Raw genomic sequence first — 50,886 nt, 5'->3', positions numbered from 1 at the left:
CTGTCCCAGCTGTACGTGGACGTGAAGGAATACACCGACCTGCCGCCACTGCTGCTGGAACAGATCAAGCACTTCTTCGAGAACTACAAAGACCTCGAAAAAGGCAAATGGGTGAAGATCGACGGTTGGGGCAACGCAGACGCTGCCCGCGCCGAGATCATGAAGTCGGTTGCGGCCTACAAAGGCTGATACCCGCGCCTCATTGCCACGGCAAATAAAAAGCCCCGTTAATTCGGGGCTTTTTTATGGGCCGGATTAAACATCAAGTTCAATGTTTATTTGCAGCGTTTAACTAACTTGCACACCTGAAAGATCCCGCCACAACTAAGCCAAATCCTACAACTGCAAATCAACGCATGGTTTTATTTGATTAGACTTTCCGGCCAGTAAACTCTGCGTTTATGAATACATCAGGTGATCGTTTAAAAGCGCTACTACGGGAAGTTCATCTTTCCGCCTCCGACTTCGCCAAGAACCGCGGCGTCACGCCTCAGCACGTGAACAACTGGTTCAAACGCGGCGTCCCCATGGGCCGACTCAACGAGATCGCAGAGTTGCTGTGCGTCTCAAGTCGCTGGTTAAGCGACGGCAAAGGCCCCAAACACCCGCCCGCCAACTACCTGCTGGAAGGCCCCACCGCAAGGATTGCAACCGCCCGCGAAGACACCGGCAAATACCTCACAGGCCCCGCCTGCCGCCCGGAAAAAACCGACGTGGAGATCCCCCTCCACCCCACCTTCACCTCAACCGAACGCATCCGCGTCTCCCTGCACAGCCTGGAAACCCTCAACGTCAACCCCGACCGCGCCATAGGCGCCTACATGGTCGACAACAGCATGATCGACATTATCCAACAAGGCGCCACCCTCGCCATCGACCGAGGCCGCACCCAAATCATCGATGGCGAAATCTACGCCGTCGAACATGACGGCATGCTGCGCATCAAATACCTCTACAACCGCCCTGGCGGTGGCCTGCGCATGCGCAGCCACAACGCCAGCGAACACCCGGACGAATACCTCAACCACGAGGAACGCTTCGAGCAAAGCTTCAAAATCGTCGGCTGGGTATTCTGGTGGTCCACCCTCAACAACCGCCGCCCACCGGTGCCCCTGGATGAACACCTGCTGGGCTGGGAAGGCTCTAAATCGGAACCGGAGGTGGGCAACTGAAGTGAATGTGGGTATCATGCGCCGCACATTTGGCAGGGGTCGCTTTTAGCTGATTCCCTGCCGGCGAAGCGGAGGAGTTCCCGCGGATGCCCCTACTATTCAGCCCGACGCAATGTGGGCTGAGCGATTTGAAGGCTGGTGAGGTTTGTCAAAAACAAGCTGAGGCAGTCCCCGAGAAGCCGGCCACAAGCCGGCTTTTTAATTGTCCGAAATAATCCTATCCCATCCGATAATCTTCCTGATAGCGTAGCTATTCCGGGGGTTTTAAGCATTTACCTGTCCGATGGCGTTCAAAGCCATTCGATCTCATCCGACGATGAAGTGGGGGGACAGGTGGGGGGACAAAACTGCGACAGGGGAAATCTAATGGGTAAGCTGAATCCGAAACAAGTCGAAAACCTGACCGAACCCGGCACCTATGAAGATGGTGATGGGCTTCGTTTGGTCGTCAAACCTACTGGGCGTAAATCCTGGCTGCTTCGCTTCCAACTGGCGGGCCGTCGTAGAGAGATGGGGCTGGGCTCATTCCCTGAGGTGAGTCTCAAGAAGGCGAGACAAGACGCCAGCGCTAAACGCAGCCAACTGAGTGATGGCATTGATCCCCTATCAGCCAGGGACATAGAGCGCGCCGCTCAACGGGAAGCCCAGCGTGCAAGTGAAGCCAAGCAGATGAAGTTCGAGACTCTGGCAGCAGAATACCGCGATGCGCACGGCTCGGCGTGGTCGGAGAAATGGCGTAAGGGATGGCTGCGAAAGCTAGAGCTGTATGCGTTTGATCACATAGGCAAGCTGTCAGCCGAAGACATCGGCACTCCCGAAGTGCTTAAGGTGTTGCAACCCATCTGGGCCACCAAGACTAGAACCGCTGACGAGGTGCGTGGGCAAATAGAACAGATCCTGGACGCGGCCAAGGCACGCAATCTGCGACAGGGTGAGAACCCTGCTCGCTGGCGCGGGCACTTAGACAATCTGTTGAGCCGCTCTGAAAAGAGGAAAGCTCGGAAGCGTGAGCACTTTGAAGCATTGCGCTGGCAGGAAGTGCCGGAACTGATGATAAAGCTCAGGGCAAACTCCACTCCCCCGTCCTGGGCTGCTCAACTGCTGATCATGACCAGCGCACGCGCCCACATGGTTAGGTTCGCTCGTTGGGATGAGTTTGATCTAGAGGCTGGAACTTGGTCCCTGCCAGACGAGCGAATGAAGATGCGAGTAGCTTTCGTAATTCCGCTTGCCAAGGAAGTCGTAGAGCTGGTGAAGAGGATCCCGCGAGATGAGGGAAGTCCCTTTCTCTTCCCAGGCCAAGGCAAGACAGGGGTAATGCACGCAAACGCTATACGAACCCTACTGCATGACATGGGTTATAAGCACATCACTCGTCATGGGTTTCGGTCTTCATTTCGTGATTGGGCCGGTGAATGCACCCATTACCCACGGGAGGTCTGTGAAATGGCGCTAGCACATGACGAGCGTGATCAGACTGAAGGTGCATACTCTCGCTCGGACTTTCTGGATAAGAGGCGCTTACTTATGAATGACTGGTGCATATTTACAACCCCTCCGCCAACAACCTGAAAATAAAGTTTATCTAGAAGTCGCCGCCTCGAAATATACAATCAGCGCACAAAGCAAGGCGCCTCAAGGCGGCAAAACCCACCGAGTGACACATTGCAGATGCCCCTCTAAATCATGAGATGAGAAAACTTTAAATCTTTAGGGAGACAGACAAGATCGCGCAAAGCTATCAAAGCTTGGCGAACCCCATACGTCTATACGTTCATGCCGGCTCAGGGCCGGCATCCAGAATCCAACTTTACATTACAGATAGTTAGGGCTCAACACGAAATACTTCAGCACAACTAGGACAAGATACATCTCGCCCCTTTAACGCATGTCGAAAATAGTGATCTCGAACCTTACCTTTCTTCTCTATACTCGTAACAATAAATTCGTAAACATCAAAGTCTAATGAGATCCAATTCCTGTCCACATATTCTGAAAGTGCCTTGGAAAGCGTATTAGCGGCCTCAGCATAACTACGCCACGGATTGGCAGGGCTAGACACTAACAATTCAGCTAACATCTCATAAATGTCTTCTCTTATCTTTTTTCCAACCTTAGCCCCCAAAACCCTCCCATTATAAGCCAAATTCACTACAGACATAAAATTCTGCATCCCATCGAATCTACCAATCTCTAATGCAGATCTCATAGCAAGTATTGCCGAAGCTTCAGGGCGCCCCTCCGTAAGCCTCGACACCGCCGCCTCATAATAAAGAACCGCATAGAAAAATCTCTCTTTCAACTCTACCGTACCACGAGCATCACCCTCCCTCAGCCAACATTTCAAAATATCCCTCTCAGAAACAATCCCCTGCTTTTCCACAAATCGAGAAACATGCTTTCTAAAAAGATGGAACGATTCCTTTGGCCAAAATTTTCTTAGCGAAAACCGCAACATCGCTCGCAACTTTGACAGTGCAACATAAGCCCCTGCACCCTCAACTTCCGCAACTGAATTGTACGCACGCATAAAACCTCAGCCATTTCAATTAAGAATCACAACTCCTTTTTTACCTTCCTGCACAAGGCGAATCAGCCCATCACGGGCAAGCTTTTCGTATATTTCCTCCAGCCTATCTGAATCTCTAAGTCTATTTGGACAATGACGTCTAATATAGGTTCTATCAACGCGCCGCTCACCTTTTTTATCATAATTCGACCTAATCCAAGCGTGGAGCTCACTGGCATCGTTCTCTAGCATGGTATCAGGGCTGAATACTTTATTAAACTGACGTGAAAACCAATAACCAAGCTCAATTGACGCCCGCATCGTCGTCTCAGAAACATCCCCCTCGCGACCCTCAAATATATGAAATATAGCAGCCAATCTGATCATATTTTCAGCAAGCTTTGACGCATGATCTGGCGCCCACCCATAAGCCCCATCTTCCGAAATTTCTTTTTCTATCTGATTGCGCGTATTGTTCCAGATCTCACTAGCACGTTCCGACAATCGAATCGCTTTTCGAGTACACTTGCCAAAACGACGACCATCAACATACTCTTTCAGAAGAGCAACTGCCCTATCTCCAAACCTCTCGCAAGCGTCCCATCGCTCTTCAGATCCGTCAGTAATTCTAGAACCTTGAGTGGACTTAGGCCGGCAAAATAAAAAACGAGAAGTAAGACCCGTACCTCTTGCAGCATCTCCCTTGATCTCGTTGAATGACTCAAAAACACTAGGCTGAATCATTAAGCAAAGGACAAGTCTTGCATCGAGCACCTGATAGGACTCACTTGAAACACGCCCCACCCGCACACCATCCCCACTCCAGACTGAATTAATTTTATCGAAATGTTGAAATGCTCCTCCTTTCAGAATCCCTGACGCTTCGCTGGAGATCCATCCTGCCGACGACAAACCACCATTCATAGCTTGAAACAAAGCCTGGACTGTCACATCATCATTGAGAAACAACAAGTTCAATGGTGGACTTGGCTCTTTATCTTGATGCTCACAGATCAGCCTAGCAACTTCTTCCGTGGCCTCACCTCGTTTCACGCACCTTCTTAAATTAGATTTATGTGCTTTTAAAATCTCGAACCAAACAGCATGCAAAGACTTATACTTAGTCAACTCAAGACCGCGTTCCGCAAGGATCGCTTCTTGATATTTAAATACACTTGCGGACAACGCACGAAGCGTCGGTGACTTTCCACTCCCAGAGCCGGCGACCGCCATGATAGCAAGCGACAACGGGTAAATATTACCTAGAGGAGACCTAACGTCATATAGACCCTGACAAGCCAATGACATCATCGCCAACGCAGAGCAAACAGCCAGTTCCCTTGGAGATTTTATGTTTCTCTGCACCTCATAAACTGCCTCAGAAAAAACTTCGAACGGTAAATCCGGAACAGTATCCGGTGCAATATGTTTATTTGATGCCTCCTTTGGTGCCGGTGAAGCCCTATTCCATGACGGCTGCCGCGCCGGCCTCTCACCATGCATCAACGTCCCTCCTGTTTTTTCAATTCAATAAATGCTCTTATCTCCCGCAGATCCCATCCGACTGCGAAACTACCGATCTTGAACGGCTTAGGAAAATCCGAATCAAACCACTTTGAACCTGGTTTAATTCGCTCATATATAGTCGACCGACTGAGCCCCAGCATGACCTGAAGCCGATTAATGCGGATTACGCGAAGTTCATCCTCAAAACTATCTATTTGCATAAGGCCCTCCCTCAGACGCCTCAACGGTATCTGGTAGGTGAAATAGAAACAGCCAAACCGCTAAACAGATATTATTTTTAGCGATTGCCTTGACATGGCTGAGATTTCGAGAGTGACGAACCACAGCATTTTTTCTAACCAACAGCCCTCCGCTACCTGCTAAAGCTGCTACCGCTGTAGCAAAAGTAGCGGCCGTAGGGGGCGTCCACCCTGCATGAAAATTCCATTCGTTATTTTTTCGGCCACACATAACCTCCCTGACTACATCATCAAGGAGGTTAGCCCCATGTCATTGCAGTGCCCTCGCTGTCATTCCCCCAAAGTCGCTTCTTTCCATCACGCCATGAAAGTCGGCGCGGCCATCGGCACCGTGGGTGGTGCTGCGCGCGGCGTCAGTGCTGCGCTGGCTGGAGGCCAAGCGGGTGCGCTCATTGGCGCTATCGCCGGGCCTGTAGGCATCACCCTCGGTTCAGTGTCAGGTGCCATTCTCGGTGGCCTGGCCGGCGGCGTCGGCGGCTGTGCGCTCGGCGCCCAACTGGGCGAGTCACTCGATCGCCATGTTCTGGCCCACAACCTCTGCCTGCTCTGCGGCCACCGCTTCAACCTCCCAACCTGATTAGGTCCTTCCCCTTCTATCTATTACGTCTGGACGGTGCTGCGCTCTGCGTGGCGCTTTATGCCGGCTTGCACCTAAAGGAATTACAACCATGGCTCATCTCGTCGAAACAATGGCCTACGCGGGCGCGGCCCCGTGGCATGGCCTAGGCAATCAACTCACTCAGAAACAACCGATCGAAGTTTGGCAACGCGAAGCCGGGATGGACTGGGCGATCCAAGAAAGCCCGGTGCACTTCAAAGCAGAGCTGGCCGGTCACCTAGGCTCCATCCATTCATTCCCGGAACAAAAGGTGCTGTACCGCTCCGACACCAAAGTACCACTGTCGGTGGTCTCACAGCGCTACCACACCGTGCAGCCGCGTGAGGTGCTGGAGTTCTACCGTGATCTTACTGAGGTCTCCGGCTACGAGCTGGAGACTGCGGGGGTACTAAAGGGCGGTCGCAAATTATGGGCGTTAGCGCGTACCGGACAAGGCGCTGCCCTGAAGGGCAATGACCAGGTCAACGGCTACCTGCTGCTGGCCACGTCCTGCGACGGCACCCTGGCAACCACGGCAACACCCACCACCGTTCGGGTGGTGTGCAACAACACCCTGACCATTGCCCTGGACGGCACATCTCGTGCGATTAAGGTGCCGCATAACACACGATTCGATCCGAAGGCAGTGAAGAAGCAACTCGGCATAGCCGTCTCCGGTTGGGACGAGTTCATGTACCGCATGCGCCATCTCGCTGAGCGCAAGGTCCAGTGGCATGAGGCTCTTGGATATTTCATGTCGGTGTTGTGTGAGGTAAATCCGAGCAATCAACTACCGGAACAATTGCCCAACGAACGCGCCCTGCGCAAGGTCCAGGAGCTGTATGAAGGCCGTGGCCGGGGCAGCCAGCTCGAATCGGCACGCGGCACCGCCTGGGGCTTGCTCAATGCGGTGACCGAGTACGTCGATCACGAGCGCCGCGCCCGTAGCAATGAGTACCGCATGGACTCGGCGTGGTTTGGTCAAGGTGCGCAGATCAAGCAACGCGCCCTTGATGCAGCCTTGCGCCTCGCCGCTTAACTCTTCTCGTCAATCGCCACGCCCGGTCAGCCTTGTGCTGATCGGGCGTGTTTATGCCTGCAAGGTGAACACGATGAAAGCAACCTCATTGGATAGCTGTACCCCGAAGCCCCGTCCTGCCCTGCGCCTGGTCAGCACCAAGGAGCTGCCGCGTGAGGATTGGCTCGCCATACGTAAACAAGGCATCGGTAGCTCCGACGCAGGAGCTGCGGTTGGCCTCAACCCGTACAAGTCGCAGCTGGAACTTTGGCTAGAGAAGACCGGACGGGACACCGAGCTGCCGAAAACCGATCCCGACGACGAAGATAGCGCGATGTACTGGGGCAACGTGCTCGAACCCATTGTGGTCTGGCATTACAGCAAGCGCACCAAGAACAAGGTGCGGCGCATCAACGCCGTGCTGCAGCATCCCGATCCGGAGTTGCCCTGGATGCTGGCCAACATCGACCGAGAGGTGATCGAGGCCGACGATGTGCAGATCCTCGAATGCAAGACCGCCGGCATAAACGGCGCACGCCTTTGGAAGGAAGGCGTGCCGGAGTATGTGACGCTGCAACCGATGCACCAGCTCGCCGTCACCGGCAACAGGCGGCGGATGTCGCCGTGCTGCTCGGCGGCCAGACGCTGGGGATCCACCGTATCGAGCGGGACGAGCAGATGATCGCGCGCCTGATCGAGCTGGAGCGCATATTCTGACGGTACGTCGCAACTGATACCCCTCTACCGGCTGATGGCCCGGAAGTGAGCCTGCATTACGTGTCCTAGAAACGTCGCGCAAAGGTGGCGGCTGACCTGAGGAGGATTTACTAGTCTGCCACGGCAGACGAGGCCGAACTGCGCCGCGGAGAGTTCGAGGCCAAGTGGGACGATCACTACTTGTCAATCGGCCAGTCTTGGCGACGCAACTGGGCCCGGATCACGCCCTTCTGAGCGCGCCCAATCGTGACAATCGCGTTATCAACCTTAAGTCATTGCCCCACTCAGCCCGCGACTGGTAAGCCAAGCAATCAGTAGGTTCTGCCCCTCATCGACGCGCGGCAGGTCGTTATAATTTAAGATACCGACCCTGCCACCCAGATTGGCTAAGCAAGCATCGAAACTAGCCCCAGGTAATCCATGGCCACGCCAGTTAATTTATCCGTCATAAAAGCGTTTCGAATATTGAATGCCTTCGAGTATGCCGGGGAAAAACTAAGCCTCTCGCAACTTACCCGGCGCCTCGATATGAATGTCGCCACCGCCCATCGCTTCCTGATCACCCTGCAATCGGTGGGGGCCGTAGTGAAGACGCCGAATGGATCCTTCGAACTGGGGTTCCTGCTGGCCGATCTCGGCGGAAAGGTGTCGATCATCGATGTGATGAACAGCATCTCCATGCCCCATGTCGAAAGCCTGGCCGAGCGCTTTGGCGAGACCATCCATGCCGCTATCCTCGACAACGACATGGTTTGCTATGTGGCTAAGGGCGAGGTCTCGCGCAGCCTCACGCTGATCACGCACATCGGCAAGCGCTTGCCGGCCTATTGCACCGGCCTGGGCAAGGCCCTGATGTCGACGCTTGACGAAGCCGAGTTGCAGCGCTGCATCGCCCGCCAATCCTTTCAGCCACTCACGGAAAAGACGACCACCGAGCCGACCGCGCTACTTGAGGAGTTACAACTGACCCGAGAGCGAGGCTATGCGATCGACGATGAAGAAGTGGAGATAGGCTTGCGTTGCGTGGCGGTGCCGATCATCGGGCGCAGCAACCAGCTCAAGGCAGCGATTTCCCTGTCGGCGCCAACCACCCGCCTAGACCAGGCGAAGGTCGAGGAAGTTGCCCAGGCACTACGCGAACAGGCCTTGCTGATTGGCGAGAAGCTGGCCGCCCGGCCCTGAGATGGCACCGATGACGACTCCGCTAATCGTCGGGATGCAGGTGTAGCCGCAGGTTGTTCATGATGCGCGCGGTCAGTCCCCATATCTGCTCGGTGCCGCAGTCCAGCACCAGACTGTGTTTTTCCTCGCCGTCGTAGACCCTGCGCTCCTGGCGATAATGGTCGGCCTGGAGGAAATGGCTCAAGGGCACTTTGATCACCTCGGCCACCTCCTTGGCCTGCAGTCGCCAGCGCAGCGGACGCGTAATGATGCCCACCACGGGATAGATCACAACGCCACGGCTGTTGCGGCAGAGCGGTAGCACCAGCGGTACCTGCACTGCCGCTGGTGGCAAGCCGACTTCCTCTTGCGCCTCACGCAATGCGGCGCGTATCACCGACCCCTGGTCCACCGCTTCGAGAAGGCCACCCGGCAGGCTGATTTCCCCCGCATGCCGGCGCATACCGTTGGCCCGTTGGGTGAATACCACCGGGCATTCAGGCTCGGCGGCGAGCAGCGCAATCAGCACTGCCGCCACCTTCTCCGGCCCGGCATCCAAGTGCGGCGCCTCGCCGCTCAGTTGAGCTAGACGCTGCAGCGCTTGTGCCGTTATCGCGTGCATGTCGTACCTCCACCGCAGCCGCAAAGAAACGCCAATACTTCCTAGAAAAAGCGGTCGAAATGCACCTGTTCGGCCGGCACCCCTTGGTCGAGCAGCAACATTTTGGTGGTTGCCTGCACCATGGGCGGAGGCCCCGCCAAGTAGCATTCGTAATCGGCCAACGTACCTGCCAACGTCTGCTCCAAGGCTTCATGGATAAAGCCGACCGCCCCCTCCCAGCCATCGCCTGGCGAGGGTTCGGAGATGGCTGCATGGAAGCGGACCCGCTCGGCAAAGCCGGGCAGCGCTTGCAGCTCTGCCAGGCCGCAGATGTCGGCGGGCGTGCGGCCACCGAAGAAGAAATGCAGTTTGCGTCCGGCCATCGCCGGATCGCTGAGCATGCCGCGGGCAATCGACAACACCGGCGAGATACCCGAGCCGCCGGCGATGCAGAGCACATCGCGAGGCACTGCGGTTTGTAGGAAAGCCAAGCCGTAAGGCCCTTGCAGCGTGACTTGGTCGCCCGGCTCAAGCAGGGCGAACAGCGACTCGGTTACCCGCCCGCCGGGCTTTTTGCGGATCCAGAACTCCCATATGCCCTCGGCATTGGCGAGGTTGCTCATCGAGTAGGCCCGCGGACCGGGAGCATCGCCGAGGCTGAGCATGGCGTACTGCCCCGGCAGGAAACGCGCGGGGGCGGGGCCGTGGAAGCGGAACTCGGTGATATCCGGGGTCAATTCGCGGCGGCTTTCCAGAGTGGCCTGGAAGCGCTGCGGCAGTATGCTCGGGCGGAAGCTTTCGTCGGTGCGCATGCTGATCACCAGATCACTTTTCGCGCGGCACTGGCAAGCCAGCTTGCGTCCCTTCTTCAGATCGCGGGCGGACAGTCCCGGCGCATCCGGCCAGAGCTCCTCGACCTCGCCCTCAATCAGTTCGAATTTGCAACTGCCGCAACCACCCGAGTTGCACTCATAGGAAAGGCCGAGTCCGGCCGCGAGCCCGGCACGCAAAATAGAGTCATGCGTCTCGGTTTGTTCGAAAGACGCGTCGCTGTTGTGGATCTGTACGATAGGCATAACGGCCTCTCTTGGATTTATGGGTTGAACGCCGCGTTACAGGCCCAGAAAACGCAGACAGTTGGTCGTCTGCAAGGCTTCACGGTCGGCCGCGCTGAGCCCCAGCCCCTCCAGCCGACGGCCAGGATGACTGTCACGAATGACGAAGGGATAGTCGGTGCCAATCATCAACTGGCTCGTGCCGTAGACCTGCATCAGGTAGGTCAGCGCCGGCTCGCTGTAGACTAGGGTGTCGTACCAGAACTGCCGCGCCACTTCCTGCGGCGAAGAGGGGATCGCCTCGCGCAGCGGCTTGCTAATTTCCCAGCCGTGCTGCAGGCGCGGCAGGATCATCGGGAAGGAGCCGCCGCCATGGCTGAAGGCAATGCGCAGGCGCGGGAAGCGGTCGAGCACGCCGTTGGCAATGAAGGCGGCGATGCCCAAGCCGTTCTCGTTGGGGAAGCCGACCAGCGCTTCGATCAACGGTGGCCCGTAGAGCCGCTCCTTGGTCGGGTGCAGGGCATGCACAAACAGGCACATGTCCTCTTCCTGCAGGGCGGCGAAGAACGGATCGAAACGGCGGTCACCCATGGCGATGCCGTTGATGTTCGAGCCCACCTCGACCCCGACCAGAGCGTATTCGTGCTTGAGGCTGCGCACTTCGCGCGCGGCCCGTTCCGGGTCCTGCAGCGGCACCATGCCCAGGCCGTAGAAACGCTGTGGAGCTGCGGCGACCATCTCGGCGATGGTGCCGTTGATATAGCGGCCGAAGGCCAGGGCATCGTCGAGGCCGAACCAGTAGGACAGCAGCTCCGGCATCGGCGACAGTACCTGGCGCTCGACGCCCTCGGCGGCCATTTCCTCCAGGCGCCGGTTGCTGTCCCAGGCGTTGGCGGATACTTCGCGGAACGGCTTGTCGCCGATCATCACCGTGCGGTGATGGCCCTCGCCGCAGTGCATGCAGGGCCAGCCATGGTTTTTTCCCCGGCCCGGGTAGGCGGGAAAATCGGCCGGGACAACATGGGTGTGCATATCGATCATGTGTTTCTCCTCGCGGCCTAGGCCTTGATTGCGCCGGCGGAGAGGTCGAGATAGACCTTGCCGCTTTCGACCGTGACCGGATACACCTTGATGGGCAGCACGCAGGGAAACGACAGCGCCTCGCCGGTGCGCACATCGAAGGTGCCGCCATGCCAGGGGCATTCCACCACGCAGTCCTCATCGACTTCGCCTTCGGAAAGCAGCGCCTGGCCGTGGGAGCAGATGTCGTCGGTGGCGTAGAACGCATCGGCGACCCGGTACACAGCCACCGGGCCGAGACCGGGCGGGGTCACCTGATGGATTTCGCTATTGCCCAACACATCCGCGTCGCAGACGTAGAAGTGGGACATATTGATTACAAGGTCCATAGCGGCTCCTTTCTCAGAACTTATGCCAGCCCATAGGTCGTCACCAGAATCACCCCCGCAACGGTGGCGACGGTTCCGGCGATGACTTGAGGCGTGAAGATTTCGTCCGCGCGGATGAACACGTACGACACCAGCAGGACGAACAGTGGCGTGGTGGCGGCCAGCGGTGCGATGACCACCAGACCCTCGAATTGCAGCGCCGCATACAGCAGCACCGGCCCGAGACTGGAAAAGATCCCGGCGAGCACGAAGAAACCGAGCTCGCGCCGACTGCAGCGGATTTCGCCAACCGCACCGGTGAACAGCACGTACAGCGTGGAGAAGAACCAGGAAGAGGTGCAGGTGACCGCCGCGGCGGTCACCGCATCCGAACCGATGTCGATCCCGATCTTGCGAAAAACAATGGATATACCGTAGGACAACGAAGCCACCAGCGGCAGCAGCAGATAGATACGCGACACGTTCTGCAGACTGCGGGTCGGGTTCTGCCCGCCCTGCGCACCGACCACCACGCTGCCCAGCACCACCATCAAGGCGCCCAGCAAGCCCAGGTTGGTCACCTCTTCGCCGAGGAACAGGATCGCCAGCACCACGGAGATCACCGGATGAGTCAAGGTCAGCGGTGTGGTGATATTCGCTCCGAGTTTGGCCATTCCCTGGAATTGAAAGAGCCGGCCCAGCAAAGGCGCGAACACCCCGGAGAGGAAGAAGTAGCGCCACTCCCACCATTGCTCGAACTGCCAGCCGTAGACCAGCAGACTCCAGCCCCAGAGAAAAACCACGTTGACGAATAACGTCAGCCACAACGCAGTCGTCGTCGACGCGCTCTTTACCCCGACCCGCACAAAAACGAAGGTGAGCGCAAACATCAAAGCCGAAAGCAAGGCCATGCCAATAGGCAGCGCTCCAGACACATCGGTCATACTTCATTCACTCCTGTACATGCGGCGGCACTCGGTTGTCCGATAGGGTTCTGCGTTATGGCCACGGCCTTGTTCGCCAAGCCACCGACTTAACGGCACAACCCAGGCAGCCAGGCCCATGCTGAACACGATCAGGCCCGGGCACGGCGTGAAACGCCGTACCTGCAATCGCAACGATACTGTCAGCGCGCCACGGACGAGATACGCATGCCCCGCTTGCCGGTATCCAGGATTTCGCCGGTCATATAAGAAGCATCGTCGGAGGCCAGGAAAACGATCACCGCGGCCTGCTCCTCGATGGAAGCGGGTCGATCGAACAATCCCTCCTTGGTGACGTAATCGTAGAACTGCTGGTTCCACTGCTTTTCCTGGTCGCTCAACGCGCGCTCCAGGCGCGGCGTCGGCCGTTCCTTGACCGCCGTGTTGCCCGGTGCGACGCAGTTGACGCGGATATTGAAGTCCGCCAGCTCGACCGCCAGCGCCGTGGTCAGCCCGACCACGCCGCCTTTCGACGCGGAATAGGGAATGCGGAAAATCCCCATGGTCGCGTTGGAGCCGACGTTGACTATGGCGCCGCCCCGCGCCTGCATGTAGGGCACCACCGCACGGCAGCACCACAGGGGCGGCCAGAAGGAGCGCTCGACCTCGGCCTTGATCTCGTCTTCGCTGTAATGCCAGAACGGCTTCTTCCAGATGGTCCCGCCGACGTTGTTGACCAGCACGTCGATACGCCCGAAGGCCGACTCGGTTTCGGCCATCACGCTTTGCGCCCCGGCGTAGGTCGCCAGATCGGCGATCGCCACCGCCACCTCCAGGCCCTCCGCACGCATGGCCTCGGCGGCCTCATGGGTCGGCGCGGCGGACTTGTCCGCCAGCACCACCTGCGCACCCTCGCGAGCCAGACGCCACGCCGTCGCCAGCCCGATGCCCTGCCCTGCGCCCGTCACCAGGGCAACCTTTCCTAAAAATCGTCTGCAACCTTGTTCGCTCATAATCCCATCCGTTTGCAACTCGATCGTGATCGGCCCGCTACGCGGCCAACCCGTTTATTCGCTGAATTCCTCAACGTTGGGCTTGGCGCCCCACATACAGAACGAAGACGGCTTCATCTCGAACTGGCGCGGCGTGTACGAGGCCTCGTCGGTGATTCGCTTCACACCCGAGGAATATTCGTAGACGCGCCCGTCCGGGCCGAGGAAGTAGATGAACATCGCCGTCGAGGTCGGGTGCCGACCCGGCCCGAAGGCGATAGGTACGCCACGCTCCTGCAGGAAGTACCAAGAGCGCATCACGTCATCGATGCTCGCGACCTGGAAGTTGACGTGCTGCACGCCGATCTTGTCCGAGGGGAACAAGGCGATCTTGTGGTGCACCTCGTCGATGCGCAGCAACGCGCCATCGCCGATCCTGTCGCTGATCCGGGCGCTGAGCACCGAAGTCCAGAAAAGCAGGTCGCGCTCGATATTGCGGCTGTGCAGACCGAAATGACCGAACTCGGTGATCCCGGCATCGCGCGCGGGAAAGTAGCGCACGCCGGTCTGGTGTGGCCGATAGACCAGCTCGATGCGGTTGTCGTTGGGATCGGTAAAGGCAACGAAGGCCTCGACCCGGCGCTCTTCGCATTCGGCCGGAGTACCCCAGTTGACCTCGATACCTTGTGTGGCCAGCTCGCTCTCGGCCGTCTTCAGCTCCGCCAGGTGGCGCAGTTCGAACGCCGACGCGTCATAAGACGCGTCGCCCTGGATGTAGCAAAGGTTGAAGGCGCTGCTGTCGCCACGCAGGTAGGCATGGGTCGCGGTTCTTTCGCGCAGCTCCAGACCCAGTATACCGGTGGCGAAGCGCACCATTTCATCCAGATCGCGGCAGCCGAGTCGCAGGTAGCAGATATCGTGCAGATTGATCATGGCTTAGTCTCCACTCGTTGTGTTTATCGGCGTCTTGGCCAGCCCGTCATGCGTTGCCCTCACGCGTTGGTGCAGGCGCGGAAAGAAACGTCTGGACAACAGATAACCGCCGACGATGAGCAACCCCGCCACACCGACGATGTCCCAGGCCGACATCGACAGCAGCCCAGCGGCGATCATGGCGACGCGAGCCCAGCGGCTCAGCATGCCGTGGTACCAGCCCTCAGCTGCGGAGGCGATAATCAGCACGCCCACGGTCACCTTAGTAATGTCGAGCAACGCCGTTTCCCATCCTCCAATCAGCAGCAGACCCGGGTTGTAGACGAAGGCGAATGGCAGTAGGAAAGCCACCATGCCTACTTTCACAGCAGTCAAGGAAACTGCCATCGGGCGCTCGTCGGCGATGGTGCTGGCGACATATGCCGACACCGCGACAGGTGGGGTGATATACGAGGCAACCGCATAGAAAATGAGGAACAGGTGAGCCTGCATCACGGTCAGGCCCGCATCGACCAACGCCGGAGCCACCATCACCGCCACCAACGAGTACACCGCCACGACCGGCATGCCCAGCCCGCAAACGATGGTCACCACGGCGGCCAGCAACAGCGCGAGGAAAAGGTTGAGCTGAGCGATGCCAAAAATCAGCGCGGCCAGTTTCGACGCAAGACCTGTGATGTTTAGGCCCAGCAGCAGGATACCGGCACCCGCCACCGCGGCGATCAGCGGCGCCAGGGCAGTACAGACCTCGACGCAGGCCTCGATGAAGCGGCGCGGGCCGATGCGCGTCTTGGCCATGCTCCAGCTCGCTACGATCACCGCCAACAGGCCCGCCGTCGCCGCCAACGCCGGGGTATGCCCATCAAGCATGTAGTAGACGAGAATGCCCATCGGCACCACGAAGACCCAGCCGGTACGGATCACTGTCCACAGCGTCGGCACAAGGCTGCCGTCGATCTTGCCAACGTTGCGGCGGCACGAGTAGCAATGCACCTGGGTGTAGATGGCCGCGTAGTAGAGCAACGCGGAGGCCAGGATGGCGGCACAGATCTCACCATAGGCGATACCGGTGAACTCCACCATGAGGAACACCACCGCGCCCATCACCGGGGGCAGCAGGGCACCGCCAGTCGCGGCGACCGCCTCCACCGCAGCAGCGTAGCGCCCGGTGAAGCCCGAACGTTTCATCATCGGGATGGTGATTGGGCCTGTGGTCATCACGTCGGCAGCCGGGCTGCCGGAGATCATGCCGAACAGGCCGCTGGAGGTGACCGCCACCTTGGCCGAACCGCCGGCGGAACGCCCGGCGATTAACGCGGCCAGGTTGAAGAAGAACTCGCCACCGCCACTTTTCTCGAGAAGCTTGCCGAAGGTGACGAATAGGAAGGCGTAGACCGCCGCTATCTGCACTGGCGCTGAGAACAGGCCGCCGTCCTGCGGCGAGACCACCAGACCCTCAAGCAGGTAACTCCACTCTAGGTTGCGATGGCCGAAAAAACCCGGCAGGTAATGCCCGAACAGGCAGTAGGCGATCACCAGCCAGACCACCACGGAGATGCCTGCTCCGACACAACGGCGCAGCAATTCCAGCGTGAGGAGCAAATACAGCCCCGCCACGGCCAGATCCAAGAGCAGGAACTCGCTCAGCCCGCTGATCCAGTCGTGATAGCGGCCCATCTGCGAGATCAGGTAGAGGCCTCCAATGAGGCTCAAGCTGGACAGGATGTAATCACCAAGGGTGCTGCGATGAACGTCCGGCGCGTAACTAATCGCCAGAAACGAGATCACGTACATCGGCACGACAAAAACAATGGCGAGTTCCAGCCGACCGAACTCGCCGGCAAGCGCATACCAGACCTCGAAGATAGTCAGCGGCACTGCCAACAAGGCAAAAAAGGCGTATTTATTGCGATCCAAGGGCAGTTTGTTGCCCATTTGGAACATTAGCCAAAATGTCCTTTTGATGTATTGCATGGGGACGCCTCTCTGTTTACTTTCGGCTAATCAGTCGAATCGCCTTTTTAAATAACCGGCTAGCCAGAATAAATTACAGGCCAACCGGATTAACAGACCGACTGACTGTCCGGTTTATTAGAATTCAAGCTGAGCGCGAGCTTGTACAAAGCTTGGTTTATCGCCGTCATAAGGCCCACCGTCGAGACTTACGACGTTGCCGTATTCCATGGAGAAGCGCAGGCGTTGCTGCGGGAACCAATTTATACCCAACATCAGCATATCCATTTCGCCTCCATCAATACCGCCGTCGCTCAGGTCTAGCGTGCTGTAGCCCGCCGCCAGCTGCCATGCGCCAATACCGCCTTGGCTGAGACTTTTTGCAGGAGTAGTCGCACCAAATACATTGTTGTTAGAGTCATAAGCTCGCGCCTCACCGGTCAGCATATAACCGGCCATCACATAGCCCCCTGTAAACATTGGCTTCTCTCCATTGGCAACACCGCCATTGATGGCGTCGTATTTTTGCTGCAAGTATTCAGACCAAAGTTCGAAAGGGCCATTTTGATATAGGCCATGCACGCCCACGGCCGTAAAACCGTCCGAGATGAATTCCCCCGTATCGACCGGGCGAAATGCGCTGATATCGCTTTGCGCGCGAGCGCGCAGGCGTTGTGTATCAGAGCCATTTGAGGACTGATGGCGCAAGGAAGCACCGAGACTCAGGACATGCCCCTTTTCCTGAATGGGATTGATGTTGAACTGGGTAGCTACGTCCACTGCGTCATTGCGGTTTGCATCAGTGGCTCGACTACCAAGCGGGTTCTGAGCTACGGCAAAGCTCCAGCGCCAGTTAGAGCCAATCAAATCCTCGCGTATTCCCACACGCCGAGCCCCGGCGCCAAGCAAAGTGGTCGGTGGAGTAAGCTCCATGAACAACTTATACTTGCTGCTTTGCTGGCTTTCCAAACCGAAAGGCTGGAACTGGTTGCCAAGGAGCAAATTCAGCTCCTTACCTGCCGGTTTAAGCCCGTGATAACCGATTTTTGCATCTTTGACACCGCCCTCGCCGTCGCCGGTGAAGTCGTACTGGAATACATAAGACCAGTCCCTATACATGGTCCCGCTGACTTCCAGACGAGCATCCCGGAGCGCAGTACCGCTGCCCATGGGAGACTCGTCGGCGTCATACCAGGCCGTATCCAACAGAAGACGACCGCCAATCCGGAAGGTGAAATTTCCATCCTCGGTGGCTAGTTGCATGCGGCCACCACGTTCTTCGATTTTGACAGAATGCGGGCCAGGCTTAATGCTTGCTTTCAGGCCCTCGGCTTCCGCCTTGACCGCCTTCAACGCCTCCTCAAGCGCCTGGACTCGATCAGCGAGCTCTTGCTGATTAACTGGCGCTGCTTGAATGGTCCCTGCCACCAACAAGCAACTGAAGGCAAGTGCTGTGGTGGAACGCGGACAAAGGATGCTGGTGCCTTTATGGGGTGTATTAGTGCTCATGATCTGTTCCTATTATCTTTATTATTGAAACGTCATCTCATTTCAGCTTCCCAGCCAGCTGGCTTCCTTCGGAAAGACCGGCTAGCGTTTCGGTCTACTCCTACAAGGCATCAATACGGCTGACACGGCTTAAGTCAGGAGAAATATTGCCCGCTGCAAGGCGGCCGCTCCTGTAACGGCAGTTACTCGACCAAACCAACTTCGCGGTAGAACGCCTCCGCGCCGGGATGCAACTTCAAACTGCCGACATCCGGCAGACGCTCGCGGGTGGCCAGTGACAGTGCCGGATGCAGGGAGCGGTAGCGCTCCATTTGTTCGTACACGGCCTTCGCCAACTTGTAAGCGTCGTCGAAGGTCGCTTCCGGACCGGCGACGATGATGAAGCTGGTGAAGGGCACGTACAGGTCTTCCTTTTGGAAGGCATAGACGCCTCCGGGAATGACGCCGACCTTCCCGCCCAGCTCCTTGGCCACGTGCTCGGCAAGTTCCTTGGAAAGCGGAATGAAGGCGATGTCCTGCACGCTGCCCAGTTCGACAATAGCCCCCGCCGGCGTTGCGCCGCCGGTGATGACCACGTCCAGACGGCCGTCGCGCATCAGGTCGTTGGACGCGCCGGTGGGTTGCGGCACCAAGGTGCCGCCCCAGCTTTCGATGTCCTTTATGGTCTTGCCGTAGTAGGACAACAGCGCACGAACATGCTCGCGTGCCCAGAGGTTGCCTGGCTGGTTCACCGATACGCGCATGGGGATTTCTTTCTTGATCAGATCGTCGAAGCTGGTGATGCCGTGCTGGTCGAGAAACTGCTTGCGTGCATAGACCGTAAGCGCGAAGACATCCGGCGCGCCATTCAGCACACCGGTGATGCTGCCCTCCGGGTAGGCATCGCGGAACGGCGCGCGGCCTTTATAGGCCATGCGCGGTTCGACGATGCTCTCGAGGGCGAACGGGCGACGCCCGGTACGCAGGTATTCGAGGCCGCCGGCCGGATTGCCCGGCTCATAGATGATGCTGGAGTTGGGATAGTTGCGACGTACCGCGTCGATTACCCCTTCGCCAAAGACCGACACCTGACCACCCGAGGAATAACCCGCGATGGTGACGTTGACCGGCCCTTCCTTGACCTGGGGCGTGGCCGCGACGGCCATGGTGGCGTTGGCCGCAATGGTCAGCAGCGCCGTTCCCAGAATTCTGCGATTTATCGTGCAGCCGAGCCGCACCAAGGCATTCAACATGACTAAATCTCCAATCGTTCTTGTACTTATGTTTAATCGTCGTGTTTCTTGCAGCTCAAACCCTGACTAAGGTCCTCCCTTATTGAGTAGTGCCGAGTCCGGTGATGCTGAACTCAGCGCCAGCAACGCCATCTACCGCGGAGCTTTGCGTGCTCCAGAACTTCTAAGCTGCTGCACTTTGCCTCCTTAGAAGCCGCTAAAAAGCTGGCCGCCACGTCGATACCGGCGCTGCCCACCCGCCGATCAGACCAAGAAGGTCAGGTTCGGCATTGCCTCGTCGTTGTTCAACAACATCACTTTCTTGCTGCGGATGCGGAACCCCTCGGGAGTGCTCTGCAGCCGATACACACACTTGCCGAACCAGATGTTCTGGACGCCGACGCGAATCTCGCCGAGCACGAAACTGGAGGCGACCTCCAACTCGTCGCCCTCGCTCCTGAGTGGCACCACCCCGGAGATGGTGCGAACCAGCTTGGCCTGCGGCCGATAGGCGTGGGCAGTCTTGTCCTTCAAGCGCATCATGCGTTCGCTCAAGTTGGCGCGATTGTCGTAGATGATCGCAATGCCGGTGCTCGGGTCCTGATCGTCGTGATTGCACGGCACCCAATAGAGGATGTCGTCACCGGACCACAGGGCCATCCAGCGGTCGTACTCGTGCTCGTCCATCAAGGCCGCTTCGTAGGCCAGAAAACGTTCGAGGCGCAGTTGCGTCTCAATGTCCAAGATACCGCCGACCATGGCCGCCGGGGCCGCGTTTACAATTTGCTTCGCCATCGATTTCTCTCCGCTTCGGATGTAACCGGCCGCCTCAGCGAGCAGTCATCAGGCGCTTCCATTCCTGCATTTGCGCCCGTTGGGTGGTCTCGTCACTGATACAGGCCGTTACGCTGCCGTCCTCGTCGACTTGCTCGCGGTTGAGGCCGCGGGCCAGCAGCACCCAAGGCTCGGAATCGGCCAGCAAGCCGCGCTGGGTACGTTCGAAAATCTCGGCATCGTCCGGCGAACCAGCAGCGGCCGGACCATAGAAGGCCTCGTGGGCGCGCAGGCGCTTCTCGTTGATACTCGGCGCCACGCCCTTGAGAAACACCGGATACATCAACACTTCGGTTTCGCCCGGGCTAATCGGAATCACAACGCGCACATGGTCATGAATGAGTTGCAGGTTGGGGAACAACCCCAGATGCGGGTCGCCGTGCCAGGCCAGCAATTCCTCGGCGCGCTCTTGGCCGTAATTGGCCACCATGTCCGCCACGTACTGACGGCCGTCTTCGCTGCGCTGCAGATCGTCGATCGCCATCGCCGCATGGGAACGGCGCTGCTCGCGAAAGTCCAGGCAGGCGTGGCCGTTGGCGAAGCCGCGGGTACGGCTCTGCGAGACGTCGGCAAAGGGGTCTTCCAGGTGCAACGCGCCCACGGCGGAGCCGATGGTGCTTTCGCGCTTGCTGAAGATCTTGAACACCGACATGTGCACGTAGTGCGGGTGGTAGCCGTCCATGCCGATCTGTTTCCAGTTGCCGCGGTACATGGTCTTGTTGACCACGCCCGGCTTTATCTCGATTTCGCCGACCGGCGAAGAGTCGATCATGATGTCGAAGAACTGCTTGGTCGAGCCCAGATACTCGTCGAAGCTCATGCCCTCCTCGGCCAGGCTGGCGAAGACGAAGCCGCGGTAGCTGCCGACACGCGGCACCTTGGGCAAGGCATGCTGTTCGCTGGAGAAATTCTTGTCGTAGGCTTCTGGCCCGGTGACCCCGACCAAGTCGCCCTTGGTGTCGTAGGTCCAGCCGTGGTACCAACACTGGAAGCGTTTGGCGTTGCCGCGTGGCGCTTCGCAGACCTGGGCGCCACGGTGGCGGCAGCGGTTGATCAGCAGTTGCACCTCGCCGTTTTCGTCACGCGTGGCGATGACCGGAAAACGGCCCAACTGGATGCGCTTGAAATCGCCGAATTTGGGAATCTCGCTCTCATGCAGGGCGAACAGCCAGGTGCGATGGAAGATACGTTCCATCTCGTCCTGGAAAATCTGCTCATCGGTAAAGATGGAGCTATGCACGCGGTCTTCTTTGACCAACGCGCCATAGTCACGACTGGATGCAATCAACGTTGTCATTGTTGTGGCCTCATCACTACAGGTCTTAGCCGCCGTCGCTGCGGCGTGGGTTTCCAGCGGCGGTGCCGCGTGGCGCTATTCGTTGAGGAAATCCGTCACCAGCTTGTTGAAGCGCGCAGCGTGCTCGATCTGAGTCCAGTGCCCGCAGCGGCCGAACATGTGCAGTTGCGCACGCTCAATCAGCTCGAACAGCGTATTCGAGGTCACCGGCGGCACGATGCGGTCTTCGCGGCCATGGATGATCAGGGTCTCCTTGTCCAGCGCGCGGATGTCAGCCTCCGCGCTCGCCAGGGCATCGACCCAGCGCTGGCGCGGGGCCGGGAACATCTGCGCGAACGCCTCCTGGTAGCCGGGGCGGATGCTGGCGCGGTAACGCAGCTCAGCCAGTTCGTCACTGATCAGCGCCTTGTTGTAGGCGAAGCTGTCCATCAGGTGGCGCATGCCTTCGACCGACGGCGCGTAGCCCCAGACATCGTCCAGGCCCTGGGTCAGCTCGAAGTCGACACCGGCGGCGCCCATCAGCACCAGGCGCCGCACGCGCTGCGGATGACGAATCGCCATGGCCAGCGCCAGGGCTCCGCCGTAGGAATTGCCGACCACATCGGCCTGCTCGATGCCGAGGGCGTCGAGGAAGTCGATGGCGTGCTTGACCCAGGTGTCCAGGTTGTAGCGGATGCCCTCGGGGCGCTCGGTGTAGCCGAAGCCGACCATGTCCGGCGCGACCACGCGGCGGCCCTCGGCCAGCAGCGGGATATTCAGCCGCCAGTTGGCCCAGGCGGTAACGCCGGGGCCGGAGCCGTGCAGCAGCAGCAACGGCGTAGCGCTGCCCTGGCCGGCATCGTGGTAGTTGGTGTCGATGCCGCCCGCGTCGATACGCAGGCCGATTTCCGGATTCTCCACGCTCATTTCTTATCCTTATCGCGTTGTGCCATTGATTGCCCTGCCGTGCCCCAATGGGTCTTGGGCAGTTCCTGGAGCAGCACCCGAACCGCTTCGGGCTTCACCACCAACGTCTCGACGACAGTCGCCGTGAGATCGTGGATTAGGCGTTCTTTCAGTTCGGCCGAGCGGCCTTCGACAATCGTTACCTGCAACAGCGGCATGGTCGGCCCTCTCTTCGAATCAGATGAAACGCGCGCTGACCGAGCCAAGGCCCTGGTAACGCACGGTGATGTTGTCGCCCGGCGCCACCGGCACCGCCGCGGTGATGCCGCCGGTCATGATGAAACTGCCCGCCGGGATATGCTCGCCGCGTTCGGCCAGCAAGTTGGCCAGCATCGCCACGCTGGAAGCAGGATGGCCAAGCACAGCGGCACCGGCACCGAGTTCCACCACTTCGCCGTTCTTCTCCATCACCACGCCTAGGGTGCGCAGGTCCACGTCGGCCACATCGGCCATCTGCCCGCCGGTAATGAAACGGGTCGAGGAGGCGTTATCGGCGACCACGCTGATCAGGTCAAACTTGAAGTTCTCGTAGCGCGAATCGATCACTTCCACCGTCGGCACGACGAAGTCGGTGGCCGCCAGCACCTGGCCGATATGGCAGCCCGGGCCGTGCAGCGGGGCCTTGGTGACGAAGCTGATCTCCGCCTCGATCTTCGGGTGGATCAGTTTGGCGCAATCCACCACGCCGCCGTCGGCGACGCTGAAGTAGTCGGCGAGGAAGCCGTAGATCGGCGTTTCCACGCCCATCTGCGCCATCTTCGCCCAGGAGGTCAGGCCCATCTTCAGGCCGACGATCTTGTTGCCGCGGGCCTCCTTGCGCCGGCGGATTTCCCACTGCACGTCGTAGGCGTCGGCGAAGGTCATGTCCGGGTAATCGTTGGTCACCTTGCTGATGTCATGCGCATGCAGCTCGGCGTTTTCGATGTGCTCGGCCAGGGCCAGCACCTGTTCGCGGGTCAGCGTACGGTTCATCAGTTGCGCTCCTTACGGGCGGCCAATAGGTCGAGGGCGACGTCGACGATCATGTCTTCCTGGCCACCGACCATGCGCCGTTTGCCCAGTTCGACGAGGATGTCCACGGCCTTGAGGCCGTATTTCTGCGCGGCCACTTCGGAATGGCGGAGGAAGCTGGAGTAGACCCCGGCATAGCCGAGGGCCAGGGTTTCGCGGTCGACCCGCACCGGGCGGTCCTGCAACGGCCGGACGATGTCGTCGGCGGCGTCCATCAGGGTGTAGAGGTCGGTGCCGTGCTCCCAGCCGAGACGTTCGGCGGCGGCGATAAACACCTCCAGCGGCGCGTTGCCGGCACCGGCGCCCATGCCGGCGAGACTGGCGTCGATGCGGTCGCACCCCTCCTCCACCGCGACAATGGAGTTGGCCACGCCAAGGGACAGATTGTGGTGGGCGTGCATGCCGGTCTGGGTTTCCGGCTTGAGCACGGCCTTGACCGCGCGGAAGCGCTCGCGCACGTCCTGCATGCTCAGCGCACCACCGGAATCGACCACGTAGATGCAGGTCGCGCCATAGTTCTCCATCAGCTTGGCCTGCTTGGCCAGATGCTCGGGGGCGATCATATGGCTCATCATCAAAAAGCCGACGGTGTCCATGCCCAGCTCGCGGGCGTATTCGATGTGTTGCTTAGAGACATCCGCCTCGGTGCAGTGGGTGGCCACGCGGACCACCCGCGCGCCGGCGTTGTAGGCCGCCTTGAGGTCGTGCACCGTGCCGATACCGGGCAGCAGCAGGGTGGCGATTTTGGCGTGGCTGATCACATCGTTGACCGCCTCGATCCACTCCAGGTCGGTGTGCGCGCCGAAGCCGTAGTTGAAGCTGGAGCCTTGCAGGCCGTCGCCGTGGGCCACTTCGATGGAGTCGACCTTGGCCTGGTCCAGGGCGCGGGCGATGTCCTGCACGTTCTGCAGCGAGTACTGGTGGCGGATCGCGTGGCTGCCGTCGCGCAGGGTGACGTCGGAGATATAGAGTTTCTTGCCGGGGTTGAAGGTCATGGCGATTCTCCTCAGGCCTTGAGCATCGACTGGGCCATGCGCTCGGCAGTGGCCAACGCGGCGGAGGTCATGATGTCGAGGTTGCCGGCGTAGGCCGGCAGGTAATGGGCGGCGCCTTCGACTTCGAGGAACACCGAGGTCTTCAACCCGCTGAACCGGCCGAGGCCGGGGATGTTCAGCGGCGCGGACTCGGGGATCACGTCGAACTGCACCTGCTGCTTCAGGCGATAGCCGGGCACGTAGGCCTGCACCGCCTGAACCATTTCCTCCACCGAGGCCGCGACGGCGGCCTCATCGGCGGCGGCGGACAGCACATACACGGTGTCGCGCATGATCAGCGGCGGCTCAGCCGGGTTCATGATGATGATCGCCTTGCCCTTGGCCGCACCGCCGATCACTTCGATGGCTTTGCTCGTGGTCTCGGTGAACTCGTCTATATTGGCGCGGGTGCCCGGACCGGCCGACTTGCTGCTGATCGAGGCGACGATCTCGGCGTAATGGACTTTGGCCACGCGGGAGACCGCGGCGACCATCGGGATGGTCGCCTGGCCGCCGCAGGTGACCATGTTGACGTTGAGCTTGCCGAGGTGCTCTTCCAGATTCACCACCGGCACGCAGTACGCGCCGATTGCCGCCGGGGTCAGATCGATCAGGCGGATGCCCGGCTTGGCCTGGCGCAGCAGCGCCTCGTTCTGCATATGGGCGCTGGCCGAGGTGGCGTCAAAGACGAAGTCGATGTCGGCGAATTCCGCCAGCTTGATCAGCCCTTCGACGCCTTGATGGGTAGTCGCCACGCCCATGCGTTGGGCACGGGCGAGGCCGTCGGAGGCCGGATCGATGCCTACCATTACGCCCATTTCCAGGTAGCGGGCGTTGCGTTGCACCTTGATCATCAGGTCAGTGCCGATATTGCCCGGACCGATGATCGCGACTTTGAGTTTCTTATTCATCTGTAAGCCTCCAATTAGGTGAAACGCACAGAGGCGCTGCCGATGCCACCGATATCGACGCGCATCACGTCGCCTGCCTTGACCGGCTCCAGCGGCACCAGCGAACCGGAGAGAATCACCTCACCCGCTTTCAGCGGGATGCCGAAACGGCCGAGGGTATTGGCCAACCAAACCACGCAGTTGACCGGCGAACCGAGCGCCGCGGCGCCAGCCCCGGTGCTGATGATGTGGCCGTTCTTTTCCACCACCATGCCGCAGGTGACCAAGTCGACCTGGCGTGGCGAAACCGCCTGGTCGCCGAGCACGAACAGCCCGCAAGAGGCGTTGTCCGCCACGGTGTCCTGGATCTTGATTTTCCAGTCGCGGATGCGCGAATCGACGATCTCGAAACAGGGCATCACGCATTCGGTGGCGGCCAGCACGTCGGCGTTGGTCACGCCCGGGCCGATCAGGTCCTTCTTGAGGATGAAGGCGATCTCGCCCTCGGCCTTGGGCTGCATCAGCAGCTGACTGATCGGCACCGCCTCGCCACTGTTGAACACCATGGCATCGGTCAGGTATCCGAAGTCCGGCTGATGCACGTTGAGCATGTTCTGCACCGTCTTACTGGTCACGCCGATCTTTTTGCCGATGATTTTCTCGCCGGCCGCCAAACGCCGTTCGAGCATGCGCAGCGAGATGTGGTAGGCGTCGTCGAGGGTGATGCTCGGCTCCCGCTCGGTCAGCGGAACCACCGCGCGGCGTTCGAGCATTGCCGTGAAGAGTTCGTCGCCGTACTGGTCAATCTTGTTTTTTTCCATCCCAGTTCCCCTATTGCCCGCGCGGCGGCGCCGGCTACAACTTGATGCAGATATTGGAAAGCTCGCTGTAGAACTCGAGCCCGTGTACGCCGCCTTCGCGGCCGATACCCGATTGCTTGCTGCCGCCGAATGGCGTGCGTAGATCGCGCAGGAACCAACTATTGATCCAGCACAGGCCGACCTCGATTCGCGGCGCGAGGCGATGCGCGCGTGATAGGTTCTCAGTCCACAACGCCGCGGCCAGGCCGTAGGGCGTGTCGTTGACCAGGCCGACCACTTCATCTTCGCTGTCGAACGGGCGGATATGGCAGCAGGGCCCGAAGATTTCCTCACGGACCACCGCGCAGTCTTCCGGCAGGCCGGTCCAGATGGTCGGCTGCACCCAGGCGCCCTCGGCCAAGGCGGCCGGCATTTGCGGCACACCGCCGCCGGTGACCACGGTTGCGCCAGCGGCGACGGCTTGCTGGTAGTAGGACAGCACCTTCTCGCGGTGCTCGTGGCTGATCAGCGGGCCGAAGCTCACCCCCGATTCTTCCCACCAGCCCATACGCAGTTGTTCGGCGCCTTCCTTCAGGCGCTGGACGAAGGTCTCGAAAATCGGCCGTTCGACGTAGACCCGCTCGGTGCCCAGGCAGACCTGACCGCAGTTGGCGAAGGCCGAGCGCAGGGTGCCTTCGATCGCCTTGTCCAGGTCGGCGTCGGCGAATACCACCGCGGCATTCTTGCCGCCCAACTCCAAGGACACCGGCAGCATGGCGTCGGCGGCAACCTTCATGATCGCCGTGCCGGTACGCGTCTCGCCGGTAAAGGTGATGCCATTGATACCGGGATGACGGGTCAGGTACTCGCCGGCCGAAGCCGGGCCGAAGCCGTGCACCACGTTGTAGACACCCTTGGGAATCCCGGCGGCGTTCATCACCTCGCCGAGCAGCGCGGCGGTGTGCGGCGTTTCCTCGGAAGGCTTGACCACTACGGTGTTGCCGCAGGCCAGGGCCGGACCGACCTTCCAGGTCATCAGTAGCAGCGGCAGGTTCCACGGAGCGATGACCGCGATCACCCCGCGCGGCCGGCGCAGTGCGTAGTTGAGCGCGCCAGTACCGTCCGGGGTATCCATCTGGAAGCTTTCGGTGGATACGTTCTTCACCAGGTCGGCGAAGACTTTGAAGTTGGCCGCGCCACGCGGGATATCGATGTGCGAGGCCAGCGATTTCGGCTTGCCGGTGTCCAGACACTCGGCCTCGAGGAACTCGTCGAAGCGGGCATTGATGCCGTCGGCCACCTTGTGCAGCAGGGCCATGCGCTCGGCCACCGGCATGCTCCCCCACTCCCCTTCCAGGGCGGCACGGGCAGCGCTCACCGCGGCCTCGATCTCGTCTTGGCCGCCTTCGTGCACCTTGGCAATCACTGCACCGTTGGCAGGATTGATGTCGTCGAAGGTGCGACCGCTCCGCGAGGCCACATATTCGCCATTGATAAAGTGCTTGATCTCACGCATCGACAACTCCATCACTTCCAGTCTTGGCCGGAGAACTTCTCATTATTAGAGAAAGAATCTTTAATATTGATTCTCTCGTAAAAACTACTCCGCCTTTGCTCCTGCATGCTCTGCCTCATCGTCGGGACAGCCCCACCGCCTGGAGTGGCTTGGATCATGTCCGAGCGCGAGCGCGCATCGACTTGGCGCACAAACTTATGTATCTAAGTTAGATATCTAAGATACTATGCATCGGCGGACTGTCAAGGGGGTGCCAGGGAAAAAATGCAGCAGCGGATAACCGGTTCCGAGCGCAAGCCAAGGCCGGTGTTTTCCCGATCCGCGTCCGAGGTCCGCATACCTCTCAACTTTCTGGAAAGCGTTATGTACGACATCCATCTCGACCGGCTCGGTGACACCATCCGGGCAAACGCGCAGGCCGCGCTCGCCGAGGACATCGGCCACGGCGACATCACCGCGCAGTTGATTGCGGACGGCTGCATGGGCCAAGCGCGGGTGATCAGCCGTGAGAAAGCAGTGATCTGTGGCACTGCCTGGGCCGAAGAGGTCTGCCGACAGGCCGATCCGAGGCTGGTAGCCGAGTGGCATGTGGCCGATGGCGAATCCGTCGAGCCCGATCAGCTATTGCTGCACATCACCGGTCCCGCCAGGGCGTTGTTGAGCGCCGAGCGCAGCGTGCTCAATTTCCTCCAGTTGCTATCCGGCATAGCCACTCGCTGCCGCCGTTTTCAGGACCAGGTGGCCGACACTGGCGTCAAACTGCTCGATACCCGCAAAACCCTGCCGGGCCTGCGGCTGGCGGAGAAATACGCCGTCCTGTGTGGCCAATGCCACAATCATCGCCTCGGCCTCTACGACGCGTTCCTGATCAAGGAAAACCATATCGCGGCCTGCGGCGGCATCGCTCAGGCCGTCGATCTTGCCAGACAGCTAGCGCCAGGCAGACTTATCGAGGTAGAGGTGGAAACGCTTGCCGAGTTGCACTTGGCACTGGCGACCGGAGCAGAGATGATCATGCTCGACAATTTCAGCGCCGAGGACATACGCCGCGCGGTGGCGATCAATGCCGGCAAGGCCAAACTGGAAGCGTCCGGGGGAATCAATGAAGGTAATCTGCGGCAAATTGCCGAGACCGGAGTGGATTACATTTCCCTCGGTACCTTGACCAAGGACGTAAAAGCTATCGATCTGTCGATGCGCCTGTCCATCTGAGCCAGCACGATAGACACCCTGTTCGACTCCGCTGCGCAAGCAGCCGGGCACCACGATTTTGAAATGGATAACCGATGAGACAGAAAAACGACCATACGGCACAGCAGGTTCTACGCCACTGGAGAGAGGAGGTTCCCGACGACCGACTGGCCCACTTGGTCCGGGACGCCGCGCGGGTATTGACCAAAAGCCTGCAGTTGCGCCTGGCCGAACACGATGTCAGTTTCGGGCACTGGGCCTTTCTCCGCGTGCTATGGGTCACCGAAGGCCTTACGCAACGGGAGCTCAGCGATCAGGTCGGGCTGATGGAGCCAACCACGTTTACCGCGCTGAAAGCCATGGAGTCCCAGGGACTGATTGAACGGCGCTTTCAGGATGGCAACCGAAAGAAGATCTACATCTACCTCACGCCGAAAGGCCGCGACCTGAAGGACGTCTTGATACCCATCGCGGAAGAACTCAACGAGGTGGCGATCCGCGGGTTGTCCGAAAGCGAAATCAAGGTAGTGCACCGAGCGTTACTGGGCATTATCGAGAATCTCGTCGATGCGGGTGCGGTGTAAATTGCCAGAGCCATCTCGGATCCAGGCCCTGCAGCGGCATCCGCTAGCTGTGATCTCACGGCTGACCAGCAGGTGGCTGGTCAACTCCATCTGACACACCATGCGCACTTGGGGAAAGCTGGTGCGCCATGCTGGTTGCCGGCACTGCCGTAGCGTTCGCGATTCTCCCGCGTATCGGGTGTGCGCCAGACGAGGCCGTCGACACTGAGCAAGCGTAAACCTGCCCAAGCCGGGTGGTTGGCGGCCGCGTGCCAGCGTTGCTGAGTCAGGGCACAAATCTCACGAACCGCCTCGCTGCCGAGACGTTGACGCCCCTGGACCACAGCGCTGGGCGCTGAGCGGTCGTCGCTCAAGCAATCAGGAGCCCCCCATGATCAGCGCTACTCCGGGCGAGATCATAGAACTGCTGCGTGATCTGCATAGACACGCCCTGGAGACAGAGCAAGCAGAGCAGGCAATTCTGCGCAAAGCTCAAGAACACCTAAACCAACTATCTGATACGCCATGCAGCGAAACTGAACGGCGCCTGCTACACGGAGTGATCCGCCGAGCGGAAGCGACACTAGGGCTGAAAAGTCAGACCAAATGAGCCGCCCTAGGCAGCGCTTGATTGCACCACGCGCTAGGTGCTCTTCAGCTTGCTAAGGATTCAGCTCCAGCGCGGCAGCCTTAATCACCGCAGCCTGACCGTCTCATCGTGCCCTTACGCAGGCAGCGAGCCCCCTCAGGCTTCAAGCGCAGGTGCTGACCATTCTTGACCAGATACTTCATCGCTTTGTGCGTATGAGGCCGTATCAACTGATTTCCCCTCTGGATCCGGCCGATGCCACACGCCTCGCCATATTGGTCCTTGTCATGGTTGCAGCTGTGTGCATATCCCTGGCCACGAGTGATCTCCTCCCACAGCTCGCCGATCTCAATCGCCTTCCAGACATCCCGGCACACCACGTTGCCATTGAAGAAGTAGGCGGCATGGATGTGATAGCCACTCCCATCACTGCGATCCCCCTGCTCCACTGCACAGATGTAGCCAATGAGGTGTTCGAAAGTCGGATGACGGCTGTGCTTGGCAATCAGAGCATCCAAGTCATCGAACACTTGCTCGACTCGAAGCCTGGCCTGGGCTTCAGTGCGGTAATGCAGATCGACCCTGATGATCGTGGTGCGTGAATAGAAGCTCATCACCCCATCTGCGTACTCGGTGATTTCTCTCTCCTGTTGCTTAGCCAGATCACTACGATCCTTATCCCTACGCCGATACCACTGCTCTCGGGTCAGCTGACGGATCCGTGTAGTCAGCTCGTTCATGCTGTGGTGATGACTGAGCCAAGCCGTTCCCCTCTCATTCCGACAGACAGGGCCATTTGGATCACGCTCGAGGCCGATGTCCTGACAGGCCTCCCTGAACGCTTGCAGGTGCTCGCTATAACGATACTCACAGCGGTCATCAAACACATCAACCATCTGCTGAATGTGATCGAAGTAGCGTGAGATCCTGGTTCGCTCATATCTGTCATAGGTCGAGTGTTCACCCCTGATTCGGAATGCGGGTATGTCATACAGCTCGATAGCCTTCACGAGTCGTTCGATCTGGACTGCGGTAGCGGACTGTGAACGATGGGTATAGGTGTGGCGCTTGGTCATGGTGGTGTACCTGGATGGTTGAGGCATACCAGATACGTGGTGTGTATTTTTAAACCGACACCGATGGCCTATCCCTAGTCTGAATAGCAGGTGCTCCGTGACCATAAGGACGATAGCTTTCGATTGTTTTACATCTAAATAATTATTGTTAATAGCTAGTAGCTATATCACTAGAAGCAGCATCGCCCCGGAGGATCCTTCTCGGTCAGACAGGGCAATGGAATGCATATCCCCTCGTTAAGCAGGAAAGTTTCCAGCCTGGTGTCTATGGGAGTTAGCTGAGATCAGTACCAGACGGCGCGGTCCGTACCGGTATGCCATTTCATACGAGCCGGAGCGATTCACATTGATCCTGCGTGAATCCTCAAAACACGTTTAAGATACTGGCAAACTTGAATCACTGCGCAAGGGAACTCGCAATGAGGTTGATTCAGAACGCTGGTCAAGATCGCGTTATCGATTTGCTCCACGAACAGATGAAGCCGGACCACCAGTTGGCCTGCGCCTCTCCAGCACTCTCCTTGTTCGCCTTTTCTGAGCTGACCAAGTCTCTCGCTAAGCTGAAGAAGGTTCAGTTGATCCTACCGGCGGACAGCGAGAGCCTGGCGCTGCTGGGTGAAGAAGCGGATCGTGCCGCACGCAATCGGCTTATTACACGCAGCCTAGCCCAGCGCTGCTACCAGTGGCTAAACGCCAAAGTCGAGTTGAAGCGCGCAAGCTCTGTGATACCCCAGGGCATCGGCTTACTTCGAGACGCAGCTGGCGGGCCTAATCAGGTGGTAATGGGCTCTTTCGCTCTGACCACAGACGGCCTCGGCTTAACGCCAGGCAACCCAATGAGCCTTATCCAAGCCAGCGAGTCACCCGAGGAAGCAGCCATGTTTGCACCTTGGTTTGATAACCAATGGCAGACACTGATTTCCCGCCCCAGCGACAAAACCGAACTACTCGATACGCTGCGCGATATTGCCGAGCAGCGCTCGCCAGCCACACTATACAACTTGATCCTTCATCAGCTGTTTAAGGAGAAAGACGACGGGTTGGATGAAGAGCGTGTAGTGAAATCCGCCACAGGAATTCGCAACACCGTGGTCTGGAACAAGCTCTTCAAATTTCAACGCGACGGCGTGGTGGGCGCTATCGACAAGCTCAATCGCTTCGGCGGCTGCATCATTGCTGACAGCGTAGGTTTGGGTAAAACCTTCGAAGCGCTCGCAGTGATCAAGTACCACGAACTGCGCAATGACCGCGTGCTGGTGCTGTGCCCGAAGCGCTTGAGAGATAACTGGACTATCTACAAAGCAAATGACCGGCGTAACGTACTGGCGTCAGATCGCTTCAACTACGACGTGCTGAATCACACTGACCTTTCACGTGATGCGGGACTCTCCGGTGACCTCGATCTGTCCCACATCAACTGGGGCAATTATGACCTGGTAGTGATCGACGAATCACACAACTTCCGCAACAAGAAAGCACCGCGCCAGGGACTGGAAACGCGCTACGACCGACTCATGCGCAGAATCATCCGCGAGGGCGTAAAAACCCGCGTTCTGATGCTATCAGCGACGCCGGTTAACAACCGCCTGGCCGACTTGCGCAATCAGATTGCCTTTGTCACTGAGGGTGACGATAACGCGTTGTTTGAGCATGGCATCAGCAGTATCGAATCGACCACACGCAAAGCGCAGCTGCAGTTCAACCGCTGGCTGGATTTGGATGAGAGCGAAAAAACCTCAGAGCGCCTGATCGAAATGCTCGGTTTCGATTACTTCACGCTGCTCGATCTGTTGACCATCGCACGCTCCCGCCGGCATATAGAAAAATATTACGGCACCAGTGAAACAGGCCGTTTCCCAGATCGCCTACCGCCTATCAACATCAAAGCCGATGTGGATGCAGACGGGCAGTTCCGTGCCATTCGCGAAATCAACCAAGAGATTCGCCGCCTCAACCTCGCCAGCTACGCTCCACTGCGTTACGTCTTGCAGCATAAGCAAGCGGCCTACGATGCCAAATACAGCACTGAGATCCGCGGGGGTGAGAGCTTCTTCCGCCAGGCCGATCGCGAAGAGAGCCTGATCCACCTGCTGCGGATCAATGTTCTAAAGCGTATGGAAAGCGCGGTATCGTCTTTTGCCCTGACCCTTGAACGGCAGCTCAACGATGTCGAGCACACACTGGACCGTATCCAGCAGCATGCCCATGAAATTGAAGAGATTGATATTGCGGATGTCGATATAGATGACCCAGCGTTTGAAGCACTGCTGGTAGGGCGCAAGGTCAAGGTTTTGCTAGCTGACGTTGACTTGGTGCGCTGGAAGCAAGACCTACTCGAAGACCGTAACCGCCTGGCAACTCTGCTATCTGCTGCTCAACAGGTACAGCCACACCGAGATGCCAAACTGGCGGCCTTGCGCAAAATACTCGCAGATAAATGCCAGAACCCCATCAATCCCGACAACCGTAAGGTCATCATCTTCACAGCCTTTGCGGACACCGCCCGCTACCTCTACGAACAGCTGGCTCCATGGGTCAATGAATCGCTCGGTGTTCAAGCTGTCTTGGTTACCGGTTCCGGTCGCAATCAAAGCACGATCCCAGGGCTGCGCAAGGATCTGGCCTCGATACTCACCGCCTTTTCGCCTCGCTCCAAAGAGCGCCCCGCCGATATGGCTGAAGAAGGTGAGCTGGATTTGCTGATTGCCACCGACTGCATTTCCGAGGGCCAAAACCTTCAGGATTGCGACTGGCTTATCAATTACGACATCCACTGGAACCCAGTGCGCATCATTCAACGCTTTGGCCGTATCGACAGGATTGGCTCGCCCAACGAGCGCATTCAGCTAGTCAACTTCTGGCCCAACATGGAATTGGAGGAGTACATCAACCTGGAACAGCGCGTCAGCGGCCGAATGGTATTGCTCGACATTTCCGCGACCGGAGAGGAGAACCTCATCGAAGAGCAGTCCGGCAACTCCATGAATGACCTGGAGTACCGTCGCAAGCAGCTACTCAAGCTTCAAGATGCGGTGATTGATCTAGAAGACCTGTCCAGCGGTGTCTCCATCACTGACCTGACTCTCACCGACTTCCGTATCGACCTCGCACAATTCCTCAAGGCCTATCCCGGCCTCTTGGAAAATATGCCGCTCGGGGCGTGTGCCATTACCACCACGCGGGATGTCGACATCCCACCGGGCATCATTTTTTGTCTTCGCGCCGAAGGCGAGGCGGCAGACAAGGTTAGCGATGGCTACCCACTTGCGCCCCACTACCTCGTCCATGTCGCTGAAGATGAGGTAGTGTTGCTGCCGTTCACTCAGGCCAAGCGCATTCTGGATCGAATCAAACGCTTGGCGTTAGGGCGCGAGCTGCCCGACGCTACCGCCGGTGCCCGATTCGACGAGCTCACCAAGAAAGGTGAGGATATGCGCCATGCTCAGAGTCTGCTAGCCGCCGCTGTATCTTCCGTGGCCGGCAAGAGCGAAGAACGGGCGGTCGCGAGCCTATTCAACCCAGAAGGCAGCCATGCGATGAAGGGGGAGTTCGCAGGAATCAACGACTTTGAAGTGATTGCCTTTATGGTCGTATTGCCCCAGGAGTGAGTCGTGACTTCCAAGGACATCATTGCAGCGCTGCAATTGCCTGAGCATGCTCGGATCAATCAGCGCATATCCAAGAAGCTGCTGATCGAAAACTTAATGCCGACAGCAGCTGACCGGCAGCAGATCAATGACGGTATTGAAGAGATCTACTGGATTGCGGCGCTAAAGCCAGCCAACTGCGGCATACCCGACTTCCGCGACGCGCAGCGCGAGTACGTGGAAGTCGCCGTGCTGCACATGATCCTGCGTCCCGATGCTCGCGCCGGCAGGCTAGTCGAACTGCTACACCGCGCAGTCCCACACCCAGCACTGCTGCTGATCAGTCAGCAAGACTCCATACAACTATCCCTCAGCCACAAGCGTTGGGCGCAGAACGAAGCTGGCAAGATTGTGCTGGATGGCACGATCTTCACTGAAAGCCTGTCCCAAACGTCCCAGCTCACCATGGCGTTTCTCAATGTAATGGGAATAGACCACCAGCCACGCAGCAACCTGGAAGCCTTTTACCAAGGCTGGATTGATACTCTGCAAACCCTTCAGGCCGCGCAGCACACCGGCAGTTTTCGCGTCGCCAAATGCCAACTCGACGCAACAACACGACATGTGGCGCTGCAGGTCTGCAGCGAACTGGAAGCCAAGATCCTCGCTCTGCGCGCCAAGGCCCAAAAGACACAGCAGATTGCCCGTCAGGTTGAGCTCAACATGCAACTGAAACAGTTACAACAAGCACTCGGCGAGGCTCAAGCAAAGCTATAAGCCTGTAGGCGCAGCGAATAAGCCGCCAGAGCCCCATGTACACGCAAAAATATGCCGAAATGGAATACCATGCCAGCCAGCATTACACCGTGCCTGCGAACAAGTACGTGCAGGCAGACCGTGAGGGAATTAGCAGAATGACCATGCAAAAAATCGACGCCCAGTCGCCGGAAGCGCACAGCGCCGACCTCAAGGCCGAAAACATCGCCAAACTCAAAGCCCTGTTCCCTGAACTGCTTAATGAAGGCCCCAACGGCGTGGCCATCAATCAGGATGTGCTCAAGCAGCTGGTCGGCGACGCCACCGCAACAGACGCGGACGAAAAATACGGCCTCAACTGGCACGGCAAACGCGCAGCTCGCCAACTGGCGCTTACCCCCAGCACCGGTACGCTGTTGCCGTGCGCCAACGAGAGCGTGGACTGGGACAGCACGCAAAACCTGATGATCGAGGGTGATAACCTCGAAGTGCTCAAATTGCTGCAAAAGAGCTATGCCGGCAAGGTCAAACTGATCTACATCGATCCGCCGTATAACACCGGCCAAGACTTTGTGTACCCAGATAACTTCCAGGACAACTTGAAGAACTATCTAGAAATAACAGGCCAGCTTGATTCTGGCCTCAAGGTGAGCACCAACAACGAAAGCTCTGGGCGCTACCATACTGACTGGTTAAATATGATTTACCCACGACTCATATTGGCACGAAGCCTGCTGAGCTCTGATGGGGTAATTTTTATTTCAATAGATGATCATGAAATACATCATCTGCGGTCGATGGTGAGCGAAATTTTCGGTGAGGAAAACTTTGCGGCAACAGCCATCTGGGAGAAAGCCGATTCCCCGAGAAACTCAGCCCGTCAATTTTCTGAAGACCATGATTACATTCTTATTTTCTCGAAAAATCCTGAGTGGACTCCAGATAGATTGCCACGCACAGAAGCATCGAACTCTATCTACTCAAACCCAGACAATGATCCTCGAGGAGAGTGGCTGCCGGGAGACCCTTATGCGAACAAACCTTACTCAAAAGGAAAGTTCTCTATCGCAGGTCCAACAGGCAGAACCTTTTCCCCTCCACCTGGTAGGTTTTGGCGTATATCTGAAGAAAAGCTTAGAGCACTGGATGCAGATGGGAGAATCTGGTGGGGCCCAAAGGGAGATGCTCGCCCTAGTATAAAACGGTATTTGACCGAAGTGGCGGACTTGACTCCCCGCACACTTTGGAGAAAAGAAGATGTTGGCAGCAATAGGACATCAAAGAATGAGCTGAGATCTCTTTTCCCAGAAAGCGAGTCATTTGACACACCAAAGCCAATACGACTAATAGAACGAGTTTTACAACTTGCAACATCGCCTAAATCTGGAGATCTCATCCTAGACTTTTTCGCAGGGTCCGGAACTACAGGACACGCGACCTACTCTCTGAACACTGCGGATGATGGAAACAGGCGTTTTATTCTGGTGCAGTTGCCAGAACCAATATCGTCAGGTCCCTTTGAAAATATCGCAGAGATCACCAAAGAGCGTTTACGGCGCTCGGGAGCAAAAATCAAAGCTGATAACCCTATGTTCTCTGGTGACACAGGATTTCGGGCATTCAAACTGGACAACTCCAACATTCGCGCCTGGAACCCATCGTCAACCGATGTTGCAGCGGACCTACTAGCTCATGAGGATCACGTTATTGAAGGCCGGAGCGAATCCGACATTCTTTACGAACTGCTACTCAAGCTTGGCCTAGATCTCTGCGTGCCGATTGAACAACAACACATCGCTGGTAAGACAGTACACAGCATCGGCGGCGGAGTGCTCCTGGCCTGCCTTGCAGAACACATCACTCGCGATCAGGTTGAAGACCTGGCGCAAGGCGTCATTGCTTGGCACAAGGCACAAGCCCCTGCCAGCGATAGCACATGCGTATTCCGCGACAGCTCATTTGCTGATGACATAGCCAAAACCAACTTAGCTGCCATCCTTAACCAAGCTGGCATCAAGAACGTGCGGAGCCTATAAAATGGCCGTGCCTGCACAACCCAAGATTTACCATATCTGCCACGTGGATCGCTTGCCGTCCATCATCGCAAGCGCAGGCTTGTGGTCTGATGCGGTACTGTTGAATCAGGCGCTGCCAGGCACGGTCATTGGCATGAACCACATCAAGCAACGCCGCCTCCAACTGAAGCTGGCGAGTCATCCGACCTTGCATGTGGGTGAGTGCGTGCCGTTCTATTTCTGCCCCCGTTCGGTGATGTTGTACCTGATCTGCCGTCAAAACCAGGATCTAACGTACAAGGGTGGCCAAGGGCCGATCGTACATTTGGAAGCAGACATGCACGCCACAGTGCAGTGGGCCAACGCTCAGGCCAGGCGCTGGGCGTTCACGCTGTCCAATGCCGGGGCATACTATTTCGAAGACAGAGCGGATTTGGCCCGGCTCAATGAGATTGACTGGAACGCCGTGCAAGCACGCGACTGGCGTCAGTGCAAGGAAGGCAAGCAGGCCGAGTTTCTTCTCGAAAACAGCTTTCCCTGGCACTTGATCGAGCGAATAGGGGTGCAGTCCAGGCAAATCTATACGCAGGTAGCTAATGTGTTGCCTGCACAAGGGCACAGACCAACAGTCGAGCTACGCCCTGAGTGGTATTACTGAATGAAGAGTCAGTCATGATCGAATTTACCAGCGGCGACATTCTGCGGGATGAGTCTGAAGCCATCATCAACACAGTGAACTGTGTCGGCGTGATGGGCCGTGGCATTGCGTTGCAGTTCAAAAACATGTGGCCAGAGAATTTCAAAGCCTATGAGGCTGCCTGCAAGCGCGAAGAGGTACAGCCCGGTCGGATGTTCGTATTCGATACAGACCAGCTCACGCTGCCGCGTTACATCATAAACTTCCCTACCAAGCGTCACTGGCGCGGTAAGAGCCGCATTCAGGACATAGATACGGGCCTCAGCGCTCTGGTGACCGAAATACGCAGCCGTGGCATCCGCTCAATCGCAATCCCTCCGCTGGGTAGCGGTTTGGGCGGGCTCGATTGGGCTGACGTGCGTCCACGTATCGAGGCGGCCATGGCTAACCTGCCGGACGTACGTGTTCGCATCTACGAACCTAAGGGTGCACCAGCAGCAGACACAATGCACCACAGTCGTGAAGTGCCGAGCATGACCGCCGGGCGTGCTGCACTTGTCGAGCTGATGAGTCGCTATGTGCGAGGGTTACTTGATCCGACGATCAGCCTGCTGGAGGTGCACAAGTTGATGTATTTCATGCAGGCGGCGGGAGAGCCCTTGCGTCTGAAGTACGTACAAGCCGCTTACGGCCCCTACGCCGAGAACCTGCGACATGTACTGCGGACGATTGAGGGGCACTTGGTTGCTGGCTATGCCGATGGTGGAGATGCGCCCGACAAACCATTAACGCTGGTGCCTGGCGCAGTCGAGGAGGCGAATGCCTTCCTGGAAGCGAACGCTGAGACTCGTGCCAGATTTGACCGAGTCGGCGAGCTAGTGGAGGGGTTTGAAACGCCTTTTGGCTTGGAGCTGCTCGCCACGGTGCACTGGATCGTCAAGCAAGGCGAGCCCGTAGCCAGCGTCGATGAGGTTGTCGCCCGCACATACGCCTGGAATGCTCGCAAGAGGCAATTCACACCGCGTCAGATTGGTATCGCCGTTGACGTACTGGCAACCAAAGGCTGGATTGAGCCCTTCGCGCTGAGCACCTGAACCAATACTGCATGCTCCGAACCGGTTCGCGCTGATGGTCGTTAACGCCATCGCTCAGCAAGAATCGGAGTAACCGATTGACAGGATCTCTTCGCCCTTACGCAAGAGCGAACTTGGATATGGATGAAACATGAAACTGCACTTCGAGCCAGATCTCGACTACCAATTACAGGCGATCGAAGCAGTCTGCGATCTGTTCCGTGGTCAGGAAGCTTGCCGAACCGAATTTACGGTCACGATGAAAGCTCCCGCCCCAGCAGAAAGTGATCTATTTCCTGGCACCGCCCCACAGCAGTTTGCGCTAGGCATCGCCGAATCCGACCTGGGCGTGGGTAATCGCCTGACGCTGCTCGACGATGAACTGCACAGTAATCTGAGCGACATTCAGCTGCGCGGCGGTCTACCGCCCTCCGGCATGCTCGTTTCAGGCGACTTTACCGTCGAAATGGAGACCGGTACGGGAAAGACGTACGTTTATCTGCGTAGCATCTTTGAGCTTAATAAGCGCTACGGCTTTACCAAGTTCGTCATTGTTGTACCTTCGGTTGCAATCAAGGAGGGCGTCTACAAGTCCCTGCAAATCACCGAGGATCACTTCAAAGGCCTTTACGCGGGCGTGCCCTACGACTACTTCCTCTACGACTCAAACAAGCTCGGTGAAGTCCGCAACTTTGCGACCAGCTCAACCATCCAGATCATGGTGGTCACCGTAGGCGCGATCAACAAGAAGGACGTCAACAACCTCTATAAGGACAGTGAGAAGACCGGCGGCGAGAAGCCCATCGACCTGATCAAGGCTACCCGACCGATTCTGATTGTCGATGAACCACAGAGCGTGGATGGCGGCCTCAAAGGTGCTGGTAAAAGCGCACTGGATGCGATGAACCCGCTATGCACCCTGCGCTATTCCGCAACACACGTAGACAAGCACCACATGATCTACCGGCTAGATGCGGTTGACGCCTATGAGCGCCGCCTGGTGAAGCAGATCGAGGTTGCCTCAGCTACCGTGGAAGACGCCCACAACAAGGCATTTGTTCGCTTGGTGGCGGTGAACAACAAGCGTGGCACGATCTCCGCCAAAGTCGAGTTGGATGTGGGCACCGCCACTGGTAGCGTCGTCACCCAAGAAGTCACGGTCTACGACGGTGACGATCTGCAACAGGCGACCAAGCGTTCGGTTTATCAGGATATTCGCATCGGTGAAATCAACACAGCCAAAGGCGAAGAATTCGTAGAGCTACGCTACCCTGGCGGCGAGAAGTACCTACGCATCGGTGAAGTTCATGGCGGCGTAGAGCCACTAGCCATTCAGCGAGAAATGATCCGCCGTACTATTAAGGAGCACCTGGACAAGGAAAAGCGCTTCCGCCCCATTGGCATCAAGGTGCTGTCTTTATTTTTCATCGACTCGGTCGAGCGCTATCGCCAATACGATGCCGACGGCAATCCGGTGAAAGGTGTGTACGCGACTATCTTCGAAGAGGAATACAAACGTTTCGCCAAACACCCGGACTATCAGAGTCTTTTCAGTGAGGTCGACCTCAACCACAGCGCTGAAGAAGTTCACAACGGCTACTTCTCCATCGACAAAAAGGGTGGTTGGTCTGACACCACCGAGAACAACGCCGGCAACCGAGAAAATGCTGAGCGCGCCTACAACCTGATAATGAAGGAAAAGGAAAAGCTGCTCAGCTTCAGCACACCTCTGAAATTCATCTTTTCCCACTCGGCGCTCAAGGAAGGTTGGGACAACCCCAACGTGTTCCAGATCTGCACGCTGCGCGATATTCAAACGGAGCGCGAACGCCGGCAAACAATCGGTCGCGGCCTGCGCCTATGCGTCAACCAAAAAGGTGAACGGGTGCGCGGCTTCGAGGTGAACACCCTCACGGTGATTGCGACTGAAAACTACGAATCCTTCGCTGAAAACCTGCAGAAAGAGATCGAAGAAGACACCGGCATCCGCTTCGGCATCGTCGAAGAACACCAGTTTGCGGCTGTTGCCATCATCAACGCAGATGGCGAGCCCAAGCCGCTTGGTTTTGAACAGTCGAAGGTGCTTTGGGACTTCCTGAAAGCTCAGCATTACGTCAACGCCAAAGGCCAAGTGCAAGACTCACTGAAGCAGGCACTCAAAGAAGGCGTGTTGCAACTACCACCAGAGTTCGAGGCTCAGCGCTCACAAATAGTTGAGCTACTGAAGAAGGTCTCCGGCCGCCTGGAGATCAAGAACGCTGATGAGCGCCGCACTGTTCCGACCCGCCAAGCCGTGCTGCAGAGTGAAGAGTTCAAGGCCCTTTGGGATCGAATCAAACACCAGACCACCTACCGCGTTGACTTCAACAACGAACAGCTAATTGCTGACTGCATCAACAACCTGCAGAAAGCTCCCACTGTGTTCCGCCCTCGCCTGCAATGGCGCAAAGCGGATCTGGCCATCGGCAAGTCGGGTGTGGAAGCCAACGAGAAGAAAGGTGCCTACACCGTCACCCTGGATGAAAGCGACATCGAGTTGCCGGACATTCTGACCGACCTGCAGGATCGGACGCAGCTTACTCGTCGCACACTGGTGCGCATCCTCACTGAGAGCAAGCGTTTGGACGACTTCAAGCGCAACCCCCAGCAGTTCATTGAGTTAGCCGGCGAGATTATCAACCGCTGCAAGCGCTTGGCGTTGGTAGTCGGCATCAAGTACGTAAAACTGGGCGGTGAAAATTTTTACGCTCAGGAGCTTTTCGAACAGCAAGAACTGACGGGATACCTGAAGAACATGCTGCTCAACACCGAGAAATCAGTCTATGAACACGTGGTCTACGACTCAGCTATCGAACGTGACTTCGCTCAAGCGCTCGAACATAACGATGCAGTGAAGGTGTACGCAAAGCTGCCAGGCTGGTTCCGCATTCCTACGCCGCTAGGCAGCTACAATCCCGACTGGGCAATACTGGTTGAGCAAGACGGTGCCGAACGTCTCTACTTTGTAGTGGAGACCAAAGGCAGTCTGTTTGATGATGACCTTCGCCCAGGTGAGCAAGCGAAAATCGACTGCGGAACCGCTCACTTCAACTTGCTCGCGAAGAATGAGGCCAGCCTGCGCTTCGGCCGAGCCAGCAGCGTCGATGACGTGATCGCTGGTGTGCTGAACTAAGTAAATTGGATCAAGAGAACCACATGGATAGCACGATGAGCGAAGAGACAGCGGAGCAGCGAAACGGATCAAAATACGTTCATGTTCAAGCGCAGCCGGATCACCTGGAGTCACTCGCTCGCGGAAAGCCAGTCAACGCGCTCGCCGAACTTATCTGGAATGCATTGGACGCCGATGCGGATCAGGTACATATCCGAATCACTGACAATGAACTAGGTAACCCGGTAGAAATTGAGATTTTGGATAACGGCAACGGCATTACTGTGCAGGAGGCTGAGCGAGCTTTCGGCAACCTAGGCGGCTCCTGGAAACGAGATCACAGAGCGACTACCGGCGCACAAAAAAAAATGCACGGTAGGAACGGCAAAGGCCGATTCAAAGCCTTCGCACTCGGGCATGACGTAACCTGGGATACGGCGTTTCTTGAGAGTTCTAACAGGCTGCTTCAGCATGCTATTAAAGGACAGGCTAGTAAGCTGCAAGACTTCGAAATCAAAGAGGCTCACCCGGCTCCAGCTGACCGTCATCGTGGCACGAAAGTCCATATTTCGAACCTTCAAGACTCCCTAGGAGTACTGACACAAGAGGGCTCAGCAGCCAGGCAGTTTGCAGAGATTTTCGCTCTCTACCTGCGCAATTACCCCGCTACCAATATCACTTTCCGTGATGAGCGCATTGATCCGAAATCAGTACAGAAATCGCACGTTTCTGTTGAGCTGCCAGCGTTCCAAGCAATAGATGGAACAGATGTGCAGGCCAAATTAGACATCGTCGAATGGAGTTTTTCAAAAAAAGAGAGACGGATATGCCTCTGCGATACAGATGGCTTTGCGCTTCACGAGGTTGAGGCAGGTATTCGACCGGGAAGTGAATTTAACTTCACGGCGTTCCTTCGCTCGGACTACATCGCGAAGCTGCATCATGAAAATTTGCTCGCGCTCGATGACTTAAATGCCGACCTACGTCGCCTTGTCGACAGCGCACGTACTGCAATGCGCTCTCATTTTCGTCGCAAAAAGGCAGAGACCGCATCAGAGCTGGTTCAGCAATGGAAAGATGAAGGCGTCTATCCTTTCGCTGGAGATGCTGGTGACGAGCTAGAGCAAGCCCGAAGAGAAGTCTTCGACATCTGCGCCCTGAACGTACATCAGTACCTGGATTCTTTTCGCGAGGGACATATTCGGAATCGCCAATTCACGCTCCGAATGATCAAGACCGCTCTTGACGAAAACCCCGAAGCCTTGAAGCGCATTCTTACGGAGGTTTTGGACCTTCCGAAAGAGAAGCAATCGGAGCTTGCCGATCTTCTTCAATACACCACCCTTTCAGCCATTATCGAAGCAAGCAAGCTAGTCACGGATCGGCTGCAATTCCTTGCCGGGCTACATGAGCTTCTGTTCGACGCGGAATCAAAACGCGAGGTTAAAGAGCGCACGCAGTTGCACCGGATGCTGGAGAGTGAAACCTGGATCTTTGGTGAGGAATACCTGCTTACCAGTAGCGATGAGAACCTGAACACTGTCTTGCGCAAACACCTGGGTAAACTGCGTCCGTCCGAAAAAAAGGCAAGAAAGGCAAAAGCGGTGCTCCGAGATGATGGCTCCCAGGCAGTCATCGATTTGCTGCTAGGCCGGGAAGTACCTGCATATGCGAAGACACGCCGAGAGTACTTGGTCGTAGAGCTGAAGCGCCCATCACAGAAGATTGACCTTGAGGTGAAAGCGCAGATTGAGGGTTATGCGATGGCGGTAGCTGCGGATGAGCGATTCGATAAGCACAACACTCACTGGACATTTCTCGCCGTATCGAACGAAATGACTGAGGAAGCGGCACGATCAGTTCGTCAGCAGGGAAAAGCCTTCGGCTTCTTCCATGACGAGCCGAACCTAAAAATAGGTCTGGCTACTTGGAGTGAAATACTCGGCGCTTCACGTGCCCGACTGGAGGCTTTTCGTGAAAAGCTGGATTACACAGCCACAAGAGACGAAGGGGTAGCATTGCTTCACAGCAAGTACTCGCAATACCTCCCCCAATCGCTGCAACCGAAGTAGCCTGATTGAGAACGAGGCACTGCAGCCCCCCCCCGAGACCACGCCTCGCCAGCATGGGGGGACAAATGGGGGGACAATATTTTTCATTAAAAATAAACCATTATAAATCAACAACTTAATGATATTAAAAATCCGGCCACAAGCCGGCTTTTTAATGTCTGCTGAACACGCAATACACCGTCGCGCGCCGTGCTGGCGACGAGCGAAGTTGGCCAGCAGGCCGCTGCTCAAATGATAAGGGAATGTGTTGATATGTCGCCAATAACGACATGAAGGTAAAACGTGTCGCCAAAAATGCCAGATAGCGACATGAACCGGTAAATGAGCAGGCGACCAGTACGACATTGAATCAGCACCTTGCTGACCCAATGCCAATGTCAGCTCACCTGGGCTGCAAACACTCCACCGCCCGATCCGCCACCATCTTCGCCATCTCCACCAAATGCATCACCGCCCTCTGTGGCGCAGCCACTGACTCGCCGATCACCTGCGACGTAGCCAGCGCACAATGCAGCAGCTCAGCCACCTGCACCCAGGCATCCTCGAAGCTCAGTTCTTCATTGACCGTAAATGGGTTGGTTGCGCCTGACGACGGCGAATCCGAAACAACGTTATCCATAGCAAAACTCCAATCGATAATTTGAAGCTGCCAATTACGCGACTAAACGAAAGGTGGCAGCTGTACGCAGGTTAGTCGACCGGTCGATTGGAACCCGGCGCACCCGAAGGTGCCCTGCGCACAGCCACCATAAGATGCAGGCGATGAGGTGCCTGACTCATGAGTTGCATATGCGCCAATCGAATCCGGGCGACTAAACCCGATCACTGAATTAGCAGTGACGGTCAGCAGCCTAGTCACCCAATTCCACTGGCGCAAGCGGTTGGGATTCTCTCGGAAACGTCCTGCAAAGGAAAGGGATCGGACCTGCTGGCTACTCAAAATCAGGCAATTCATTCCTGTTCTGCACAGCAAGCCGGAGGCCTGAAATCGGGCGCCAATCATTGTCCACTTTAAGTTGACAGTAAGACTCCTCCCACCCGATTTATCCCTCATCACCCACCCATTAATCTGTGCCCATGTTGAACGCAACGCCCAACCAACCTAAACAAAAAAAGGATTCAACCATGAGCGCTCCAACCTACAACCGCTTGAACAAAGACGACGCCATTGTTCTGCTGGTCGACCACCAGACCGGCCTGATCTCCCTGGTGCAGGACTTCTCCCCCAACGAGTTCAAGAACAACGTGCTGGCCCTGGCCGACCTGGCCAAGTTCTTCAACTTGCCGACCATCCTCACCACCAGTTTCGAGCAAGGCCCTAACGGCCCGCTGGTTCCAGAACTGAAGGAAATGTTCCCGGACGCGCCGTATATCGCTCGCCCTGGTCAGATCAACGCCTGGGACAACGAGGATTTCGTCAAGGCGATCAAGGCCACCGGGCGTAAGCAGATCATCATTGCCGGTGTGGTGACGGATGTGTGTGTGGCGTTCCCGACGTTGTCGGCGCTGGCGGAAGGCTTTGAGGTGTTTGTGGTGACGGATGCGTCGGGCACGTTCAACACCACGGTGCAGCAGGCGGCATGGAGCCGGATGACGCAGGCCGGTGCGCAGTTGATGAACTGGTTCTCGGTGGCGTGTGAGTTGCACCGCGACTGGCGCAACGATATCGAAGGGCTGGGGAATCTGTTGTCCCAGCGGATTCCTAACTATCGCAATTTGATGAACAGCTACTCGGCCCTGTCTGCTCGCCAGAGCTAAGACTGCCATGCTCCGTATTGAGCCTGCCTGAAAAGGCAGGCTTTTTTATGAGCATAGATTGAGATCCGTGTGGATGACGCGGAGCGTCACTGGATGCGTTACCACGCGGAGCGTGGGAACGATCAACTTCCTTAATCCAGGATCAAGTGCGGCAGAAACCGGCTTGAGTCCTTTGTGATCAAGCTATTGTCCTCGCGCACGCCGATGCCGGCGGCCTGGTCGCCAATGACCCAGGAGCCGATCAGCGTGTAGCTGTCACCAAATTTTGGCAGCGGTGCGAACTCTTGAAGGATGAAGGGCGCATCCGTGTAGGGGCCGTCTTCTTTTACGATGAGGCCTTCGGCGGTTTGCAGTTCGATGTTGGCGCCCTCCCGTGAGAAGAAGGGTTTGCGCACCCAGCCCTTTGGCACGGCTTTGCCTGGATCGGTGTCCAGGTGGGACGCGAGCAGGTTGGGGTGGCCTTTGTTGAATTCCCACAGCAGCGGCAGGATGCCTTTGTTGGAAATAATGGATTTCCACGCGGGCTCGAAGAACTGTGTGTCGCTCTGGGCAATCGCGGCACCAAAGGGTTCGTGGAAGATGAACTCCCAGGCGTGCAGTTTGAACAGGTGGGGGATCCAGCGATCTTCAAGGTCGACGAAGCGGCCTTCGCTGGTCAAGCCGATGTCTTCGATGTCGATGTGGCGCGATTCGATGCCGACCTTTTCGGCGACCAGGCGCAGGTAGTCGGTGGTGCCTTTGTCTTCGACCGAGTCTTTCATCGAGGCGAAGTAGAACGGCTGGTTGACCTGCAGCTGCGCGAAGGCCTGGTGCAGTTTGGTGTCGATGCTGTTGAACTGGTCGGCGTGCTTGGGCAGCAGGCCGCGTTCGATGCATTGTTCCAGCCAGCCCCACTGAAATGCCGCGGCTTCGTAGAGGCTGGTGGGGGTGTCGTAGTTGAGTTCCAGCAACTTGGCGGGCCCGCTGCCGTTGTAGGAGAAGTCCATGCGCCCGTACAGGTGCGGGTGGCCTTCGAGCCATGAGGTGCGGATCATGTCGTAGAAGGGCGCGGGGATGCTCAGGCGTTCAAGCAGCTCTTCGCTGTGGACCACGCGGGCGACGAGGTCCATGCACATGTCATGGAGCTCGGTGGTCGGGTCTTCGAGGTCGCGCTCGATTTGCTTGAGCGTGAACTGGTAGTACGCGCTTTCGTCCCAGTAGGGTTCGTCGTCGATGGTATGGAACAGGAAGCCGAGACTCTCGGCGGTATGTTTCCAGTCATGACGCTCTGCGCATTGGATCTTCTTCATGGCCGGTTTCCTTAGCTGCTCGACCCGCCGCCCCAGCCACTGCGTGCGCTGGCTTTGCTGCCGAAGCCGCCGCGGGAGGTGGCCGATGAAACCGAGCTCGACGTAGGTGAAGAGCGCAGCGTGCTGGTGTAATTGCTGCTGCCGTACCGGGCCTGGTTCGAGCGGCCAAAGGTCGCGCCATTGGACACGCGTTGGTTGAGCGTCGAGTTGCCGTAGTTGCCGCGATCATCGCGATAGCGGTACACCGGTTCCGAGCGGTAGCTGTTGCGGTTGTTGCTCAGCATGTTGCCGATCAGCAGGCCGGTCAGCAGGCTGCTGGTGGAGAAGCCTGAGCCACCGCCGCTGGCCTGAGCGTTGGCCGCTTGCGCATTGGCAGCGTCGACCTGGGATTGGGTCACCTGGCCTTCGGCGGTCAGTTCGAAGCCGCCCAAGCGTGGGATGAATTTGCCGGTGGAGTCTTGCTGGCACCAGTCGGCGACAAAGTCGGCGTCGCAATCGGCCTGGCTGTCGTACACCGGCGCTATGCGGCGATGCTCGGCCATGGCGGTCATGTAGGCGTCCGAGCAGACGTCCACCGGAAGTTTTTCATCGGCGCATTGCTGTACCGATTGGAAGTTGTACTTCTTTTGCAGGTCGTAGGTTTTTTCCGTTGGGCCGCAGCCGGATATCGCCATGGCGACCGACGCTGCCAGCGACAGCTGGACGTACTTGCTTCGTTTCATCGGGAGCTCCGTGGGCAATCAGTTCGAGGTGGGCGTCATGCACGCGGCATTCAGCATGCCGACGCTGATGGCCACCGCGGCCACGTAGATACCGGCCGCCAGTTCGCCCTTCTTGATGCGCTCGGATGTGCCCTTGAGCACCAGGCTGGTCAGCAGGAACGCCAGCAGCTGGACGACGGCGGCGATCACGGCCCAGACGATGAAGTCGAGAACGTTGATCGAGTAAGCAATCACGTTGCTGGCCGGAATGGCGAAACCGACGATGGCACCGCCCAGGGCGACCGCTGCGGAGGTGTTGCCCGCACGGATCAGTTCGAACTCCTTGTGCGGGGTGATGCGGGTGTAGATGAACTGGAACAGCGCGAACAGTACCGCAGCCCCCAGGATGTAGAGGACAAAGCCGAGCACGGCGGCTTTGTTGAGGGAGATGGAGAGTGCTTCTAGCATGGACGGCTTCCTTTTTTAGAGCGTAGTCAGGTCGGTGGTGTACAGCGAAATGCCTAGGGATGTGCTCAGGCTGATGGTGCCTTCGGCATCTTCTTCGACGGAGAACAGCAGAAACTCTCGACGGTCGGTCAGGCCGGTGTCGCGGGCGTATAGCATCGAACGGTGCTCGACGCTGTAGGTGGCTTCTGGGCTGGTGACCTGTTCGCTCATCGCCACCAATTCGGTCTGGCCGTCCTCGCTGCCCCACTCCCGGAAGAACTCGACGCCGTCGTGGGTGTAGGTCGGCAGCCCGATCAGGCTCTGTGGGCCCGCCAGCCTGCGCAGTTCCGCTTCGCTGCTGATGGTGACGTAACTGAGGTAGTTGAACACAATCACCGACTCGACCTGGCCTGCGACCTGGCCGGTGGTGTGCACCTGCAGCCAATAATCTTCGTCGTTCATGTAATAGCGCGACAGCCAGGTGGACTGGCCGAGGTCGATGGTGCCGTTGCTCCAGATTTCCTGGGAGCCGGGGATCACCACGTTGGTTTTTTCATCGAGCAACAATTTAAGGGTGGTGTCGAACATCACCCCCTTGCCCGGTGCCAGGCCCAGCGGGCCGGTGGCTGGCAGGCTTGGGCTGACGGCCCGGTTCGAGTCGGTAGTGGCTTTTGGGGCCTCAAGCCCCATCAACTGTTTAAGCCATCCCATGGGAGATTTCCTTAAGTCGGGTGGAAGCGATATAGAAGAGTTCGCCGCCTTTGACCTGTGTGGCATTGGGCGGGTTGATCGACGCCTGCTGAACACCTTGGGCGCGATAGCCGATGAGGGTGGCGTTGTGGCGTTCCTTCATCTGCGTGTACAGCTCGCCGAAGGTTGCCTCAAAGGCATCGGGCAATTTCATCAGGTATTGGGTGGCGCCCTGCCCCACGCACAGCAGCTCATTGATGACCACCGACGAGCCCGGGTCCTGAGAGGCGCGCACCAGCATTTCGATCGCCATGCTGGACGTGCACTCCAGGCGCGGAGCGTAGGAGCTGGCGAGCGCGGCGATTTCACTTTCGTTGAAGTGGGCGACCACATGCCCCACGGGGCTCAGTTGGTTCACCGCCAGCACGGTGGCCAGCGTCAGGTCGTCAGACGGGGTTCGCACCAGCACACGCTCGGCACCGGGCACACCGGCACGCAGCAACAGCGCGGTGGAAGACAGGCTTTCGCCGCGGATGAACGCTGCTTTGCCCGGCATCGGGTTTTCTTCAAGGCTGCAATCGCAGATCACGATCAGGTTGTCGTTCGAGGTTTCGTCTTGCAGCAACAACTCAATCACCCGCTCGCTGGACGCGCCCTCCCAGCCGATCAGCACGGTATGGCCGACCTTGCCGGTGAAATCACCTTTGCCCTTCATGCCTTTTCTCCATGCATCGATAACACTGCTGGTGGTTTTGCCGATGGCTGCCGTGAGCAGCGCAATGCCGCCGAGCATGACCCAGGCCGCCACGAAAATTCGCCCCGCCGAGGTCTGCGGTGCGAGGTCGCCATAGCCGACGGTGAGTGTGGTGGTGAGATAGAAGTAGATAAACGTGGCGAGAGCGGTGAGGTGTTGTTCGCCCAGCAACACCAGGCCCAGGTAAGCCGTGCTGAGGTGGACACCCAAGGCAACGATCAGCCCTGCCCAACCGAAGCGGTGAAAGAGGGAAGAGGCGTACATGCGTAACAAAAGGAAAATCGACATTTAGCCCCTGGCTCCCTGGGTACTTGAATCCTGACGACAGCATCGCCTCGGCGTTTGGATGCTCAAGTGCGTTCACCCGGCATTAAACCCGCTGCGCGGCGTGGATAGAAGTACCTTGGCTGCAATAAATCCAGCGAGTGCACCAAAGAGGTGACCTTCGAAGGAAATGCCCTGCCGGGGGAGGAAGCCCACGATCAGCCCGCCATACAGCAACGCCACGACAGCGGCGGTTAGCAGGTTGCTCCAGCTTCTATGGAACCAGGCGCGAGACAGTAGATAAGCCCATAGCCCGAACACCCAGCCGCTGGCGCCGACGTGAACGCCTGCAAAACCGAACAGCCAGACCAACGCGCCACCCAGCACAATCACGATTGCGCTGACAGCAATGAAGCGGTGGAGCCCGTCGAGGATAACCA

The 50,886-nt window shown here is 57.8% G+C and carries 47 protein-coding genes and 3 pseudogenes; 19 read left to right on the top strand and 31 right to left on the bottom strand.

Annotated elements, in window-relative coordinates; genetic code table 11:
* From GIW04_RS05245 to GIW04_RS05235, 3 genes are all read left to right on the top strand, one after another.
* A partial coding sequence (locus tag GIW04_RS05245) for an inorganic diphosphatase (RefSeq protein WP_236478942.1) occupies positions 1–189 on the top strand: 189 nt, incomplete at its 5' end.
* 212 nt (positions 190–401) lie between these two features.
* Positions 402–1,172, top strand: coding sequence for a LexA family transcriptional regulator (locus tag GIW04_RS05240; protein ID WP_003194525.1), 771 nt, complete (start codon positions 402–404; stop codon positions 1,170–1,172).
* 366 nt (positions 1,173–1,538) lie between these two features.
* Positions 1,539–2,744, top strand: coding sequence for a tyrosine-type recombinase/integrase (locus tag GIW04_RS05235; RefSeq protein ID WP_120248776.1), 1,206 nt, complete (start codon positions 1,539–1,541; stop codon positions 2,742–2,744).
* A gap of 253 nt (positions 2,745–2,997) precedes the next feature.
* Here the strand turns inward: GIW04_RS05235 and GIW04_RS05230 are convergent, their stop codons facing one another.
* The 3 genes from GIW04_RS05230 to GIW04_RS05220 are packed head-to-tail and all read right to left on the bottom strand — an operon-like array spanning position 2,998 to position 5,408.
* A complete protein-coding gene (locus tag GIW04_RS05230) occupies positions 2,998–3,702 on the bottom strand; it encodes a hypothetical protein (RefSeq protein ID WP_120248775.1) in 705 nt (234 codons plus the stop codon).
* Between the two features lie 15 nt (positions 3,703–3,717).
* Positions 3,718–5,184: a YfjI family protein gene (locus GIW04_RS05225; protein ID WP_120248774.1), complete on the bottom strand. Its 1,467-nt coding sequence runs from the start codon at positions 5,182–5,184 to the stop codon at positions 3,718–3,720.
* Positions 5,184–5,408, bottom strand: a complete 225-nt coding sequence (locus tag GIW04_RS05220) for a helix-turn-helix transcriptional regulator (RefSeq protein WP_017131382.1) — start codon at positions 5,406–5,408, stop codon at positions 5,184–5,186. Before GIW04_RS05220 ends, GIW04_RS05225 begins: the two co-directional genes overlap by 1 nt.
* A gap of 286 nt (positions 5,409–5,694) precedes the next feature.
* Between GIW04_RS05220 and GIW04_RS05215 the strand changes: the two genes are divergently transcribed.
* The 5 genes and pseudogenes from GIW04_RS05215 to GIW04_RS05200 all read left to right on the top strand — a co-directional run bounded on the left by GIW04_RS05215 (position 5,695) and on the right by GIW04_RS05200 (position 8,962).
* Complete coding sequence (locus GIW04_RS05215) at positions 5,695–6,024, top strand: hypothetical protein (protein WP_054882005.1); 330 nt, start codon at positions 5,695–5,697, stop codon at positions 6,022–6,024.
* A 91-nt stretch (positions 6,025–6,115) separates the two neighbouring features.
* Positions 6,116–7,084 (top strand): DUF932 domain-containing protein, encoded by a 969-nt coding sequence (locus GIW04_RS05210; RefSeq protein ID WP_120248773.1) that lies wholly within the window; start codon positions 6,116–6,118, stop codon positions 7,082–7,084.
* Positions 7,085–7,157: 73 nt separating this feature from the next.
* Positions 7,158–7,777: pseudogene (locus GIW04_RS05205) on the top strand (YqaJ viral recombinase family nuclease); the annotation flags it as partial.
* Positions 7,778–7,828: 51 nt separating this feature from the next.
* Positions 7,829–8,011: pseudogene (locus GIW04_RS31435) on the top strand (transposase); the annotation flags it as partial.
* A gap of 189 nt (positions 8,012–8,200) precedes the next feature.
* The gene (locus tag GIW04_RS05200) at positions 8,201–8,962 is read left to right on the top strand and encodes an IclR family transcriptional regulator (protein WP_120248772.1); all 762 of its coding nucleotides are present in this window, start codon (positions 8,201–8,203) and stop codon (positions 8,960–8,962) included.
* A gap of 22 nt (positions 8,963–8,984) precedes the next feature.
* On the opposite strand, the gene GIW04_RS05195 is transcribed toward GIW04_RS05200, so the two are convergent.
* The 19 genes from GIW04_RS05195 to GIW04_RS05105 form a co-directional block, all read right to left on the bottom strand.
* A complete protein-coding gene (locus GIW04_RS05195; protein WP_120248771.1) occupies positions 8,985–9,563 on the bottom strand; it encodes an NUDIX hydrolase in 579 nt (192 codons plus the stop codon).
* Between the two features lie 41 nt (positions 9,564–9,604).
* The gene (locus tag GIW04_RS05190; protein WP_120248770.1) at positions 9,605–10,618 is read right to left on the bottom strand and encodes a 2Fe-2S iron-sulfur cluster-binding protein; all 1,014 of its coding nucleotides are present in this window, start codon (positions 10,616–10,618) and stop codon (positions 9,605–9,607) included.
* A 36-nt stretch (positions 10,619–10,654) separates the two neighbouring features.
* Entirely contained in the window at positions 10,655–11,638 is a 984-nt protein-coding gene (locus GIW04_RS05185; RefSeq protein ID WP_120248769.1) for an amidohydrolase family protein, read from the bottom strand.
* 17 nt (positions 11,639–11,655) lie between these two features.
* A complete protein-coding gene (locus tag GIW04_RS05180) occupies positions 11,656–12,006 on the bottom strand; it encodes a non-heme iron oxygenase ferredoxin subunit (RefSeq protein WP_120248768.1) in 351 nt (116 codons plus the stop codon).
* A gap of 20 nt (positions 12,007–12,026) precedes the next feature.
* The gene (locus GIW04_RS05175) at positions 12,027–12,929 is read right to left on the bottom strand and encodes a DMT family transporter (protein ID WP_120248767.1); all 903 of its coding nucleotides are present in this window, start codon (positions 12,927–12,929) and stop codon (positions 12,027–12,029) included.
* A 182-nt stretch (positions 12,930–13,111) separates the two neighbouring features.
* Positions 13,112–13,921, bottom strand: coding sequence for a 1,6-dihydroxycyclohexa-2,4-diene-1-carboxylate dehydrogenase (locus GIW04_RS05170; protein ID WP_120248766.1), 810 nt, complete (start codon positions 13,919–13,921; stop codon positions 13,112–13,114).
* A 54-nt stretch (positions 13,922–13,975) separates the two neighbouring features.
* Positions 13,976–14,833 (bottom strand): VOC family protein, encoded by an 858-nt coding sequence (locus tag GIW04_RS05165; protein WP_120248765.1) that lies wholly within the window; start codon positions 14,831–14,833, stop codon positions 13,976–13,978.
* A 3-nt stretch (positions 14,834–14,836) separates the two neighbouring features.
* A complete protein-coding gene (locus tag GIW04_RS05160) occupies positions 14,837–16,807 on the bottom strand; it encodes a TRAP transporter permease (protein ID WP_120248764.1) in 1,971 nt (656 codons plus the stop codon).
* A gap of 117 nt (positions 16,808–16,924) precedes the next feature.
* Positions 16,925–18,295: an OprO/OprP family phosphate-selective porin gene (locus GIW04_RS05155; RefSeq protein ID WP_120248763.1), complete on the bottom strand. Its 1,371-nt coding sequence runs from the start codon at positions 18,293–18,295 to the stop codon at positions 16,925–16,927.
* 182 nt (positions 18,296–18,477) lie between these two features.
* Positions 18,478–19,527: a TAXI family TRAP transporter solute-binding subunit gene (locus GIW04_RS05150; RefSeq protein ID WP_120248762.1), complete on the bottom strand. Its 1,050-nt coding sequence runs from the start codon at positions 19,525–19,527 to the stop codon at positions 18,478–18,480.
* Positions 19,528–19,770: 243 nt separating this feature from the next.
* Positions 19,771–20,301, bottom strand: a complete 531-nt coding sequence (locus GIW04_RS05145) for an aromatic-ring-hydroxylating dioxygenase subunit beta (RefSeq protein ID WP_120248761.1) — start codon at positions 20,299–20,301, stop codon at positions 19,771–19,773.
* 34 nt (positions 20,302–20,335) lie between these two features.
* Positions 20,336–21,637, bottom strand: coding sequence for an aromatic ring-hydroxylating oxygenase subunit alpha (locus GIW04_RS05140; protein ID WP_120248760.1), 1,302 nt, complete (start codon positions 21,635–21,637; stop codon positions 20,336–20,338).
* A 75-nt stretch (positions 21,638–21,712) separates the two neighbouring features.
* A complete protein-coding gene (locus GIW04_RS05135) occupies positions 21,713–22,543 on the bottom strand; it encodes an alpha/beta fold hydrolase (RefSeq protein ID WP_120248759.1) in 831 nt (276 codons plus the stop codon).
* Positions 22,540–22,788: a tautomerase family protein gene (locus tag GIW04_RS05130; RefSeq protein WP_268939194.1), complete on the bottom strand. Its 249-nt coding sequence runs from the start codon at positions 22,786–22,788 to the stop codon at positions 22,540–22,542. Before GIW04_RS05130 ends, GIW04_RS05135 begins: the two co-directional genes overlap by 4 nt.
* Complete coding sequence (gene dmpH / locus GIW04_RS05125) at positions 22,760–23,554, bottom strand: 2-oxo-3-hexenedioate decarboxylase (protein WP_120248758.1); 795 nt, start codon at positions 23,552–23,554, stop codon at positions 22,760–22,762. Before dmpH ends, GIW04_RS05130 begins: the two co-directional genes overlap by 29 nt.
* Positions 23,554–24,588 (bottom strand): 4-hydroxy-2-oxovalerate aldolase, encoded by a 1,035-nt coding sequence (gene dmpG / locus GIW04_RS05120; protein WP_090337463.1) that lies wholly within the window; start codon positions 24,586–24,588, stop codon positions 23,554–23,556. The genes dmpH and dmpG overlap by 1 nt, the downstream gene beginning before the upstream one ends.
* An 11-nt stretch (positions 24,589–24,599) precedes the next feature.
* Entirely contained in the window at positions 24,600–25,538 is a 939-nt protein-coding gene (locus GIW04_RS05115) for an acetaldehyde dehydrogenase (acetylating) (RefSeq protein ID WP_120248757.1), read from the bottom strand.
* A 14-nt stretch (positions 25,539–25,552) separates the two neighbouring features.
* A complete protein-coding gene (gene dmpE, locus GIW04_RS05110) occupies positions 25,553–26,338 on the bottom strand; it encodes a 2-oxopent-4-enoate hydratase (RefSeq protein WP_236269843.1) in 786 nt (261 codons plus the stop codon).
* A gap of 34 nt (positions 26,339–26,372) precedes the next feature.
* Entirely contained in the window at positions 26,373–27,833 is a 1,461-nt protein-coding gene (locus GIW04_RS05105; RefSeq protein WP_120248755.1) for a 2-hydroxymuconic semialdehyde dehydrogenase, read from the bottom strand.
* A 363-nt stretch (positions 27,834–28,196) separates the two neighbouring features.
* Between GIW04_RS05105 and nadC the strand changes: the two genes are divergently transcribed.
* Together nadC and GIW04_RS05095 are read left to right on the top strand one after the other, a co-directional pair.
* Positions 28,197–29,045, top strand: coding sequence for a carboxylating nicotinate-nucleotide diphosphorylase (nadC, locus tag GIW04_RS05100; RefSeq protein ID WP_120248754.1), 849 nt, complete (start codon positions 28,197–28,199; stop codon positions 29,043–29,045).
* Positions 29,046–29,119: 74 nt separating this feature from the next.
* Positions 29,120–29,608, top strand: a complete 489-nt coding sequence (locus GIW04_RS05095) for a MarR family winged helix-turn-helix transcriptional regulator (RefSeq protein WP_120248753.1) — start codon at positions 29,120–29,122, stop codon at positions 29,606–29,608.
* A gap of 60 nt (positions 29,609–29,668) precedes the next feature.
* Here the strand turns inward: GIW04_RS05095 and GIW04_RS05090 are convergent.
* A pseudogene (locus GIW04_RS05090) lies at positions 29,669–29,943 on the bottom strand (IS4 family transposase); the annotation flags it as partial.
* 35 nt (positions 29,944–29,978) lie between these two features.
* On the opposite strand from GIW04_RS05090, the gene GIW04_RS05085 reads away from it, so the two are divergent.
* A complete protein-coding gene (locus tag GIW04_RS05085) occupies positions 29,979–30,197 on the top strand; it encodes a hypothetical protein (RefSeq protein ID WP_120248752.1) in 219 nt (72 codons plus the stop codon).
* Positions 30,198–30,277: 80 nt separating this feature from the next.
* On the opposite strand, the gene GIW04_RS05080 is transcribed toward GIW04_RS05085, so the two are convergent.
* The gene (locus tag GIW04_RS05080; protein ID WP_120248751.1) at positions 30,278–31,252 is read right to left on the bottom strand and encodes an inovirus-type Gp2 protein; all 975 of its coding nucleotides are present in this window, start codon (positions 31,250–31,252) and stop codon (positions 30,278–30,280) included.
* Between the two features lie 419 nt (positions 31,253–31,671).
* Here GIW04_RS05080 and GIW04_RS05075 point away from each other — a divergent pair, with 419 nt between their 5' ends.
* The 7 genes from GIW04_RS05075 to GIW04_RS05045 all read left to right on the top strand — a co-directional run bounded on the left by GIW04_RS05075 (position 31,672) and on the right by GIW04_RS05045 (position 44,543).
* Complete coding sequence (locus GIW04_RS05075; protein ID WP_120248750.1) at positions 31,672–34,860, top strand: helicase-related protein; 3,189 nt, start codon at positions 31,672–31,674, stop codon at positions 34,858–34,860.
* Between the two features lie 3 nt (positions 34,861–34,863).
* Positions 34,864–35,616 carry a DUF4391 domain-containing protein gene (locus tag GIW04_RS05070; RefSeq protein ID WP_120248749.1) on the top strand — a complete coding sequence of 251 codons (753 nt, stop codon included), beginning with the start codon at positions 34,864–34,866 and terminating at the stop codon, positions 35,614–35,616.
* Between the two features lie 35 nt (positions 35,617–35,651).
* On the top strand, positions 35,652–37,631 hold the full coding sequence (locus GIW04_RS05065) for a site-specific DNA-methyltransferase (RefSeq protein ID WP_413469042.1): 1,980 nt from the start codon (positions 35,652–35,654) through the stop codon (positions 37,629–37,631).
* Position 37,632: 1 nt separating this feature from the next.
* Positions 37,633–38,268, top strand: a complete 636-nt coding sequence (gene darT / locus GIW04_RS05060) for a type II toxin-antitoxin system toxin DNA ADP-ribosyl transferase DarT (RefSeq protein WP_120248748.1) — start codon at positions 37,633–37,635, stop codon at positions 38,266–38,268.
* A 14-nt stretch (positions 38,269–38,282) separates the two neighbouring features.
* Positions 38,283–39,341 (top strand): type II toxin-antitoxin system antitoxin DNA ADP-ribosyl glycohydrolase DarG, encoded by a 1,059-nt coding sequence (gene darG / locus GIW04_RS05055; RefSeq protein ID WP_120248747.1) that lies wholly within the window; start codon positions 38,283–38,285, stop codon positions 39,339–39,341.
* A gap of 130 nt (positions 39,342–39,471) precedes the next feature.
* Complete coding sequence (locus GIW04_RS05050; RefSeq protein ID WP_120248746.1) at positions 39,472–42,492, top strand: type III restriction-modification system endonuclease; 3,021 nt, start codon at positions 39,472–39,474, stop codon at positions 42,490–42,492.
* A gap of 23 nt (positions 42,493–42,515) precedes the next feature.
* Positions 42,516–44,543, top strand: a complete 2,028-nt coding sequence (locus GIW04_RS05045; protein ID WP_120248745.1) for an ATP-binding protein — start codon at positions 42,516–42,518, stop codon at positions 44,541–44,543.
* Between the two features lie 382 nt (positions 44,544–44,925).
* On the opposite strand, the gene GIW04_RS05040 is transcribed toward GIW04_RS05045, so the two are convergent.
* Entirely contained in the window at positions 44,926–45,162 is a 237-nt protein-coding gene (locus tag GIW04_RS05040) for a hypothetical protein (protein WP_003194531.1), read from the bottom strand.
* A 506-nt stretch (positions 45,163–45,668) separates the two neighbouring features.
* Here GIW04_RS05040 and ycaC point away from each other — a divergent pair.
* Positions 45,669–46,301, top strand: a complete 633-nt coding sequence (gene ycaC, locus GIW04_RS05035) for an isochorismate family cysteine hydrolase YcaC (RefSeq protein ID WP_034126871.1) — start codon at positions 45,669–45,671, stop codon at positions 46,299–46,301.
* Positions 46,302–46,432: 131 nt separating this feature from the next.
* Here ycaC and GIW04_RS05030 read toward each other — a convergent pair whose 3' ends face one another.
* The 6 genes from GIW04_RS05030 to GIW04_RS05005 form a co-directional block, all read right to left on the bottom strand.
* The gene (locus tag GIW04_RS05030) at positions 46,433–47,590 is read right to left on the bottom strand and encodes a glutathionylspermidine synthase family protein (RefSeq protein ID WP_120248744.1); all 1,158 of its coding nucleotides are present in this window, start codon (positions 47,588–47,590) and stop codon (positions 46,433–46,435) included.
* 11 nt (positions 47,591–47,601) lie between these two features.
* On the bottom strand, positions 47,602–48,312 hold the full coding sequence (locus GIW04_RS05025) for a DUF1190 domain-containing protein (RefSeq protein WP_003194537.1): 711 nt from the start codon (positions 48,310–48,312) through the stop codon (positions 47,602–47,604).
* A gap of 18 nt (positions 48,313–48,330) precedes the next feature.
* A complete protein-coding gene (locus GIW04_RS05020) occupies positions 48,331–48,759 on the bottom strand; it encodes a DUF350 domain-containing protein (protein WP_003194539.1) in 429 nt (142 codons plus the stop codon).
* A 15-nt stretch (positions 48,760–48,774) separates the two neighbouring features.
* Complete coding sequence (locus GIW04_RS05015; RefSeq protein ID WP_034133854.1) at positions 48,775–49,449, bottom strand: DUF2491 family protein; 675 nt, start codon at positions 49,447–49,449, stop codon at positions 48,775–48,777.
* Positions 49,436–50,470 (bottom strand): ion channel, encoded by a 1,035-nt coding sequence (locus GIW04_RS05010; protein WP_003194545.1) that lies wholly within the window; start codon positions 50,468–50,470, stop codon positions 49,436–49,438. The genes GIW04_RS05015 and GIW04_RS05010 overlap by 14 nt, the downstream gene beginning before the upstream one ends.
* Positions 50,471–50,542: 72 nt before the next feature.
* A partial coding sequence (locus GIW04_RS05005) for a rhomboid family intramembrane serine protease (RefSeq protein ID WP_236478941.1) occupies positions 50,543–50,886 on the bottom strand: 344 nt, incomplete at its 5' end.

This window comes from Pseudomonas sp. PA-4-8C (assembly GCF_021606625.1).
Taxonomy (GTDB): Bacteria; Pseudomonadota; Gammaproteobacteria; order Pseudomonadales; family Pseudomonadaceae; genus Aquipseudomonas; species Aquipseudomonas lactis.
The sequence above is the reverse complement of the archived record's forward strand: the minus strand, read 5'-3'. Positions and strand labels throughout refer to the sequence as shown.

Excerpts from the sequence above, each read along its gene's own strand:
- GIW04_RS05075 (WP_120248750.1), top strand. The coding sequence starts at position 31,672 with ATGAGGTTGATTCAGAACGCTGGTCAAGATCGCGTTATCGATTTGCTC.
- GIW04_RS05115 (WP_120248757.1), bottom strand. The coding sequence starts at position 25,538 with ATGAATAAGAAACTCAAAGTCGCGATCATCGGTCCGGGCAATATCGGC.
- GIW04_RS05150 (WP_120248762.1), bottom strand. The coding sequence starts at position 19,527 with ATGTTGAATGCCTTGGTGCGGCTCGGCTGCACGATAAATCGCAGAATT.
- GIW04_RS05210 (WP_120248773.1), top strand. The coding sequence starts at position 6,116 with ATGGCTCATCTCGTCGAAACAATGGCCTACGCGGGCGCGGCCCCGTGG.
- darG (WP_120248747.1), top strand. The coding sequence starts at position 38,283 with ATGATCGAATTTACCAGCGGCGACATTCTGCGGGATGAGTCTGAAGCC.
- GIW04_RS05140 (WP_120248760.1), bottom strand. The coding sequence starts at position 21,637 with ATGACAACGTTGATTGCATCCAGTCGTGACTATGGCGCGTTGGTCAAA.
- GIW04_RS05080 (WP_120248751.1), bottom strand. The coding sequence starts at position 31,252 with ATGACCAAGCGCCACACCTATACCCATCGTTCACAGTCCGCTACCGCA.
- dmpG (WP_090337463.1), bottom strand. The coding sequence starts at position 24,588 with ATGACCTTCAACCCCGGCAAGAAACTCTATATCTCCGACGTCACCCTG.
- GIW04_RS05105 (WP_120248755.1), bottom strand. The coding sequence starts at position 27,833 with ATGCGTGAGATCAAGCACTTTATCAATGGCGAATATGTGGCCTCGCGG.
- GIW04_RS05180 (WP_120248768.1), bottom strand. The coding sequence starts at position 12,006 with ATGGACCTTGTAATCAATATGTCCCACTTCTACGTCTGCGACGCGGAT.
- GIW04_RS05155 (WP_120248763.1), bottom strand. The coding sequence starts at position 18,295 with ATGAGCACTAATACACCCCATAAAGGCACCAGCATCCTTTGTCCGCGT.
- GIW04_RS05065 (WP_413469042.1), top strand. The coding sequence starts at position 35,652 with ATGTACACGCAAAAATATGCCGAAATGGAATACCATGCCAGCCAGCAT.
- GIW04_RS05170 (WP_120248766.1), bottom strand. The coding sequence starts at position 13,921 with ATGAGCGAACAAGGTTGCAGACGATTTTTAGGAAAGGTTGCCCTGGTG.
- GIW04_RS05025 (WP_003194537.1), bottom strand. The coding sequence starts at position 48,312 with ATGAAACGAAGCAAGTACGTCCAGCTGTCGCTGGCAGCGTCGGTCGCC.
- GIW04_RS05215 (WP_054882005.1), top strand. The coding sequence starts at position 5,695 with ATGTCATTGCAGTGCCCTCGCTGTCATTCCCCCAAAGTCGCTTCTTTC.
- dmpE (WP_236269843.1), bottom strand. The coding sequence starts at position 26,338 with ATGGAAAAAAACAAGATTGACCAGTACGGCGACGAACTCTTCACGGCA.
- GIW04_RS05010 (WP_003194545.1), bottom strand. The coding sequence starts at position 50,470 with ATGTCGATTTTCCTTTTGTTACGCATGTACGCCTCTTCCCTCTTTCAC.
- GIW04_RS05045 (WP_120248745.1), top strand. The coding sequence starts at position 42,516 with ATGGATAGCACGATGAGCGAAGAGACAGCGGAGCAGCGAAACGGATCA.
- darT (WP_120248748.1), top strand. The coding sequence starts at position 37,633 with ATGGCCGTGCCTGCACAACCCAAGATTTACCATATCTGCCACGTGGAT.
- GIW04_RS05175 (WP_120248767.1), bottom strand. The coding sequence starts at position 12,929 with ATGACCGATGTGTCTGGAGCGCTGCCTATTGGCATGGCCTTGCTTTCG.
- GIW04_RS05030 (WP_120248744.1), bottom strand. The coding sequence starts at position 47,590 with ATGAAGAAGATCCAATGCGCAGAGCGTCATGACTGGAAACATACCGCC.
- GIW04_RS05200 (WP_120248772.1), top strand. The coding sequence starts at position 8,201 with ATGGCCACGCCAGTTAATTTATCCGTCATAAAAGCGTTTCGAATATTG.
- GIW04_RS05050 (WP_120248746.1), top strand. The coding sequence starts at position 39,472 with ATGAAACTGCACTTCGAGCCAGATCTCGACTACCAATTACAGGCGATC.
- GIW04_RS05145 (WP_120248761.1), bottom strand. The coding sequence starts at position 20,301 with ATGGCGAAGCAAATTGTAAACGCGGCCCCGGCGGCCATGGTCGGCGGT.
- GIW04_RS05220 (WP_017131382.1), bottom strand. The coding sequence starts at position 5,408 with ATGCAAATAGATAGTTTTGAGGATGAACTTCGCGTAATCCGCATTAAT.
- GIW04_RS05040 (WP_003194531.1), bottom strand. The coding sequence starts at position 45,162 with ATGGATAACGTTGTTTCGGATTCGCCGTCGTCAGGCGCAACCAACCCA.
- GIW04_RS05190 (WP_120248770.1), bottom strand. The coding sequence starts at position 10,618 with ATGCCTATCGTACAGATCCACAACAGCGACGCGTCTTTCGAACAAACC.
- GIW04_RS05235 (WP_120248776.1), top strand. The coding sequence starts at position 1,539 with ATGGGTAAGCTGAATCCGAAACAAGTCGAAAACCTGACCGAACCCGGC.
- GIW04_RS05195 (WP_120248771.1), bottom strand. The coding sequence starts at position 9,563 with ATGCACGCGATAACGGCACAAGCGCTGCAGCGTCTAGCTCAACTGAGC.
- GIW04_RS05225 (WP_120248774.1), bottom strand. The coding sequence starts at position 5,184 with ATGCATGGTGAGAGGCCGGCGCGGCAGCCGTCATGGAATAGGGCTTCA.
- GIW04_RS05095 (WP_120248753.1), top strand. The coding sequence starts at position 29,120 with ATGAGACAGAAAAACGACCATACGGCACAGCAGGTTCTACGCCACTGG.
- GIW04_RS05160 (WP_120248764.1), bottom strand. The coding sequence starts at position 16,807 with ATGCAATACATCAAAAGGACATTTTGGCTAATGTTCCAAATGGGCAAC.
- GIW04_RS05165 (WP_120248765.1), bottom strand. The coding sequence starts at position 14,833 with ATGATCAATCTGCACGATATCTGCTACCTGCGACTCGGCTGCCGCGAT.
- nadC (WP_120248754.1), top strand. The coding sequence starts at position 28,197 with ATGTACGACATCCATCTCGACCGGCTCGGTGACACCATCCGGGCAAAC.
- ycaC (WP_034126871.1), top strand. The coding sequence starts at position 45,669 with ATGAGCGCTCCAACCTACAACCGCTTGAACAAAGACGACGCCATTGTT.
- GIW04_RS05085 (WP_120248752.1), top strand. The coding sequence starts at position 29,979 with ATGATCAGCGCTACTCCGGGCGAGATCATAGAACTGCTGCGTGATCTG.
- GIW04_RS05015 (WP_034133854.1), bottom strand. The coding sequence starts at position 49,449 with ATGGGATGGCTTAAACAGTTGATGGGGCTTGAGGCCCCAAAAGCCACT.
- GIW04_RS05020 (WP_003194539.1), bottom strand. The coding sequence starts at position 48,759 with ATGCTAGAAGCACTCTCCATCTCCCTCAACAAAGCCGCCGTGCTCGGC.
- GIW04_RS05230 (WP_120248775.1), bottom strand. The coding sequence starts at position 3,702 with ATGCGTGCGTACAATTCAGTTGCGGAAGTTGAGGGTGCAGGGGCTTAT.
- GIW04_RS05240 (WP_003194525.1), top strand. The coding sequence starts at position 402 with ATGAATACATCAGGTGATCGTTTAAAAGCGCTACTACGGGAAGTTCAT.
- GIW04_RS05185 (WP_120248769.1), bottom strand. The coding sequence starts at position 11,638 with ATGATCGATATGCACACCCATGTTGTCCCGGCCGATTTTCCCGCCTAC.
- dmpH (WP_120248758.1), bottom strand. The coding sequence starts at position 23,554 with ATGAACCGTACGCTGACCCGCGAACAGGTGCTGGCCCTGGCCGAGCAC.
- GIW04_RS05135 (WP_120248759.1), bottom strand. The coding sequence starts at position 22,543 with ATGAGCGTGGAGAATCCGGAAATCGGCCTGCGTATCGACGCGGGCGGC.